42 protein-coding genes and 2 pseudogenes (2 of these 44 only partly in view) are annotated in these 57671 nt (G+C 72.8%); 24 read left to right on the top strand and 20 right to left on the bottom strand.

The window, feature by feature from the left end:
* A protein-coding gene (locus tag ACZ52C_RS36110) for a thioesterase II family protein (RefSeq protein WP_469078759.1) crosses the window boundary here: on the bottom strand, positions 1 to 5 show its 5' portion. It extends 709 nt beyond the left edge of the window; 5 of the gene's 714 nt are visible here — the first part of the coding sequence; the start codon lies at positions 3 to 5; its stop codon lies off the left edge, out of view.
* A protein-coding gene (locus ACZ52C_RS36105) for an LLM class F420-dependent oxidoreductase (RefSeq protein WP_469078846.1) crosses the window boundary here: on the bottom strand, positions 1 to 1164 show its 5' portion. It extends 9 nt beyond the left edge of the window; only the first 1164 of its 1173 coding nucleotides appear in the window; its start codon is at positions 1162 to 1164; the stop codon falls past the left edge of the window. Before ACZ52C_RS36105 ends, ACZ52C_RS36110 begins: the two co-directional genes overlap by 14 nt.
* Before the next feature lie 96 nt (positions 1165 to 1260).
* Complete coding sequence (locus ACZ52C_RS36100) at positions 1261 to 2169, bottom strand: ABC transporter permease (protein ID WP_469078758.1); 909 nt, start codon at positions 2167 to 2169, stop codon at positions 1261 to 1263.
* 37 nt (positions 2170 to 2206) lie between these two features.
* The gene (locus ACZ52C_RS36095) at positions 2207 to 3076 is read right to left on the bottom strand and encodes an ABC transporter ATP-binding protein (protein ID WP_469078845.1); all 870 of its coding nucleotides are present in this window, start codon (positions 3074 to 3076) and stop codon (positions 2207 to 2209) included.
* Positions 3077 to 3305: 229 nt separating this feature from the next.
* Between ACZ52C_RS36095 and ACZ52C_RS36090 the strand changes: the two genes are divergently transcribed.
* The 8 genes from ACZ52C_RS36090 (at position 3306) to ACZ52C_RS36055 (ending at position 28278) form a co-directional block, all read left to right on the top strand.
* Positions 3306 to 5060 (top strand): fatty acyl-AMP ligase, encoded by a 1755-nt coding sequence (locus ACZ52C_RS36090; RefSeq protein WP_469078757.1) that lies wholly within the window; start codon positions 3306 to 3308, stop codon positions 5058 to 5060.
* Entirely contained in the window at positions 5057 to 6787 is a 1731-nt protein-coding gene (locus ACZ52C_RS36085; RefSeq protein ID WP_469078756.1) for an acyl-CoA dehydrogenase family protein, read from the top strand. Before ACZ52C_RS36090 ends, ACZ52C_RS36085 begins: the two co-directional genes overlap by 4 nt.
* Positions 6784 to 8496 (top strand): acyl-CoA dehydrogenase, encoded by a 1713-nt coding sequence (locus ACZ52C_RS36080; RefSeq protein ID WP_469078755.1) that lies wholly within the window; start codon positions 6784 to 6786, stop codon positions 8494 to 8496. Before ACZ52C_RS36085 ends, ACZ52C_RS36080 begins: the two co-directional genes overlap by 4 nt.
* A 239-nt stretch (positions 8497 to 8735) precedes the next feature.
* Positions 8736 to 9023, top strand: coding sequence for an acyl carrier protein (locus ACZ52C_RS36075; RefSeq protein ID WP_192363991.1), 288 nt, complete (start codon positions 8736 to 8738; stop codon positions 9021 to 9023).
* 2 nt (positions 9024 to 9025) lie between these two features.
* Entirely contained in the window at positions 9026 to 25582 is a 16557-nt protein-coding gene (locus ACZ52C_RS36070; protein WP_469078754.1) for an amino acid adenylation domain-containing protein, read from the top strand.
* Positions 25583 to 25701: 119 nt separating this feature from the next.
* Positions 25702 to 25911 carry an MbtH family protein gene (locus ACZ52C_RS36065; protein WP_469078753.1) on the top strand — a complete coding sequence of 70 codons (210 nt, stop codon included), beginning with the start codon at positions 25702 to 25704 and terminating at the stop codon, positions 25909 to 25911.
* A gap of 31 nt (positions 25912 to 25942) precedes the next feature.
* Positions 25943 to 26944, top strand: coding sequence for a TauD/TfdA family dioxygenase (locus tag ACZ52C_RS36060; RefSeq protein ID WP_469078752.1), 1002 nt, complete (start codon positions 25943 to 25945; stop codon positions 26942 to 26944).
* A gap of 65 nt (positions 26945 to 27009) precedes the next feature.
* A complete protein-coding gene (locus tag ACZ52C_RS36055; protein ID WP_469078751.1) occupies positions 27010 to 28278 on the top strand; it encodes a diaminobutyrate--2-oxoglutarate transaminase in 1269 nt (422 codons plus the stop codon).
* A 67-nt stretch (positions 28279 to 28345) separates the two neighbouring features.
* On the opposite strand, the gene ACZ52C_RS36050 is transcribed toward ACZ52C_RS36055, so the two are convergent.
* Positions 28346 to 29338 carry an aldo/keto reductase gene (locus ACZ52C_RS36050; protein WP_469078750.1) on the bottom strand — a complete coding sequence of 331 codons (993 nt, stop codon included), beginning with the start codon at positions 29336 to 29338 and terminating at the stop codon, positions 28346 to 28348.
* A gap of 236 nt (positions 29339 to 29574) precedes the next feature.
* Between ACZ52C_RS36050 and ACZ52C_RS36045 the strand changes: the two genes are divergently transcribed.
* Positions 29575 to 30363: an SGNH/GDSL hydrolase family protein gene (locus ACZ52C_RS36045; protein ID WP_469078844.1), complete on the top strand. Its 789-nt coding sequence runs from the start codon at positions 29575 to 29577 to the stop codon at positions 30361 to 30363.
* A 94-nt stretch (positions 30364 to 30457) separates the two neighbouring features.
* Here the strand turns inward: ACZ52C_RS36045 and ACZ52C_RS36040 are convergent, their stop codons facing one another.
* A complete protein-coding gene (locus ACZ52C_RS36040; protein ID WP_469078749.1) occupies positions 30458 to 31033 on the bottom strand; it encodes a PadR family transcriptional regulator in 576 nt (191 codons plus the stop codon).
* A 143-nt stretch (positions 31034 to 31176) separates the two neighbouring features.
* Here ACZ52C_RS36040 and ACZ52C_RS36035 point away from each other — a divergent pair, with 143 nt between their 5' ends.
* Both ACZ52C_RS36035 and ACZ52C_RS36030 read left to right on the top strand, forming a co-directional pair.
* Positions 31177 to 31584 carry a nuclear transport factor 2 family protein gene (locus ACZ52C_RS36035; protein WP_469078748.1) on the top strand — a complete coding sequence of 136 codons (408 nt, stop codon included), beginning with the start codon at positions 31177 to 31179 and terminating at the stop codon, positions 31582 to 31584.
* A 9-nt stretch (positions 31585 to 31593) separates the two neighbouring features.
* Positions 31594 to 32136 (top strand): hypothetical protein, encoded by a 543-nt coding sequence (locus tag ACZ52C_RS36030; protein WP_469078747.1) that lies wholly within the window; start codon positions 31594 to 31596, stop codon positions 32134 to 32136.
* A 13-nt stretch (positions 32137 to 32149) separates the two neighbouring features.
* Here the strand turns inward: ACZ52C_RS36030 and ACZ52C_RS36025 are convergent, their stop codons facing one another.
* The gene (locus ACZ52C_RS36025; RefSeq protein WP_469078746.1) at positions 32150 to 32530 is read right to left on the bottom strand and encodes an antibiotic biosynthesis monooxygenase family protein; all 381 of its coding nucleotides are present in this window, start codon (positions 32528 to 32530) and stop codon (positions 32150 to 32152) included.
* 4 nt (positions 32531 to 32534) lie between these two features.
* Complete coding sequence (locus ACZ52C_RS36020; RefSeq protein WP_469078745.1) at positions 32535 to 33617, bottom strand: helix-turn-helix domain-containing protein; 1083 nt, start codon at positions 33615 to 33617, stop codon at positions 32535 to 32537.
* A 138-nt stretch (positions 33618 to 33755) separates the two neighbouring features.
* On the opposite strand from ACZ52C_RS36020, the gene ACZ52C_RS36015 reads away from it, so the two are divergent.
* Positions 33756 to 33878 (top strand): hypothetical protein, encoded by a 123-nt coding sequence (locus ACZ52C_RS36015; RefSeq protein ID WP_469078744.1) that lies wholly within the window; start codon positions 33756 to 33758, stop codon positions 33876 to 33878.
* Between the two features lie 22 nt (positions 33879 to 33900).
* Here ACZ52C_RS36015 and ACZ52C_RS36010 read toward each other — a convergent pair whose 3' ends face one another.
* From ACZ52C_RS36010 to ACZ52C_RS35985, 6 genes are all read right to left on the bottom strand, one after another.
* The gene (locus tag ACZ52C_RS36010) at positions 33901 to 34797 is read right to left on the bottom strand and encodes an EamA family transporter (RefSeq protein WP_469078743.1); all 897 of its coding nucleotides are present in this window, start codon (positions 34795 to 34797) and stop codon (positions 33901 to 33903) included.
* Positions 34794 to 35879, bottom strand: coding sequence for a hypothetical protein (locus tag ACZ52C_RS36005; protein ID WP_469078742.1), 1086 nt, complete (start codon positions 35877 to 35879; stop codon positions 34794 to 34796). Before ACZ52C_RS36005 ends, ACZ52C_RS36010 begins: the two co-directional genes overlap by 4 nt.
* A gap of 87 nt (positions 35880 to 35966) precedes the next feature.
* Positions 35967 to 36416, bottom strand: a complete 450-nt coding sequence (gene panD / locus ACZ52C_RS36000) for an aspartate 1-decarboxylase (RefSeq protein WP_469078741.1) — start codon at positions 36414 to 36416, stop codon at positions 35967 to 35969.
* Positions 36417 to 36540: 124 nt separating this feature from the next.
* Positions 36541 to 37920 (bottom strand): DUF6002 family protein, encoded by a 1380-nt coding sequence (locus tag ACZ52C_RS35995; protein WP_469078740.1) that lies wholly within the window; start codon positions 37918 to 37920, stop codon positions 36541 to 36543.
* Positions 37917 to 38498 (bottom strand): thiamine pyrophosphate-dependent enzyme, encoded by a 582-nt coding sequence (locus ACZ52C_RS35990; RefSeq protein WP_469078739.1) that lies wholly within the window; start codon positions 38496 to 38498, stop codon positions 37917 to 37919. The genes ACZ52C_RS35995 and ACZ52C_RS35990 overlap by 4 nt, the downstream gene beginning before the upstream one ends.
* Entirely contained in the window at positions 38495 to 39049 is a 555-nt protein-coding gene (locus ACZ52C_RS35985; RefSeq protein WP_469078738.1) for a hypothetical protein, read from the bottom strand. Before ACZ52C_RS35985 ends, ACZ52C_RS35990 begins: the two co-directional genes overlap by 4 nt.
* Positions 39050 to 39459: 410 nt before the next feature.
* Between ACZ52C_RS35985 and ACZ52C_RS35980 the strand changes: the two genes are divergently transcribed.
* Both ACZ52C_RS35980 and ACZ52C_RS35975 read left to right on the top strand, forming a co-directional pair.
* Positions 39460 to 40371 (top strand): alpha/beta fold hydrolase, encoded by a 912-nt coding sequence (locus ACZ52C_RS35980; RefSeq protein ID WP_469078737.1) that lies wholly within the window; start codon positions 39460 to 39462, stop codon positions 40369 to 40371.
* A 108-nt stretch (positions 40372 to 40479) separates the two neighbouring features.
* A complete protein-coding gene (locus ACZ52C_RS35975; protein WP_469078736.1) occupies positions 40480 to 41598 on the top strand; it encodes an IS701 family transposase in 1119 nt (372 codons plus the stop codon).
* Here ACZ52C_RS35975 and ACZ52C_RS35970 read toward each other — a convergent pair.
* Positions 41550 to 43565 (bottom strand): helix-turn-helix domain-containing protein, encoded by a 2016-nt coding sequence (locus tag ACZ52C_RS35970; RefSeq protein WP_469078735.1) that lies wholly within the window; start codon positions 43563 to 43565, stop codon positions 41550 to 41552. The genes ACZ52C_RS35975 and ACZ52C_RS35970 overlap by 49 nt on opposite strands.
* Between ACZ52C_RS35970 and ACZ52C_RS35965 the strand changes: the two are divergent.
* Positions 43541 to 44137 (top strand): annotated as a pseudogene (locus ACZ52C_RS35965) (50S ribosomal protein L11 methyltransferase); the annotation flags it as partial. The gene ACZ52C_RS35970 and the pseudogene ACZ52C_RS35965 overlap by 25 nt on opposite strands.
* 57 nt (positions 44138 to 44194) lie before the next feature.
* Here the strand turns inward: ACZ52C_RS35965 and ACZ52C_RS35960 are convergent.
* The 5 genes and pseudogenes from ACZ52C_RS35960 to ACZ52C_RS35940 form a co-directional block, all read right to left on the bottom strand.
* A pseudogene (locus ACZ52C_RS35960) lies at positions 44195 to 44572 on the bottom strand (PfkB family carbohydrate kinase); the annotation flags it as partial.
* Positions 44497 to 45516 carry a methylenetetrahydrofolate reductase [NAD(P)H] gene (gene metF, locus ACZ52C_RS35955; RefSeq protein WP_469078843.1) on the bottom strand — a complete coding sequence of 340 codons (1020 nt, stop codon included), beginning with the start codon at positions 45514 to 45516 and terminating at the stop codon, positions 44497 to 44499. The pseudogene ACZ52C_RS35960 and the gene metF, both read right to left, overlap by 76 nt.
* Before the next feature lie 29 nt (positions 45517 to 45545).
* Complete coding sequence (metK, locus tag ACZ52C_RS35950) at positions 45546 to 46778, bottom strand: methionine adenosyltransferase (protein ID WP_469078734.1); 1233 nt, start codon at positions 46776 to 46778, stop codon at positions 45546 to 45548.
* 53 nt (positions 46779 to 46831) lie between these two features.
* Positions 46832 to 48346, bottom strand: a complete 1515-nt coding sequence (locus ACZ52C_RS35945) for an MFS transporter (protein WP_469078733.1) — start codon at positions 48344 to 48346, stop codon at positions 46832 to 46834.
* A 93-nt stretch (positions 48347 to 48439) separates the two neighbouring features.
* The gene (locus tag ACZ52C_RS35940) at positions 48440 to 49312 is read right to left on the bottom strand and encodes an AfsR/SARP family transcriptional regulator (RefSeq protein ID WP_469078732.1); all 873 of its coding nucleotides are present in this window, start codon (positions 49310 to 49312) and stop codon (positions 48440 to 48442) included.
* Between the two features lie 218 nt (positions 49313 to 49530).
* Here ACZ52C_RS35940 and ACZ52C_RS35935 point away from each other — a divergent pair, with 218 nt between their 5' ends.
* From ACZ52C_RS35935 to cysD, 9 genes are all read left to right on the top strand, one after another.
* Positions 49531 to 50217: an HAD-IA family hydrolase gene (locus ACZ52C_RS35935; RefSeq protein WP_469078731.1), complete on the top strand. Its 687-nt coding sequence runs from the start codon at positions 49531 to 49533 to the stop codon at positions 50215 to 50217.
* A 69-nt stretch (positions 50218 to 50286) separates the two neighbouring features.
* Positions 50287 to 51525 (top strand): transaldolase family protein, encoded by a 1239-nt coding sequence (locus ACZ52C_RS35930; protein ID WP_469078730.1) that lies wholly within the window; start codon positions 50287 to 50289, stop codon positions 51523 to 51525.
* 29 nt (positions 51526 to 51554) lie between these two features.
* Positions 51555 to 52307: a sulfotransferase-like domain-containing protein gene (locus tag ACZ52C_RS35925; RefSeq protein ID WP_469078729.1), complete on the top strand. Its 753-nt coding sequence runs from the start codon at positions 51555 to 51557 to the stop codon at positions 52305 to 52307.
* Positions 52304 to 53035 (top strand): SDR family NAD(P)-dependent oxidoreductase, encoded by a 732-nt coding sequence (locus ACZ52C_RS35920; protein ID WP_469078728.1) that lies wholly within the window; start codon positions 52304 to 52306, stop codon positions 53033 to 53035. The genes ACZ52C_RS35925 and ACZ52C_RS35920 overlap by 4 nt, the downstream gene beginning before the upstream one ends.
* Positions 53036 to 53054: 19 nt before the next feature.
* Positions 53055 to 54221 (top strand): hypothetical protein, encoded by a 1167-nt coding sequence (locus ACZ52C_RS35915; protein ID WP_469078727.1) that lies wholly within the window; start codon positions 53055 to 53057, stop codon positions 54219 to 54221.
* A gap of 60 nt (positions 54222 to 54281) precedes the next feature.
* A complete protein-coding gene (locus ACZ52C_RS35910) occupies positions 54282 to 55043 on the top strand; it encodes a class I SAM-dependent methyltransferase (RefSeq protein ID WP_469078726.1) in 762 nt (253 codons plus the stop codon).
* Between the two features lie 58 nt (positions 55044 to 55101).
* The gene (locus tag ACZ52C_RS35905) at positions 55102 to 56433 is read left to right on the top strand and encodes an MFS transporter (protein WP_469078725.1); all 1332 of its coding nucleotides are present in this window, start codon (positions 55102 to 55104) and stop codon (positions 56431 to 56433) included.
* Positions 56426 to 57019, top strand: a complete 594-nt coding sequence (cysC, locus tag ACZ52C_RS35900; RefSeq protein WP_469078724.1) for an adenylyl-sulfate kinase — start codon at positions 56426 to 56428, stop codon at positions 57017 to 57019. The genes ACZ52C_RS35905 and cysC overlap by 8 nt, the downstream gene beginning before the upstream one ends.
* The coding region (cysD, locus tag ACZ52C_RS35895) for a sulfate adenylyltransferase subunit CysD (RefSeq protein WP_469078723.1) at positions 57016 to 57671 on the top strand (656 nt) is incomplete at its 3' end. The genes cysC and cysD, both read left to right, overlap by 4 nt.

Raw genomic sequence — 57671 nt, 5'->3', positions numbered from 1 at the left:
GTCATGGGTGCGGGTCTCTCCTTGTGCGGCCTGTGAGGCCTGTGCGTCGTGTATGTCGTGTGCGTCGTGCGGGCGGGGCGGGCGGCGGCCGTCGGGGACGCGGGCGGCCGTGGACAGGCCGGCGAGTTCCACCGCCTCGACGGCCACGCGCAGCGCGTCGGCGGCGCGGTCGGGGCCGGGGAGCCCCGGGCCCACCGGCATCAGGTTGAGGGTGGTGGCGCCGGCCTCGGCGAACGCCGTCATGCGCTCGGCGATGCGCTCCCGGGGCCCGAGCAGTGAGGTGGCGTCGAGGAATTCGAGCGGTACGGCGGCCATGGCGCCGGGGTAGTCGCCCGCCAGGAACCTCTCCTGAACGGCACGCGCCCCGTCGCCGAAGCCCATGCGCTCGGCCAGCTGGGTGTAGTGGTTGTCCTCCCGGCCGCCCATGCCGCCGAGGTACAGCGCGGCGTACCCCCGTACCCGGCGGGCGCAGGTCCGCCAGTCGGGGCCGGTCACCAGGGGGACTCCGGGGGCGATGTCGAACCCGTCGAGGGTGCGCCCCGACTTCGCGAGGCCCGCCGTCAGGGGACGCAGCTGCTGGGCGGCGTGCTCGGGGGAGAAGAACACCGGGAGCCAGCCGTCGGCGATCTCCCCGGTCAGCTCCAGGTTCCTCGGGCCCAGAGCGGCGAGGTAGACCGGTATCCGCTCGCGCGGCGGCCGGATGGTCAGGGCGAGCGCCTTGCCGGGGCCGTCCGGCAGCGGCAGCGTGAAGTGGCGGCCCGCGTGGGCGAGGGGCTCCCGGCGCAGAGCCCGGCGCACGAGGTCGACGTACTCCCGCGTACGTCCCAGCGGCGAGGCGAACCTGACGCCGTGCCAGCCCTCCGAGACCTGGGGGCCGGACACGCCGAGCCCGAGTCTGAGCCGTCCGCCGGAGAGGGTGTCGAGGGTGGCGGCGGTCATCGCCGTCATCGCGGGCGAGCGGGCGGGGATCTGCAGGACCGCGCTGCCGACGTCGATGCGGGAGGTGCGGGCGGCGATCCAGGACATCACGGTGACGGCGTCGGAGCCGTAGGCCTCCGAGACCCACACCGCGGAGAGGCCGAGGTCCTCGGCCAGGGAGGCGAGGGAGAGGTTGGAGGCGTCGTTGCCGCCGACCCAGTAGCCGAGATTGAGGCCGAGGCGCAGGGCGGGTACGGGCATGGGGGACTCCTGTGGGGGCGTGCGGGTCGCGCGGTCGCGGTGGTCACCGGTGTCGGGCGTGGTCACCACTGCCGGGCGCGGTCAGCGGCTCGTGCGGGTGCGGTAGCGCCAGGTCGACAGGGCGACGAAGAGGGCGATGATCAGCACCGAACAGCCCGCGGTGTGGAGCACGGGGTGCTGGGCGGGCCAGTCGTGCTGGACGCGGAAGCCCGGCGGGGGCGTGTTGCCGAACAGCCGGCGCAGGGCGTTGGCGAGCGAGGTGATCGGGTTCCAGGCGGCCACGGTGGACAGCGGCCCGGGCAGCGTCGTGCCGGAGACGAACCCGGAGGAGACGAACGTCGCCGGGAACAGCCAGATCAGCCCGAGGCTGCCGGCCACCTGGGCGTTCGGCGCGACGAGGGCGACGAACACACCGACCCACGACATCGCGAAGGAGAACAGCAGCACCAGCAGGACCCCGGCGGCGACCTCCACGGGCCCGGTGTGCGCGCGCCAGCCCATCAGCAGGCCGCAGCCGGCGGTGACGGCGACGCTCGCCAGGCAGGTGACGAGGTCGGAGACGGTGCGGCCCAGCAGCAGGGCCACCCGGGAGATCGGCAGGGCGCGGAAGCGGTCGACCATCCCCTGCTCCAGGTCCCTGGAGAGCCCGACGGTGGTGAAGGTCGTGGTGAAGGCCACCGTCTGCGCGATCAGACCGCCCATCATGTAGGAGCGGTACGCCGGTCCGCCGAGGCTGTTGCCGAAGACGTAGCCGATGAGCAGGGCGTACACGACGGGCTCGACGAGGCAGGAGATGAGCAGGCTCGGGGTGCGCCGCAGGTGCAGCAGGTTGCGCAGCGCGAGGTCGGCGCTCTCCGCGACGACGCGGAGCACGGGGTTCCTGCGGGCGGCGGTCGGGCCGGGGGTCGGGCCCGCGGCGGCCGGGACCGGGGCGGGGCCCGGCCGGTGCGGGGGCATGGCGGTGCGGGGCACGCGGGCGGGGGCGCTCATCGAAGGGCCTTCCGTCGGGCGTGGCCGGGGGCGCTCATCAGGCGGCCTTCCGTCGCGCGTGGCCGGTCAGGCCGAGGAACACGTCGTCGAGGGTGCAGCGGCTGAGGCCGATCTCCAACACCTCGACGTCCTCGCTCTCCAACGCGGCGAGGGCGCGGCCGAGTGCGGCCCGGCCGTCGCCGGCGGCCGCCTCCACCCGCCGGGCGCGGCGGTCCACCGTCGGGGTCGTGCCGGTCGCCAGGGCGGCGGCACGGGCGGCGGCGTCCAGCTGGTGGTCCTCGGCGACGCACACGACGAGCCGGTTGCCGGCGGCCGCCTTCAGCTGGTCGCTGGTGCCCTCGGCGACCACCTGCCCCCGGTCGATCACGGTGATCCGGTCGGCGAGCCGGTCCGCCTCCTCCAGGTACTGGGTCGTCAGCAGGATCGTGGTGCCGCCCGCGGCGAGTTCGCCGACCGCCTCCCAGGTGTCCAGCCGGCTCTCGGGATCGAGACCGGTGGTGGGCTCGTCCAGGACGACCAGGGGCGGGGAGCCGACGAGGGCGGCGGCCAGATCGAGCCGCCGGCGCATGCCGCCCGAGTAGGTGCCCGCCGGGCGCCCGGCCACGCCGATGAGCCGGAAGCGGGACAGCAGATCGTCGGCGACGCGACGGGCCGTACGGCGTCCCACACCGCTCAGTTTCGCGATCAGATAAAGATTCTCGAATCCGGTCAAGAGCCCGTCGACCGTCGAATACTGACCGGCCATACCGATGGTGGAGCGCACTTTTTCCGGTTGTTCGGACACGCTCCAGCCATTGACGACAACCCGTCCGGAATCGGGCCTGAGAAGCGTCGTGAGAATCTTGACCAGGGTGGTTTTACCGGCCCCGTTGGGACCCAGCAGCCCCCTGACCTCGCCGCTTCTCACCTCCAGTTGGACACCTCGTAACGCATGGTTCGCCCGGTATTTCTTGTGGAGGTCATCGACGATGACGGCCGACGCGGTTGACGTATGCACGGAACGTTTCTACGCCTGCGTCCGGCCTCGGTCGATCATGGAAGAGTCAAGGTTTCTTGCCGGTTCGATGGACTTGCTTTAGTGCTGCTTGAACCTTTGAGGGGTTGTTCGAGAACCAAGATCACGTACGGTTCGTGTCGTGCAAGAATTACTCACGATGCTGAGGGAGCGGGCCGCGCGTAATCCGCAGCAGCCTGCCGTGACATTGGTTTCCGGATTCACCGACATCAGCGGCACGGTGCGCAACCGCGCGGAACTCGATCTGCATTCCCGGCGGACAGGGTCCTGGCTCCGGGAAAGATTCTCCCCGGGTGATCGGGTACTTCTTCTCTACTCGCCGGGAATCGAGTTCACCACGGCTTTCTCCGCCTGTGTGTACGCCGGAATGATCGCCGTGCCGGCCCCGCTGCCGGGCCGCTACCGGCACGAACGCCGCCGGCTCGCCGCCATCGCCCGGGACGCGGGCGTGCGGGTCGTCCTCACCCAGAGCGGTGATCTGGCGGACGTCGAGAAGTGGGTCGCCGAGGAGGGCATCGTCGGCGCCGTCTGCCACACCACCGACACCGGCGAGGGCGACCCGGAGGCCTGGACCGCCCCCGAGGTGTCGCCCGACACCCTCGCCCTGCTGCAGTACACCTCGGGATCGACCGGCGACCCCAAGGGGGTCATGGTCACCCACGGCAACCTCGTCGCCAACGTCGAGCGGATGGTGGCGACCTTCCGCAACGACGGCGACACCGTCTACGGCGGCTGGATACCCCTCTACCACGACATGGGCCTCATCGGCCTGATGCTGCCCGGCCTCCTGTCCGGCAGCGGCTACGTGCAGATGGACCCCATGTCGTTCCTGCGCCGGCCGTACCACTGGCTGCGGATGCTGGACGCCTGCGACGTGGGCTTCACCGCCGCGCCCGACTTCGGCTACGAACTGTGCGTCCGCCGCGTCACCGACGAGCAGCTCGCCACGCTCGACCTCTCCCGCGTCAAGCTCGCCGACGGCTCCGAACCGGTCCGCGCCGACGTCGTCACCGCCTTCACCGAGCGGTTCGCCGCCGCCGGCCTGCGCCCCGAGGCGCTCATCCCCGTCTACGGCCTGGCCGAGGCGACCCTGATGGCGTCCGGCACCACCGGACGGCCGCCGCTGCGGACCGCCGTCGACGCGGCGGCACTCGAGAACCAGGAGCTCCGCCCGGCCACCGGCACGGAACCCTCCCGGGTGCTCGTCGGCTGCGGGGAGCCGTCCGGGTCCGACGTGCTGATCGTCGACCCCGGCACCGGTCGGGCCCTGCCCGAGGGCAGCGTCGGCGAGATCTGGCTCAGCGGCCCCTGCGTCACCGCGGGCTACTGGGAGAACGAGCACGTCACCGAGGCCACGTTCCGGGCCCGCACCGACGACGGCCGCGGACCGTTCCTGCGCACCGGCGACCTCGGGGGCCTGCTCGACGACGACCTCTACATCACCGGCCGCAGCAAGGACGTCCTCGTCCTGCACGGACGCAATCTCCACCCCTCCGACATCGAGTACGAACTCCGCTCCCAGCACGAGGAGTTGGAGGGGCTGCACGGCTCCGTCTTCATGGTCGGCGACGGTGACGGCGCGGACATCGCCCCCGCGGTCGTCGCCGTCCACGAGATCCGCGCCCACTGGGGGGCGGAGCGGCTCGGCCAGATCGCCGTCGACATGAAGCAGACCGTGGCCCGGGAGTTCGGCGTACCCGTCGCGGCGGTCGCCCTGGTCCGGCCCGGCGGCGTGAGGCGCACCACGAGCGGCAAGGTGCAGCGCGCCGCGATGCGCGCCCTGTACCTCGCCGGGGAACTGGACACCCTCCACCTCGGCGAGGACCCGCTGCTCACGGCGGCCCTGGCCGAACACCGGCGGGTGAGCGGGCGATGACCACCACGGCCGACCTGGAGTCGCTGCTCACCGCCCACGAGGACGACGTCTTCTCGCCCGAGACGCTCGCCGGGCTCGACGAACGGGAGGAGTTCCCCGACGAGGCCGTCCGCGTCCTCGACGACGCCGGGCTGCCCGCCCACTACGTGCTGCCCGAGGACGGTGACTTCGCCGAGACGGTACGGCTGCTGCGCGCGGTCGCACGCCGCGATCTGACCGTCGCCATCGCGCACGGCAAGACGTTCCTCGGCGCGGCACCGGTGTGGGTGGCCGGCACCCCGGCACAGGCCACCCGCCTCGCCGCGCACGTCCGCGCCGGCGAACCGGTCTGCTGGGGCCTGACCGAACGCGACCACGGCGCCGACCTGCTCGCGGGCGAACTGACGGCGACGCCGGACGAGACCGGGGACGGGCCCGGTGGCGCAGAGACCGGCCCCGGCGGCGTCGGACCCACGACCGGTGCGCCCGCCGGCTGGCGGCTCACCGGGGAGAAGTGGCTCATCAACAACGCCACCCGCGCCGGCCTCGCCTGTGTCCTCGCCCGCACCGACCCGGCGGGCGGCGCGCGCGGCTTCAGCCTCTTCCTGGTGGACCGGCGCGGGCTGCCCGACGGGACCTGGCGCAGCCTCCCGAAGGTCCGCACGCACGGCATCCGCGGCGCGGACATCAGCGGCTTCGCCCTGGACCGCGCCCCCGTCCCCGCCGACGCACTCGTCGGGGAGGAGGGCGACGGCATCCCCGTGGTCCTCAAGACGCTCCAGCTCACCCGCGTCGCCTGCGCCGCGCTCTCCCTCGGCGCCGCCGACCACGCCCTCGGCCTGGCCCGGGACTTCGCGGCCGGCCGCGAACTGTACGGCCGCCGCCTCGCCGACGTCCCGCACGTCCGCCGCATCCTCGGCCGCGCGGCCGCGGCAGCGCTCACCGCCGAGGCGGTCGGCCTGCTCTCCGCCCGCTCGGTGCACACCCTGCCCGGGGAACTGAGCGCGATCTCCGCGATCACCAAGGCCTACGTCCCGACACTCACCCAGGAGACCCTCGGCTCGCTCGGTGAACTGCTCGGCGTACGCGGCTTCCTCACCTCACCCCCGGGCGGCGGCTTCGCCAAGCTGGAGCGCGACCATCGCATCTGCGCCGTCTTCGACGGCAGCACGGCCGTCAACCGCGCCGCCCTCCTCAACCAACTGCCGCGCCTGACACGCCAGTTGAGCCGTCGCAGGACCGACGGCGAGGGACTGCGCTCGGCCGCCGACCTCACCGCCCCGCTGCCCCCCTTCGACCCGGCCCGGCTGACCCTGCTGTCCGTGACCGGTTGCAGCGCCGTACAGGCCCTGCCCGACCTGGCGGCCCGCGCACGGACCCGGACGACCGCCCGGACCGGCCCGCTCATCGATCGGCTGCTGGTCGAACTGGCCCGCCTGGAAGCGGAGTCGGCGGACTTCCTACCGGTGGCGGGCGGCCTCCCCAGCACGGCGTTCCGCCTCGCCGAGGCATACGAACGCGCCTACGCCGCGGCAGCCTGCCTGCTGCTGTGGCTGGAGAACCCGCCCCTGCGCACCGGCCGGCTCGGCGCCGACGACCTGTGGCTGCGGGCCTGCCTGACCACCCTGCTGGGCGAGAACGGCGGCGAGGACGGGGGCGAGAACGGCGGCGACGTCCTCGACGCCCTCGCCGAGGTCGTCCTCCAGAGCCCCGCACCGGAGTTCACCCTGTCGGGAGGTGCCGCATGACCACCGTCACGGGCCTCGCCCCCAAGCGCGCCGACGAACTGGAGCACCTGCTCGGCCGTCTCGCCGACCCGGCCAACCCGACCGGCGCGAGTGCCATCCTCGCCGCCGACGAACGCGCCGAGACGCTCACCGCCGGGGAGGCGCTGCTGCACTCCTACGGGCTGAACGCCGAGTTCGTCCCGCCCGAGCTGGGCGGCCGCCTGGACCGGGCCGACCACCTCGCCGAGGTGATGCGCTCGCTCTACCGCCGCGACCCCGCGCTCGGCCTCGGCTACGGCGCCAGCTCGCTCATCGCCGGCGTCACCCTGTGGACCGCCGGCGACGAACGCCAGCGCGGGCACGCCGCCCGGCTGCTCCTGGACGGCCGGCGCATCGCCATCGCCTTCCACGAACTGGCGCACGGCAACGACATGGCGGGCACGGAGTTCACCGCGACCGCCGGGGCCGACGGCTCGCTGCGGCTGAGCGGCCGCAAGGAGGTCGTCACCAACATCCGGCGGGCCGACGCCCTGGTCGTCCTCGCCCGCACCGACCCCCGGCCCGGCCCGCGCAGCCACAGCCTGGTCCTCGTCGACCGGGCGGACGCCGACCCGGCACGCCTGACCGACCTGCCGCGCTTCGGCACCGTCGGCATGCGCGGGGTCCAGCTCGGCGGCCTGGTCTTCGACGAACTGCCCGTGCCCTCCTCCGCGATCCTCGGCCCGGTCGGCTCCGGCCTCGAAACCGCGCTGAAGGCCCTGCAGATCACCCGCACGGTCCTGCCCACGATGGCCACCGGCATCCTCGACACCGGACTGCGCATCGCCGTGGACCACCTGACGGGGCGCCGGCTGTACGGCGGAGCCGCCACCGACATCCCGCACGTCCGCTCGGAGCTGGCCGCCGTCTTCGCCGACCTGCTGCGCGCCGAGGCGTTCGGCGCGGTCGGTGCCCGCGCCCTGCACCTGGTGCCCGGCGCGGCGAGCGGGTACGCCTCGGCGGTCAAGTTCGAGGTGTCCCGACTGCTCCTCGGGGCCATGGACCGGCTCGCGGCACTCCTCGGCGCCCACTTCTACCTGCGCGAGGGGCCGACCGCGCTCTTCCAGAAGCTGCTGCGCGACCTCGCCCCCGTCGGTTTCGGGCACATCGCGCGCGCCGCCTGCCAGATGAGCCTGCTGCCCCAGCTCCCGCTGCTGGCCCGCCGCACCTGGGCGGGCCCCGGCACCGAGCCGCCCGGCGACCTGTTCACGCTCGCGGAGGCGCTGCCGCCCCTGCGCCACGACCGGCTGGCCCTGCACGCCGGGGGCCGCGACCCCGTGACCGGGTCGCTGCACGCCCTGGCCGACGCGCCCTGGGCGGCCGAGCACGCGGACCTGCGTACGGCCGTCGCTGCCGACCGCGCCGACCTGGCGGAACTGGCCGCCGTGTGCGGGTCGTTGTCGCCGGTGGACCTCGGCGTCGACGCCCGCCCCGAGCACTACGACCTGGTCACCCGGTATGTGCGCCTGCTGTCCCGGACCGCCTGCGTCCAGGTCTGGCGGCACGCCCCGCCGGGCGGTTTCCTGGCCGACCCCGCCTGGCTGCGCGCGGCCCTGCACCGCTCGGCCCCCGGCCCGTACGGACCCGGCCCCCTGCCCGCCCCGGTCGAGGCCACGCTCTTCGCCGAGCTCCTGGACCGCCGGGACAGCGGCCGCTCCTTCGGCCTGACGGGCAGACCACTCGCCGTCTGACGCCCGCCGACTGCCCGCCGGCCGCCTGCCGGGCTCCCTCCGACGCGAGTCCGACGAAGGGGCCGTATGCCGCTGGTGTCCGGGCCCGCCGAGACCGTATGCCGTCCACCGGTCGTCCGCCCGTGACGGGAGGCGTCGCGGCGCCCCGTGACGCGGTCCGTCGTCGCGCCCGGCTGCTCGCCGCCGTGCGCTCCTGCCTTCGTTCCTCCTCACCCACCGTTGAGAAAGAGACCCCCCTCATGACCGCTGGCAACCGAGACGTGCACACCTGGCTGACCGCGCGTGTGGCGACCTATCTGCGCCGTTCGCCGGAGGACATCGACACGTCCGTACCGCTGGCCGACTACGGCCTGGACTCCCTTACGGCGCTGGCCATCACCGCCGACATCGAGGACGAGTTCGAGGTCACCGTCGACGACGCGCTGACCTGGGACCACCCCACGGTCGACGCGCTGAGCGCGGCCCTGTCCGAACTGGTGGGCGGGCAGCCGGCAGCGGCGGCGGGCACGAGCGAGAAGCAGGCCTGACGATGACCTCTGCCCTGCCCCTGACGTCGGCCCAGCACGGCGTGTGGGTCGCCCAGCGCCTCGCCCCCGACAGCCCCCTGTACACCTGCGGCATCTACTACGACGTCCCCGGACCGGTGGACCGCGCCCTGCTGGCCCGCGCCGTACGGCGGACCGTGGCCGAGACCGAGGCGCTGCGGGTCCGCTTCCACGAGGACGCGGAGACGGTCGGGCAAACCGTCGACCCGTCAGTCCAGGGGGAGTTGGAGTATGTCGACCTCGGCGACGCAGCCGATCCGGCCGCCGCCGCCCGCGCCTGGGTCGACGCCGATCAGGCCCGGCCGGTGCCCCTCACCGGTGACCGGCTGTTCCGGCACACCCTGCTGCGGCTCGGCCCCGACCGGCACTGGCTGCACTTCCGCTACCACCACATCCTCCTCGACGGCTACGGCCAGGTCCTGCACTGCCGCCGCCTGCTGGAGGTCTACACGGCCCTGGCGGCGGGCGAACAGCCGCCCCCGAGCGGCTTCGGCACCCTGCGCGAGGTCCTGGCCGAGGAGGAGGCCTATCTCGGCTCCGCCCGCAGGGAGCGCGACGGCGCCTACTGGCGACGGGAGTTCGCCGACCTGCCGGACTCCACCGAACTCGGCTCCGCGACAGCCGGCCCGGCGGTCACCGACCCCGGCTCCGACGAGACCGTCCCCGCACTCGCCTCCGGTGCCACCGGACTCGCGCCCAGCCTCCCCTCCGCGACCGGCCGGCTGCCCGAGGCCACCGCCGCGCGGGTGCGCGCGCTCGCCGGATCCCGCTGGTCCCTGCCGGTGATCGCCGCCATGGCCGCCCACACCCACCGGGTCACCGGCGCCCACGACGTGCTCGTCCGGGTGTTCATGGCCGCCCGCCTCAGCCCGCGGGCGCTGGCCACGCCCGCCATGCTCGTCAACGACGTCCCGCTGCGGATCCGCGTCGACGGCTCCACCACGTTCACCGAACTCCTGGACCGAGTCGCCGCCCGTCTCGGCGAGGCCGGACGCCACCAGCGCTACCCGCACGACGCACTCCGCCGCGACCTCGCCGCCACGGCCCACCCCGGCACCCTGAGCGGCCCGTCGGTGAACGTCCTCTCCTTCGCCTCCGCCCGCCTGCCCTTCGGGCCCGCCGAGGCGACCGCGCACCAGCTCGCCTCCGGCCCGGTGCGCGACCTCGCCCTGCACGCGTTCGGCGACCCCGGGGCCGGCGACGGCATCGAGCTGACCGTCAACGCCCACCCCGGCCGCCACACCCCCGGGACGGCCGCCGCCCACCGCGACCGCTTCACCCGCCTGCTCACCGCCGCCACCGACCGTCCCGACCTGCCCATCGGCGCCCTCGACCTGCTCGACGACGCGGAGCGGGAGCGCTTCCACGCCCGCAACGCCACCGGCCGCGCCACGGACCCGCGCTCCCTGGTGGAGCTCTTCGAGGCCCAGGACCCGGCCGCCGAGGCCGTCGTCTTCGAGGGCGAGCGGCTGACGCACGGCGAACTCGGCGCCCGGGTCAACCGCCTCGCGCACGCCCTGCGCGCCAAGGGCGTGGGACCGGAGTCACGGGTCGCGGTCCGGCTGCCGCGCTCGCTCGACCTGATCGTCGCGCTGTGGGCGGTGCTGAAGACCGGCGCCGCGTACGTGCCCGTCGACACCGGCTACCCGGCCGACCGGATCGCGTACCTGATCGCCGACTCCCGAGCCGCACTCGTGCTCGACGAGGACGCCGTACGCTCCCTCGGCGAGGGCGAGCCCGACACGAACCCCGGCGTCGTCCCGCGGGGGGACGGCGCCGCGTACGTCATCCACACCTCGGGCACCACCGGCCGCCCCAAGGGCACCGTCGTCACCCACGCCGGCATCGCCAACATGCTCGCCTGGATGCAGGACGAGTACCGGCTCACCCCGGCCGACCGGGTCGTGCACAAGACGCCCATCGGGTTCGACGTGTCGGTGTGGGAGGTGTTCTGGACCCTCACCCGGGGCGCGACCCTCGTCGTCGCCCGCCCCGACGGACACCGCGACCCGGCCTATCTGGCCCGGCTGGTCCGCGACGAGCGCGTCACCGTCATCCACTTCGTCCCGGCCATGCTCGGCCCCTTCCTCGACGAGTACGACGAGGACGACGAGAAGGGGGCAGGGCCGGCCCCCTCGCTGCGCATGGTCAGCTGCGGCGGCGAGGCGCTGCCCGCCCAGCTCGCCGACCGCTTCCACCGCGAGTGCGGCGCCCGACTGCACAACTCCTACGGCCCCACCGAGTTCTCGGTGACCGCCACCTCCCACGCCTGCGCCCCCGGCGAACCCGTCACCATCGGCACACCCACCCACAACTCCCGCGCCTATGTGCTCGATCCGGCCCTGCGGCCGGTGCCGGACGGCGTCACGGGCGAGCTGTACCTCGCGGGCGTCCAGCTCGCCCGCGGCTACCTCGACCGTCCGGGTGCCACCGCCGAGCGGTTCGTCGCCGACCCCTACGGCCCGGACGCCGGCGGCCGTATGTACCGCACCGGCGACCTCGTGCGCCGCCGCGCCGACGGCAGCCTGGAGTTCGCCGGGCGCGCCGACGACCAGGTCAAGATCAACGGACAGCGGGTGGAGCCCGCCGAGATCGAGGCCGTCCTCGCGTCGGTGCCCGGCGTGTCCCAGGCCGTGGTCCTCGTCCACGACTCCGCCGCGGGCGCCCGCCAACTCGTCGGCTACGTCACCGGGGCGCCGGAGACCGACCCCCGGGCCCATCTCGCGCGGCGGCTGCCCGCCCACATGGTGCCGGTCACCGTGTTCGTGCTGCCGTCGATCCCGGTGACCCCCAACGGCAAGGTCGACCGCCGTGCCCTGCCCGCCCCGGCCCGGCCGGTGAGCGGACGGGCCCCCGAGACCGCCGCCGAGCACACCCTTCACAGCGTCGCCGCCGCACTGCTCCACCGCCCCGAACTGGGCGTGGACGACGACCTGTTCGCCCTCGGCGCGGACAGCATCCACGCCATCCAGCTCGTCAGCCGCGCCCGCCGCCAGGGCCTGCACCTCACACCCCAGGACGTCTTCGACCACCCGACCGTCGCCCGGCTCGCCACCGTCGCCACCGCCGCGACGGCAACGACGGCAGCGACGGCTCCGCAGGACCCTTCGGCCCTGTCCGCCGAGGACGACCCGGTCGGCGAACTCCCCGAGACCCCGATGGCCCGCCGACTCGCCGAACGCGGCGGCTCCACGGCCGGCTTCGCCCAGTCCCTCCTGCTGGCCACCGACCCGGGCCTGTCGTACGACCGGCTGACCGCCGCCCTGCAGCGGGTGCTCGACCGGCACGACGCCCTGCGCACCCGCGGCCGGCACATCCGGCCCGTGGGCGCCGTACGGGCCGAGGACTGCCTGAGCCGCGCCCACGACGAGGACGTGGCCGGACAGAAGGAGGCCGCGCGGCGCGCGCTGTCACCGGACGACGGGGTGATGGTCCGGGCGGTGTGGTTCGCCTCCGGCCGACTGCTGCTCGTCCTCCACCACCTGGTCGTCGACGGTGTGTCCTGGCGCATCCTGCTGACCGACCTCGCCGAGGCGCTCGCGGGCGGCGAGCTGTCCCCGCCCGCGACCTCCCTGCGCCGCTGGGCCGGACACCTCCGCGCTCCCGTCGACGAACTCCCGCTGTGGACCGACCTGTTGTCCACCCCGGAACCCCTGCTCGGCACCCGCCCCCTCGACCCCGCCCGGGACGTCCACGGCACCGCCCGCTCGGTCACCGTGACCGTCCCGGCCGACCTCACCGCCACCCTGCTGGGCACCCTGCCCGCCGCCTACCGGGCCACCCCGGACGACATCCTGCTCGCCGCGCTCTCGGCGGCCGTGCAACGCCACCGCGGCGAGGGCCCGGTCCTGGTCGACCTGGAGGGCCACGGCCGCGACCACCTCCCGGACGGGATGGACCTGTCCACCACCGTCGGCTGGTTCACCCGCATCCACCCCGTGCGCCTGGGTCCCGGCACCGACACCGGCGCCCACCTGATCAAGCGCACCAAGGAGGAGCTGCGCGCCGTCCCGCACGGCGGCCGCGGCCACGACCTGCTGCGCGACCGGCTCACCGGACTGCCGACGCCGCAGATCTCCTTCAACTACCTCGGCCGTCTGGACGCCACCGACCTCGGCGGCTGGCGTCTCGCCGACGGCGCGGCCGCCGTGGAGCTGCTGGCCGACGACGACCTCGCGCTCACCCACACCCTCCAGATCGACGCGTACGTCCGCGACGGCGAGCTGACCGCCGAGTGGACCCACCCCGCGGGCGTCCTCGCCGAGACCGAGGTACGCGCCCTCGCCGAGGCGTGGACGCGGGCCCTCGCCGAACTCGCCCCGCACACCCGCGGCGGACTGACCGTCTCCGACGTGCCCCTCGTCCGGATCACCCAGGAGGAGCTGGACCGGTTCCGCGGCGCCGCGGACGTCCTGCCGCTCTCCCCGCTCCAGGAGGGCCTGCTCTTCCTCGCCCTGTACGAGCCCGACGACCCCTATGTCGGCCAGCTCGTCCTGGAGACCGACACCGCCTTCGACCCCGAGCGGATGCGGGCCGCCGCCACCGCCCTGCTGCACCGCCACCCGAATCTGCGGTCCGCCTTCCGCAGCCGCTCGACGGGCGCCCCCGTGCAGGTCGTCCCCGCCGAGGTGAAGGTCCCCTGGGAGCAGCGCGACGAGGACGACCTGGAGGCCTTCCTCGCCCGTGACCGGGCCCGCGGCTTCAGCGTCGTCCGGCCGCCCCTGCTCAGGTTCACCGCGCTCGGCGACCGCCGTCTGGTCCTGACCCACCACCATCTGCTGCTGGACGGCTGGTCCCTGCCCCTGCTCGTCCGCGAACTGTTCACCCTGTACGGCGGCACCGAGCTGCCCCCGGCCGCCCCGTACCGCGACCACCTGGCCTGGCTCGACCGGCAGGACCGCGAGGCCTCGGCCGAGGTGTGGCGGGACCGGCTCGCCGGACTGCCGGCCCCCACCCTGCTCGCCCGGGCCGACCGCACCTCCGACGGACACGACGTCCACGAGCTGGTGCTGTCCGAGGCGCTCACCGGCGCCCTGACGTCGACGGCCCGGGCCCACCGGATCACCCTCAGCACCGTCGTGCAGGGCCTGTGGGGGCTGCTGCTGGGCGCCTTCACCGGCCGTGACGACGTGGTGTTCGGCGCGACCGTCTCCGGGCGCCCGCCCGAGCTGCCCGGCGCGGAGTCGATGCTCGGGCTGTTCGTCAACACCCTGCCGGTCCGGGTGCGGATCGACCGGGACGAGACGCTCGCCGCGCTGCTGGCCCGGCTCCAGCACGAACAGCGCTCCCTCCACGCCCACCAGCACGTCTCGCTGGCGGAGCTGACCCGCGCCGCCGGCTTCGACGCACTGTTCGACACCGTCGTCGCCTTCGAGAACTACCCGATGGACGACGGCATCGAGGCCGGCGGCCTGCGCCTCGCCCACGCCGACCTCGTCGAGCGCACCCACTACCCCGTCACCCTGTCCGTCTTCCCCGGCGACCGGCTGCGGCTGCGGTTCTCCTACCTCGCCGGCGCCTTCGACGCGCCGGCCGTCACCCGCCTCGCCGACCTCCTGGCCGAGCTGCTCGGCGGCGCGGCGGCCGAACCCGACCGCCGGGCAGCCGAGTCGATCGAGGTGAGCGAGGCGGACCGGCTGCTCGTCATGGGCACCGCGCACACGGAGACCGGCCCCGCGCCAGTGGCCCCGGCCGGCGGCGGCGAACCCCGCACACCCGAGGAGACGTCGCTGTGCGCCATCGTCGCCGAGGTCCTCGGCGTCGAACGCGTCGGCGTCGACGACGAGTTCTTCGCGCTCGGCGGCACCTCGATCCTGATGATCCGTCTGGTCCACCGGGTCCGCGACGAGTTCGGCGTCGACCTGTCCCTGCGCGACCTCTTCGCCGCCCCCACCGTCGCCGGTGTCGCCGACCGGCTGAACCAGCTGGCCCCGCAGGCCAAGCGCATCACCGCCGAGGAACGGCCCGGCCGCGTCCCGCTGTCCTTCGCCCAGGAACGCATGTGGTTCCTGCAACGCCTCCAGGGCGCCTCCGGCACGTACAACATCCCCCTCGCGATCCGGCTCACCGGCGCCCTCGACACCGACGCCCTCGCCGGCGCGCTGGCCGACCTCGTCGCCCGCCACGAGGCGCTGCGCACGGTCTACCCGGAGGACGCCGACGGCCCGCACCAGGTCGTCCTGCCGCCCGAGACGCCCTACACCACGGAGTACGTCCGGGACCCCGCCCCCGACCTCGCCGCCGACGCGGCCCGCCCCTTCGACCTGACGCGCGACGTGCCCCTGCGCACCACGCTGTACGAGACCGGACCCGACACCCACGTCCTGCTGTTCGTCGTGCACCACATCGCGGCGGACGGCGCCTCGCTGCGCCCGCTCGCCGAGGACATCACCACCGGCTACCGCGCCCGCACCGGCGCCGACACGTCGGGTTTCCCCGAACTGACCGTCCAGTACCCGGACTTCGCGATCTGGCAGCGCGAGACGCTCGCCGCGGACCTGCCCCGCCAGATCGAGTACTGGAAGCAGCACCTGGACGGGCTGCCGCCCGAGGTCACCTTCCCCGGCGACCGCCCCCGCCCGGCGGCGGCCAGCCACCGCGGCGACCACGTCGAGTTCCCCGTCGCCCCCGAGCTGTACCGGCGGATGCTGGACCTGGCCGGCCGCACCCGCACCACCCCGTTCATGGTCCTCCAGGCGGCCGTGTCGCTGCTGCTGACCCGGCTCGGCGCCGGCGAGGACATCCCGCTCGGCGGTGTCATCGCCGACCGGCCCGACTCGGTCCTCGACGACGTGGTCGGCGTCTTCATCAACACCCTCGTCTACCGCATGGACACCTCCGGCGACCCCGCCTTCGAGGAGCTGCTGGTCCGCGTCCGCGAGACGGGTCTGGCCGCCTACGCCCACCAGGGCGTCCCCTTCGAACGCCTGGTGGAGGAGGTGAACCCGGAGCGCTCCCGCTCCCGGCACGCCTTCTTCCAGGTGATGCTCGCCTGGCTGGACCTCACCGAGGCCCGCTTCGACCTGCCCGGCGTCACCGCCGACCCCGGCCCGGTCACCAGCGGCACCGCCAAGTTCGACGTCCACTTCGACTGCCACGTCCACGAGGACGGCGGCCTGCTGTGCCGCCTGGAGTACGCCACCGACCTGTACGACCGCCGCACCGCCGAGAACTTCGCGGCCCGGTTCGTCCGCGTCCTGGAGTGCGTCACCGCCGACCCCGGCCTGCGTCTGTCCGAGGTGGACGTCCTCGGCGCCGAGGACCGCGCCCTGGTGCTGCACGGCTGGAACGACACCACCGTCCGCTTCGACGGCGAGGGCTCGGCCGTCGACCTGCTGGAGGCGCACGCGCGGCGCACCCCGGACGCCGAGGCGGTCCGCTTCGAGGGCGAGAGCGTCACCTACGGCGAGTTCGACGCCCGGGTGAACCGGCTCGCCCACGCCCTGCGCGCGCGGGGCGTCGGGCCCGAGTCACGGGTCGCCGTGATGCTGCCGCGCTCGGTCGACCTGATCGTGGCCCTGTGGGCGGTGCTCAAGGCGGGCGCCGCGTACGTCCCGATCGACACCGGCTACCCGGCCGACCGGATCGCGTACATCCTCGCCGACTCCGGCGCGCGGCTGCTGATCTCCGACCGGGACGCCGACGGCTTCGAGCGGATCGCGCCCGACGCCGAGGGGCCCGAGGAGCGGCCGGGGGTGACGGCCCGGGGCGAGAACGCCGCGTACGTCATCTACACCTCCGGCTCCACCGGCCGCCCCAAGGGCACCGTCAACACGTACGCGGGCATGGCGAACCGGCTGTGGTGGATGCAGCGCGACCACCGGCTCGCCCCGGGCGAGCGGGTGCTGCAGTCCACCCCGGTCAGTTTCGACGTGTCGGTGTGGGAGGTCTTCTGGACCCTCATGTACGGCGGCACCCTGGTCGTGGCCCGGCCCGACGGCCACCGCGACCCGCTCTACCTGGAGCGGCTGATGCGCGCGGAGTCCGTCGCGGTCGTGCACCTCAGCGCCTCCATGCTCGGCGCCTACCTGGCCGAGACCCGGCTGCCGGACACCGTCCGCCTGGTCGTCTCCGGCGACGAGGCCCTGCCCGCCGAACTCGTCCGCCGCTTCCACGAGCACAAGGCGAACGAACACGCGGTGCTCCTCAACGCCTACGGGCCGACCGAGGCCGCCGTCGACGTCACCGCCTGGGCCGCCCCGGCGGACGTCGCCACCGTCCTGATCGGCGGACCCGTGGCCAACACCCGCGCGTACGTCCTCGACGCGACGCTGGTACCGGTCGCCCCCGGCGCACCGGGGGAGCTGTACGTGGAGGGCGTCCAACTGGCCCGCGGCTATCTCGACCGGCCCGCGCTGACCGCCGAGCGGTTCGTGGCGAGCCCGTACGGGCCGCCCGGGTCGCTCATGTACCGCACGGGCGACGTGGCGCGCTGGACGGCCGACGGCGAGCTGGAGTACCTCGGGCGCGCCGACAACCAGGTCAAGCTGCGCGGCTTCCGCGTAGAACTCGGCGAGATCGAGGACGCCTTGGCCGACCACCCGGCCGTCGCCCGGGCGGCCGCGGCCGTGCACGGCCAGTGGCTCGTCGGCTACGTGGTCCCCGCCGGCCCCCTGCCCGTCGACGCCGACGACCTGCGCGACCGGCTCGCCGCCCGACTGCCCGAGTACATGGTCCCGGCCCAGATCGTCACCCTGGACGCGCTGCCGCTCACCCCGAACGGCAAGCTCGACCGCAAGGCGCTGCCGGTCCCCGACCTCGCGCACACCACCGGGCGCGGCCCGCGCACCCCGCAGGAGGAGATCCTGTGCGGCCTGTTCGCCGAGGTCCTCGGTGTGCCCGAGGTCTCGGTCGACGACGACTTCTTCGCGCTCGGCGGCCACTCCCTGCTGGTGACCCGGCTGGCGAGCCGCATCCGCGCCGCCCTCGACACCGACCTCGAACTGTCGGTGCTGTTCGAGGCCACGACCGTGGCACGGCTCGCGCCCCGGCTCGACCCCGGCGGTCCGCGCCGCTCCGCGATCGCACCGCAGCCGCGCGAGGGACGCCTGCCGCTGTCGTACGCGCAGGAACGGCTGTGGTTCCTGCACCGCTTCGAGGGCCCGTCCCCGACATACAACCTGCCCGTCGCGCTGCGGCTGAGCGGTGCCCTCGACGTGGCCGCCCTCGCCGCGGCCCTGGACGACCTGGCGCTGCGGCACGAGAGCCTGCGCACCGTCTTCGCCGAGGACGAGCAGGGCCCCCACCAGGTGGTCCTGCCGTCGGTGCCGCCGCTGACCGTCGTCCGCGCCGCCGAGGACACCCTGGACGAGCGGATCACCGAAGCCGTCCGCACCCCGTTCGACCTGACCGCCCAACCACCGCTGCGGGCCACCCTGTTCGACCTCGGCGGGGACGCGTACGTGCTGCTTCTCGTCCTGCACCACATCGCCGGCGACGGCGCCTCCATGGCACCGCTCGCCCGCGACATCACCACCGCGTACGCGGCCCGGAGCCGGGGCGAGGCACCCGACTGGACACAACTGCCGGCCCAGTACGCCGACTTCGCGGGGTGGCAGCGCCAGTCGCTGGGGGAGGCCGACGACCCGGACAGCATCCTCTCCCACCAGCTCGACCACTGGCGGACCACGCTCGCCGGGCTGCCCGAACAGCTGGAACTGCCCTTCGACCGGCCCCGGCCCGCCGTCCCCACCCACCGCGGCGACACGGTGCCCTTCACGGTCGAGCCCGCCGTCCACGAGGCCCTGGTCCGGCTCGCCCGCGCGCACCACACGACCGTCTTCATGGTCGTGCACGCCGCCCTGGCCACCCTGCTGCACCGGCTCGGCGCGGGCGACGACATCGTCATCGGCTCACCGGTCGCGAACCGCACCGACGACGCCCTCACGCCCCTGATCGGCTACTTCGCCAACAACCTCGTCCTGCGCACCGACCTGACCGGCGACCCCGACTTCACCGAGGTGCTGCGCCGGGTGCGCGCCGCCGACCTGGCCGCCTACGCCCACCAGGACGTGCCCTTCGAACGGGTCGTGGAAGCCCTCAACCCGGCACGCTCCACCGCCCGGCACCCACTGTTCCAGACCGGCCTCAACTTCAGCGGCGCCGACCAGCAGGCCGCCCTCGACCTCGCCGTCGACCTGCCCGGCCTCACGGCACGCGTACGGCCGGTCGCGTCACCCACCGCCAAGTTCGACCTGTCGTTCTTCCTCACCGAGCGGCCCGAGGGCGGTGTCAACGGCCTCCTGGAGTTCGCCACCGACCTGTTCGACCGCGACTCCGCCGCCCGCATCGCCGAGCGGTTCACCCGACTGCTCACCGCCGTTCTCGCCGAACCCGGGCGTCCGGTGAGGGAGTTCGACCTCGTCGACGCAGAAGAGCGCCGACTGCTGCTCACCGAGTGGAACAGCACCGGCCACGAGGTGCCGACGCGGACCCTGACGGACCTGATCGAGGACCAGGTGGCCCGCACCCCCGACGCGCCGGCCGTCGTGTTCGGCACCACCGAGCTGACGTACGCCGAACTCGACGCCCGTGCCAACCGGCTCGCCCGCCATCTGATCGACCTGGGAGCGGGCCCGGAGCGTCACGTCGCCGTGCTGATGCCGGTCTCCGAGGACGTCCCCGTGACCCTGCTGGCCGCCTTGAAGACCGGCGCCGGATATCTGCCGCTGGACCCCGCCCACCCGGACGACCGCCTCGCCTTCATGCTGGCGGACATCGCCCCGGCCGCCGTGGTCACCACCGCCGAACTCGCCGCACGGGTAGGCTCGTTGACGGCGGCGCCCGTCGTGCCGACGGACGACCCGGAGATCCGGCGACGGCCCTCCGGGCCCCTCACCACCGTGGTCCGCCGGCCCGAGCACACCGCCTTCGTCATCTTCACCTCGGGCTCCACCGGACGGCCCAAGGCCGTCGTCGTCGAACACCGTTCCCTGGTCGCCTACCTGGCCTGGGCCACCCACGAGTACGAGAGCCTGCGCCACCGCGTCCTGGTGCACTCGCCGGTCTCCTTCGACCTCACCGCGACCGGCATGTTCGGCCCGCTGATCTCCGGGGGCACCGTCGAACTGGTCCGCTGGACCGCGAGCGGCCCCGACCCGGACGCCCACGTCACCCGCCCCGACTTCGTCAAGGCCACCCCCACCCACCTGCATCTGCTGAGCGCGGTCCCCGACGAGTACTCCCCGGGCGGCCAGCTCGTCCTCGGCGGCGAGTCCCTCCTCGGCGACGTCCTGGACGCCTGGCGCTCCCGGCACCCCGGTGTGACCGTCCTCAACGAGTACGGCCCCACCGAGACCACCGTCGGCTGCAGCCTGTTCCGCATCGAACCCGGCGACCCCGTGCCGCCCGGCGTCGTCACCATCGGCACGCCCGCCTGGAACACCCGGATGTACGTGCTGGACGCGCTGCTGCGCCCGGCACCCGTCGGCACCGCCGGCGAGCTGTACGTCGCGGGCGACCTCGTGACCCGCGGCTACCACGGCCGCCCCGGCCTGACCGCCGGACGCTTCGTCGCCGACCCCTTCGGCCCGCCCGGAACCCGGATGTACCGCACCGGCGACCTGGCCCGCTGGACGGCGGCCGGACGGCTGGAGTTCGTCAGCCGCGTCGACGACCAGGTGAAGATCCGCGGCTTCCGCATCGAACTCGGCGAGGTGGAGGCCGTCCTCACCGCCCAGCCGGGCATCGACGCCGCCGCCGTCGTCGTCCGCGAGGACACCCCCGGCGACAAGCGGCTCGTCGCCTACCTCGTACCGCGCCAGGGCCACCCCGCGGACCGCACCGCCCTGCGCGCCGCCGCAGCCGGGGCCCTGCCCGACTACATGGTGCCCGCCGCCTTCGTCGTCCTGGAGACCCTGCCGCTGACCGCCAACGGCAAGATCGCCCGCAGGGCGCTGCCCGCCCCGGACCCGGGCGCCGAGGGCTCGGGCCGGCCGCCCGCCGACGGCACGGAGCGACACGTGGCGGACCTCTTCGCGGCCGTCCTCGGTGTGCCCGGCGTCGGCGCCGACGACGACTTCTTCCGCCTCGGCGGCCACTCCCTGCTCGTCGCACGGCTGGTCAACCGCGTCCGGACCGACCTCGGCGCCGAACTGTCCATCCGGGAGGTCTTCGAGCACGCGACCGTCGCCCGACTCGCCGAGCTGCTCTCCGGCCGGCCGACGAAGGCATCCCGGCCCCCGCTGGTCCGCCGGGAACGGCCCGAGCGGGTGCCCCTGTCGGCGGCGCAGCGCCGGATGTGGTTCCTCGACCGGCTCGACGGCCCCGCGCACACCTACACCATCCCCGTCGTCCTGCGGATGACCGGCACCCTCGACCCCGACGCCCTGCGGGACGCCTTCGACGATGTCGTCCGACGGCACGAAGTGCTGCGCACGGTGATCGCCGACGGGCCGGACGGCCCGCACCAGACCGTCGTCGACACCGCACCGCACTTCGCGGTCCGTCACCACGGCCCGGACGACTTCGCCGCCGAGATGGCGCGGGCCGCCCGGACGCCGTTCTCCCTCGACCACCAACTGCCCGTCCGCGCCGAGCTGTTCACCGACGGGGACCGTGCACACGCCCTGCTGCTGCTCCTGCACCACATCGCCGGCGACGGCGCGTCCATGCGGCCCCTCGCCGAGGACCTCTCCACGGCCTACGCCGCCCGCCTCGCCGGCCACGCCCCCGACTGGGCCCCGCTGTCCGTCCAGTACGCCGACTACGCCCTGTGGGAACGCGAACTGCCCACGGACCGCCTCGACTTCTGGACACGACAGCTCGACGGAATCCCCGACCAGATCGACCTGCCGACCGACCGGGCCCGGCCCGCCGTCGCCTCCCACCGCGGCGGCACGGTGCCCTTCACGGTGCCCGCCGCACTGCGCGACCGGATCGAAGCGCTCGGCCGTGACCGGGGCGCCAGCGCCTTCATGGTGCTGCACGCCACGCTGGTCGTCCTGCTGACCCGGCTCGGCGCCGGCGAGGACATCGTGATCGGCACCCCCGTGGAGGGCCGCCCTGACACCGCGCTGGAAGGCCTCGTCGGGCTCTTCGCCAACACCCTGGTCCTGCGCGCCGACACCTCCGGCGACCCCACGTTCGAGGAACTGCTCGACCGGGTGCGCGCGGCGGACGTGGCGGCCTACGACCACACCGACGTGCCGTTCGAGCACCTGGTCGAGGTCCTCAACCCGGCGCGCTCCCGCTCCCGGCACCCCCTGTTCCAGGTCATGCTGACGGTCAACCAGGAAGCCGTCGCGCCCACGCTGCCCGGGCTCGCGGTGACCGTCGGGGACGTGCCCGGCGACCGCGCCAAGTTCGACCTGTCGCTGACGCTCGTCGAGACCGCCGAGGGCGGCTGGGCCGGATCGGTCGAGTACGCCTCGGACCTGTTCGACCGGGCCACCGCCGAGAGCGTCGCCGCCCGCTTCGCGCGCCTGCTCCAGGAGGCGACCGCCGACCCGGCACGCCCCCTGCACGCACTGCCCCTGCTCACCCCCGCCGAACGGGAGGAGACGCTCCACCGCCGCAACGACACCGCCCGCCCGCTGCCCGGGACGTCACTGCCGGAGATGTTCGAGGCACAGGCGGCACGCACCCCGCACGCGGTGGCCGTCGTCGCGGACGGCACGGCACTGACGTACGACGAGCTGAACCGCCGCGCCAACCGGCTCGCCCGGCACCTGATCACGCGCGGGGCGGGCCCGGAGACGGTCGTCGCCGTCGTGCTGCCGCGCCGCCCCGAGGTGGTCGTCGCCCTGCTCGCGACCCTGAAGACCGGCGCGGCCTATCTGCCCATCGACCCGGCCAACCCGCGGGCCCGTATCGACGCGCTGGTCGCCGACGCCGGGGCGCGGATCGTGCTCGACGAGGCGACCTGCCCGGCCGACCCGGAGCACCTGCCCGACGACGACCTGGGCCTGCCCGTCCACCCCCACCAGGCCGCCTATCTGATCTACACCTCCGGATCGACCGGCCGCCCCAAGGGAGTCGTCGTCGAACACGGCTCGCTCGCCGCCTACCTGAGCGAGGCCGTGGCGATGTACCCGGCCGCGTCCGGCGAGTCCCTGGTCCACACCTCCCTCGCCTTCGACATGCCGGTGACCACGCTCTTCACCCCGCTGATCACGGGCGGCCGGGTGCGGTTCGCGGACCTGGACCACGACACCCGGACCCCCGACCTGCTCAAGGTCACCCCGAGCCACCTGCGGCTGCTGGAGTCCCTGCCCGACCGCGTCAGCGACGCCCGGGACCTGGTCATCGGCGGCGAGGCCCTCGACGGCACCGCCCTCCAGGCGTGGCGCGAGCGGCACCCCGAGGCCGCGGTGGTCAACGAGTACGGCCCCACGGAGGCGACCGTCGGCTGCGTCGTCCACCGCCTCGCACCCGGCGACGACCTCGGCGCGGGACCGGTGCCCATCGGCCGCCCCATCGGCAACGCACGCGTGTACGTGCTCGACGACCACCTCCAGCCCGTCCCGGACGGGGTGTGGGGCGAGCTGTACCTCGCCGGCGCCGGACTCGCCCGCGGCTACGCCGGCCGGCCCGCCCAGAGCGCCGAACGCTTCGTCGCCGACCCGTACGGCCCGCCCGGCACCCGCATGTACCGGGTCGGCGACCGCGCCCGCTGGAACCACTCAGGGGTCCTGGAGTACGCCGGCCGGGTCGACGACCAGGTCAAGATCCGGGGCTACCGAATAGAGCCGGGCGAGATCGAGTCCGCTCTGACGGCACTGGACGGCATAGCCCGAGCCGCAGTCATCGCCCGAGAGGACCGGCCGGGCGACAAACGCCTGGTCGCCTACGTGGTGCCCCTGGAAACCCCCGGGCGAGCAGCGCCCCGTCAGGGGCGCGGGGCAGCGTCGATCAGCGGCTTCGCCGCGGGGCGCGACCAGCCCCCACTCACCCGCACCGACCAACCGACCCATTCAACGCCCCACACCCCCCTCGACCCCGACGACCTACGAACCAAGCTCGCCGCGACACTCCCCGCCCACCTCGTCCCCTCCACCATCATCGAGATCGCCGACATCCCACTGAACCCCAACGGCAAACTCGACCGCAGGCGGCTGCCCGCCCCGCCGGACGCGGCCGCCGGCACCGGCCGGGCACCCCGCACCCCGGTGGAGGCGCAGCTGTGCACCCTGTTCGCCGAGACGCTGAACGTGCCCGAGGTCTCCGCCGACGACGACTTCTTCGCACTGGGCGGCCACTCCCTGCTCGCCACCCGGCTGGCAGGCCGCATCGGCGAGGCCCTGGGAATCCGCTTCAGCCTGTCGGCACTTCTCGAAGCACCCACCCCGGCGGGACTGGCCCGCCACCTCACGGAGGACGGACCGCGATCCGCGTCGTGGGTGCCGGACTCGGAGGCCGAGCTGAGCCCCGCCCTGCGCTTCACGTCCGGTGCGTCCCCCGCCGGCCCGCCCGACGCACGGCGGGCCGCCCCGGACGCCGACGGCCCTCGGGAGGTCCTGCTGACCGGGGCCACGGGGTTCGTCGGGGCCTTCCTGCTGGCGGAGCTGCTGGACCGGACGTCGGCGCGCGTGCACTGCCTCGTCCGGGCGCGGACCGACGCCGAGGCCGGCGAGCGGCTGACCGGGACCCTGCGGCGCTACGGCATCGACCTCGGTCCCGCGTCGGACGAAGCGCGGCTGCACGTCGTCCGGGGCGATCTGGCGGCAGAGGACCTCGGCCTCGGCGCCTCGGACTGGGCGGACCTGCGCGAGCGCGTCGACACGATCGTGCACAGCGGCGCACACGTCCATCACCTCTCGCCGTACGACCGGCTGAAGCCGACCAACGTGGAGGGCACCCGAACCCTGCTGCGCCTGGCCGCCGAGGGCCGCCCGAAGGCGTTCCACCACCTCTCCACCCTCGGCGTGTTCGGCCCCGGCCAAGCCCCCCGGCTGGTCGGCGAGGACTCCCCGATCGACGGCGAGAAGCACCTGTACGGCGACGGCTACGCGGCGAGCAAGTGGGTCGCGGACCGGATGGTGGAGCGTGCCTTCGAGCGGGGGGCCACCGGCGCCATCCACCGGCTCGGCCGCATCTGGGCGCACACCTCGACCGGTGCGGTCAGCACGGACGACATGTTCTCCCGACTGCTCACCAGTTGCGCCGCGCTCGGCTGCCATCCGACCGGACCGGATCTGGAGGAAGCGCTGCTCCCCGTCGACGTGCTGGCCCGCGCCGTCGTGGGACTGATCCTGACCGGGACCGGAACCGCCCGGGTGCACCACCTCCACCACCCGCGCACGGTCGGAGCCGCCGCCTTCCTGAGCGGGTACGACCGGATGCGCGGGACGGTCTCCGAAGCGGTCCCGCTCACCGAGTGGCTGCACCGGCTGCGGCGCGCGAGCGAACAGGGCCGCGACCTGCCGATCCTGCCCTACCTGGCGTATCTCGAAGAGCACGCGAGGAGGGCGCCGGACCTCCGGCGACCCACCCTGGCGTTCGAGAACGACAGGACACTTCGGCGACTGCGGGACCTGGCGGTCGCCATCCCGGACGTCGACGAGGCCGCGATCTCCCGCTACTGGGACTTCGTCGAACGCTGACGCGAGCCGCGCGGACCGCCCTCGGCGGCCCGCCGTCCCGGCCCCCCTGCCCACACCCCGCACCCCACGCCCGGGAGGCACAACGCCTCCCGGGCTCCCGAAAGGAACACCGACCCGCCATGACCAACCCCTTCGAGAACCCCGACGGCACCTACCTGGTCCTGGTCAACGACGAGGGCCAGCACTCGCTGTGGCCCGACTTCACCGCCGTGCCCGCCGGCTGGACCACCGCCTTCGGCCCGGACAGCCGCACCGCCTGCCTGGAGTACGTCGAACGCGAGTGGACCGACCTGCGCCCCAAGAGCCTCGTCCGGGCCATGGGCGAGTGACGCGGACACAGCGGACGAAGGGAACACGCACGTGAGCAGCGTCGACATGACGCAGGCACCGTACGCCCCGGCGAGCGCCGACGGCACGGTGCGGTACGACGCCCGTACCCTGGCCCGGCTCGGCCATGTGACGGCGGAACTGCTGGACCAGTCCGGCGACCGGGTCGACGATCCGGCCTGGGTGGCTCTCGCCCGGCACGCCTGGGAGGACGTCCCCACCGAAATACGGCGCACCGTACGGGAGTTCCGCAGGCACTCGGGCCCCGACGGCGCCCTCGTCCTGCGGAGGCTCCCCATCGGTGCCGTACGCCTGCCGCCGACCCCGATGGTGAAGGGATCGGTGCAGCGGGTCCCGTCCCTGCCCGCGGCGACCCTGCTGCTGTTCGCCGCCGGCCTCGGCGACCCGGCCGCGTTCGCGGCGGAGAAGTCCGGCGCCCTGGTCCAGGACGTCGTCCCGGTGCCCGGTCAGGAGACGGTCCAGGGCAACGTCGGCTCGGTCGAACTCACCTTCCACACCGAGAACGCCTTCCACCCCCACCGCCCCGACTACGTCATGCTGCTGTGTCTGCGCCCCGACCACGAGGGCACGGCCGAACTGCGCACCAGCTGCGCCCGGCGCGTCCTGCCGCTGCTGACCCCCGGCACCCGCGAGGCGCTCGGCAGGCGCGAGTACCTCACCGAGGCGCCGCCGTCCTTCGGACCGGCCGGCGAGGGCACCGCACACGCCGTGCTCACCGGCGACCCGGACGACCCCGACTGGTGCTTCGACGAGGCGGCCACCAAGGCGGTGACCCCCGAGGGCCGGGCCGCCCTCGCCGAACTCGCCGAGGTGGCGCACCGCACGTACACCGGGGTGCTGCTGCGCCCCGGCGACCTCGCCGTCGTCGACAACCGGGTCACCCTGCACGGCCGTTCGGCGTTCACCCCGCGCTACGACGGCCACGACCGCTGGCTCCAGCGGACCTTCGCCTTCAGCGACCTGCGCCGTTCCCGCGACCACCGTCCCGGTGACGGAACGGTGCTGGTGAAGTGACCCCCCAAGTGACGTCGGCCCCCGACGCGTTACGAGAACCGTCGACATGAAAGGTACGTGCTGACATGACCGAGACCGACCGGACGCCCCTCGCGGTGTTCGAACGTCACGAGTCGAACGTACGCAGCTACTGCCGCGACTTCCCGGTGGTCTTCGAACGAGCCGCCGGACACCATCTGTGGGACACCTCAGGGCGCCGCTACGTAGACCTGCTGTGCGGGGCCGGCTCGCTCAACTACGGTCACAACCCGCCCGCGATCGTCGAGCGGGTGACGGACTACCTCACGGCCGGCGGCCCGGTGCAGTCGCTGGACCTGCACACCACGGCCAAGGCCGACTTCCTGGACCGGTTCACCCGCCTCGTCCTTCAGCCGCGCGGCCTCGGCGACCACGTCGTCCAGTTCCCCGGCCCGGCCGGAACGCTCGCCGTCGAGGCCGCGCTGAAGCTGGCCCGCAAGGTCACCGGGCGCACCGAGGTGATCGCCTTCACCGGCGGCTTCCACGGCGCGTCCCTCGGCGCCCTCGCCGCCACGACCTCCCCGCTGCTGCGCGGCGCGGCGGGCGTACCGCTGACCGACGTCACCATCCTCCCGTACGGCGACGCGGCCGAGCCCGATCCGTTCGCCGCCCTGGAAGACGCCCTCGGCCCGGGCGCGGCGACGCCCCCGCCCGCCGCGGTCCTGCTGGAGACGGTCCAGGGCGAGGGCGGACTGCACACCGCTCCCCGCGCATGGCTGGCCCGGATCCGTGAACTCGCCGACGCCACCGGCGCGTTGGTCGTCGTGGACGACATCCAGGCGGGCTGCGGACGTACCGGTACCTTCTTCAGCTTCGAGGACGCCCCCGAACTCCGCCCCGACCTGGTCTGTCTGTCGAAGTCCCTCAGCGGGATGGGGCTGCCGATGGCGGCGCTGCTGATCCGGCGTGAACTCGACCGGTGGGCCCCCGGCGAGCACAACGGTACGTTCCGTGGCAACAACCTCGCCTTCGTGGCGGGCTCCGCGGCACTGGACCACTGGGCCGACCCGCACTTCACCGACCACGTCGCCGAACTGACCGCCGCGATCCGCACCAGCCTCGCGAGCGTCGTCGACGCCCTTCCGGCGGGTGCCGTCGAGGTCGTCGGCAAGGGAGCGATGAGCGGGCTGCGGTTCCCCGCCTCCGAGACGGCCGAGCGGACCCGGGAGGCGTTGTTCCGGGCCGGCGTCGTCGCCGAGACCTCGGGGTCGGGGCACGTACTGAAGCTGCTGCCGCCCCTGACCATCTCCCTCACCGAGTGGAAGGAGGTGGCGGACGTCGTGGGCGACACCGTCCAGGCACTCGCCACGCCCTAGCTGTATTGATCACGAGCGCCGCCCCCGTCCTGACGACGGGGGCGGCGCCCGCTTGCGCCCGCGACCGCTACCAGGCGAAGGCCTCCGGAGACGGTCCCGGTCCGGGGAAGATCTCGTCCAGCCCGGCCAGCAGCTCCTCGCTCAGCTCCAACTCGACGGCGCGCAGGGCGGATTCGAGCTGCTCCGCCGTGCGCGGGCCGACGATCGGGCCGGTGACGCCGGGACGGGTGAGCAGCCAGGCCAGGGCGGCCTCGCCGGGCTCCACGCCGTGCTTGTCGAGCAGGTCCTCGTAGGCCTGGATCTTCGCGTGCACCTCAGGGCCCGACATGGCGCCCGCGGCTCGACCCTCGTCGCGCCGGCCGCCCTTGATCTCCTTCTTCAGGACGCCGCCGAGCGCACCGCCGTGCAGCGGCGACCACGGGATGATGCCGAGGCCGTACTCCTGCGCGGCCGGGATGACCTCCATCTCGGCGCGGCGCTCGTAGAGGTTGTAGAGGCACTGCTCGCTCACGAGGCCGATGGTGCCGCCGCGGCGGGCGGCGGTCTCGTTGGCCTGGGCGATCTTGTACCCGGGGAAGTTGGAGGACCCGACGTAGAGGATCTTGCCCTGCTGGATCAGCACGTCGACGGCCTGCCAGATCTCGTCGAACGGGGTGTCCCGGTCGATGTGGTGGAACTGGTAGACGTCGATGTGGTCGGTCCGCAGCCGCTTGAGCGACGCGTCCACGGCGCGCCGTATGTTGACCGCCGACAGCTTGTCGTGGTTGGGCCACGCCGCGTCGTCCGCGCCCATGTTGCCGTACACCTTGGTCGCGAGGACGACCTTGTCGCGACGGTCGCCGCCCTTCGCGAACCAGGTGCCGATGATCTCCTCGGTACGGCCCTTGTTCTCGCCCCAGCCGTAGACGTTCGCCGTGTCGACGAAGTTGATGCCCGCGTCCAGCGCCGTGTCCATGATCGCGTGGCTGTCGCCCTCGTCGGTGTGCGGACCGAAGTTCATGGTGCCGAGGACGAGCCGACTGACCTTCAGCCCCGTGCGGCCGAGCTGCGTGTATTTCATGAACCGCACGCTAGTCGCGTGGAGTGCGCTCTAGGCAAGCCACGACCCGCGTTCCACACAGCAGTGACACACCCGGGCCGACCTCGGGGCCGACATCGGAGCCCGGCCCCCCTGCGCGGCCGGGTGAGCCGTGAGCCGACTGCTATCGTCATAGTCAACGATGCACCTAGGTGCATCGTTGACTATGGGTGTCGGCCGCCACCGTGCCGACGGTGACGACGAGAGGCGGTCCGGCCGTGCCGACCGGTGCGTATCTGCGTTATGTCGCCCTGGGCGACAGTCAGACCGAGGGGCTCGGGGACGGTGACGACGAGCGCGGGCTGCGGGGCTGGGCGGACCGGCTCGCCGAGCGGCTCGACCGGCACCGTCCCGGCCTGCGCTACGCGAACCTCGCGGTGCGCGGCCGCAAGGCCGAGGAGGTGCGCGCCGGACAGCTCGCCCCGGCACTCGCGATGCGGCCCGATCTCGCCACCGTCGTCGCCGGGGTCAACGACGTGCTGCGCCCCCGCGTCGACCTCGACGAGGTGGCCGGCCATCTGGAGGCGATGTTCGCCGCCCTCACCGCCCAGGGCGCCACGGTCGCCACCCTCACCTTCCCCGACGTGGGGCGCATCACCCCGCTGGCCCGCCCGATCGGCCACCGGGTGCTCGCGCTCAACGAGCGGGTCCGCGAGGCCGCCGCCCGCCACGGCGTGGTGGTCGCGGAGACGGCCGGGCACCCCGTCGTGACCGACCCCCGGCTGTGGAGCCCCGACCGGCTGCACGCGGGCCCGTTGGGGCACGCGCGCATCGCGGCCGCCGTGGCCCAGGCGCTCGACGTGCCCGGCAGCGACGACACCTGGATGCTTCCCCTGCCCGTCGAGGAGGCCGGCGCCGCCGCCTGGCGGGCCGTCGGCGCCGAGGTGCGCTGGGTGGGCACGTTCCTCGGCCCCTGGATCGGCCGCCGCCTGCGCGGCCGCTCCTCCGGCGACGGCCGTCAGGCCAAGAGACCCACCCTCCTGCCGATGACCGCGCCGACGGGGTAGGCGAGCGCGTCTGCGGGCCGGGCGAGCGTGCCCGCGAGTCGGGTGAGCGCGTACGGCCCTGCTCCCCCCTGCTCCACGCGCGAGCGCGGCCTCGTCAGGCGCGTGAGTCCGGCCCGGCCGCCCGCTGGTCGAGTCTGCGCAGGGCCATGTCCCCCCACTCAAGGTTCTCCCGCTCCAGGGACATCCCGCGCAGCAGCGTCAGATACGGGCCGACGCGTTCGGCCTCGGCGAAGAAGGCCTCCTCGGAGCGCCCGTCGAGCAGACGCCGGCGCAGCTTCTCGTAGTGGGCGAGCTTGATGGTGGCCCACTCCATGCGCTGGGTGACGGCGGCCCGCACCGCCTCGCCGTCGCCGACGTCCACGCACTGCACCTTGACCATCAGCTCGTCCCGGATCACCGCCGGCTTTCCTGGCGGCTCGGCGGTGTAGGCGTGCACGGCCTCGCGCCCGGCCGGGGTCAGTGCGAACAGCCGCTTGTTGGGGCGGCGTTCCTGTTCGACGACACGGGCCGTGACCAGCCCTTCGGCCTCCATGCGGTCGAGCTCCCGGTAGAGCTGCTGGGGAGTCGACATCCAGAAGTTGGCGACCGTCGCGTCGAACGCCTTCGCGAGGTCGTATCCGGACGCCTCGCCCTCCAACAGCGCGGCCATCACCGCGTTCCGCAAAGCCATGAGCACACGCTAGCAGCGCTGTGATTAATCAACGGAGTGACTGACACTGGCTCCCATTCCTGTGGACAGGGCTGGTCGCCCCCTCTAGTCTCCTCCTCACTTACTCAATTCCTTGTCCATGACCTTCTGTGAGAGGTGGGTTCATGCACGCCTTCCGTGAGGCCGTGGAGAGCGGGGACATGGAGGCCGTCGCCGCCCTGCTGGCCGACGACGTCGTCTTCACCAGCCCGGTCGCGTTCAAGCCGTACCCGGGCAAGGCGATCACCGCCGCGATCCTGCGCGGTGTGTCCCGCGTCTTCGAGGATCTCCGGTACGTCCGGGAGATCGCCAACCCCGACGGGCGCGACCACGCCTTCGTGTTCACCGCGACCGTCGCCGGAAAGGAGCTCCAGGGCTGCGACTTCCTGCACTTCGACGAGGACGGGAAGATCGACGAGTTCACCGTGATGGTCCGTCCGCTCTCCGCCGCCCAGGCCCTGTCGGAGGCGATGGGCGCCCAGTTCGAGCAGATCGCCCGGGAGGTGGGCGAGGGTGTCAGTGGTCGTTCGTAGGATCTCGGCATGTCCGATGCCTTCACGGTCCTGTGGACCCAAGACACGTGCCGTGCCCTGCGCGCGGCGGGGCGCGAGGGTCAGTGCCCGCCCGTCGCGTTCAGCGGTGCCCATTCCTCCCTCCCCGCCTGGTCGGGCGCCCGTCCCGACGACGAGGTGTACGCGCTGCATGTGAACCGGCGCGAGGTGTTCCTGGTGAGCCGGATGCGCGTGGTCGACCGGGAGCGGGGCGGCTGCTGCGGCGCCGCTCCGGCGACCTGGCGGGAATCCGGGTTCTCCGGACACCACGACTGGGCGGCGCTCGGCGCGGGCGGCTGCGGTGCCGAGGCCGTGCACGTGGACGCCACACCGGTGCGCTTCGACGTGCCGATACCCGGCGACCTGCTGGGACGACTGACCTGGCGCAACCGCCGAGGACAGACCAGGGGCCTGAAGTACGTGGTGGACGGACAATTGGAGCGGTCGGTCAGCCTCCAGGGGTTCTACCGGCTCACGCCGGAGTCGGCCGACGACCTCGCGCAGGTTCTCGCCGGCGCCGGCGCCGCCCGCTGACCCCGTCCGGGCGTCACCCCGCTGTCGGGCCCCGCGAAACCTCCGCTCGTGCGAAGCCGCTGCTCCGCTCCACCTTCGCCACATGCAGGGAGTAGTTCCGGTACCACTGGGCCCGCCCGCGCTGCTGTGCCGCCTGGTGCTCCAGATCGGTACGCCACCGGGTCAGCGCGTCGGCGTCACGGAAGTAGCTGACCGTGATGCCGAGCCCGCCAGGGGTCTGCGCATGGTCCATCCCCAGATAGCCGGGGACGTCCTTCACCAACTCCTCCATACGCGCGTTCGTCTCGGCGTAGCCGTCCTGCTCCAGTGTGCGCACCGTGGTGAACACGGCCACGTAGTAAGGGGGTTCGAAGGCTTCGACGGGCACGACAGCCGCTTCGGGGTGATCGCTCATGGCGCTACCGTACGGCGGAACGCACTCCTCCGGCGCCTCCGTGGGCGCCCGTGCTCCACAGTTCCGTCCGGGCCGCCTCCCTGGCCGGCCTGACCGTGCGGAAGCCCCTGCGGTAGGCCGACGGGGAGGTGTGCATGATCTTGGTGAAGTGGTGCCGGTAGGTCACCGGGGACTCGAAGCCGACGGCCGCCGAGACCTCCTCCACGGAGGCCTGTGAGGTCTCCAGCAGCGGCAGGCTCGCCCGGACCCGCTGCGAGATCAGCCAGCGGATCGGTGAGATCCCCTGGCTCCTCGCGAAGTGCCGCAGATAGCTGCGCTCGGACATCCGTGCCTCCCGGGCCAGCGCGCCCACCGTGATCGGCGCGCCCAGGTTCTTCAGCGCCCAGGCCATGCTCCGCGAGAGCCCGTCGTCCTCCGGTGGGGCCGCCACCGACGCCTCGATGTACTGTGCCTGGTCCCCGTCCCGGTGGGGCTGGATCACCAGGCGGCGGGCCACCGTGTTGGCCAGCTCCGTCCCGAAGTCCTTGCGCACCAGGTGCAGGAAGAGATCCAGGCTGGCGGCGCTGCCCGCGCCGGTCAGGACGTCGCCCTCGTCCACGTACAGCGGATTCGGATCCACCTCCACCAGCGGGTGGCGGGTGCGCAGCAGACCGGCCCACCGCCAGTGCGTGGTGGCCCGTCGGCCGTCGAGCAGCCCGGCCGCCGCCAGCTTGTAGGCGCCCGTGCACGTGGACACGATGCGCGCACCGGCCCGGTGCGCCGCGCGCAGTTCCGCGACGAGCGCGGCGGAGGGCGGCACGTCCAGATCGGCGCTGCTGGGCACGATGACCGTGTGGGCAGTGCGCAGCTGCCGCAGGCCGTACCGCGTGGTCAGCACGGCACCACCGGCCAGCGGCACGGAGGCGGGCTGCTCCGCGCAGAGCCGCAGCTCGTAGCGTCCGGTCATCAGATCGCTCAGGTACGGACCGAAGACTGCCGTGGCCATGCCGACCTCGAAGGCGCAGGTCTCGTCCGTCACCAGTACGGCGACCCGGTGGGGAGGGTCCTTCCGCCGCTCCGCCATCGGCTCTGTCGTCCGTTCCGTCATCTGCCGCTCCTCCCACCGTGTGACTGTCGGAGCCCTTGGCGGAATCTTAGCGAAGAGTGTCACAGCCGCCACTGGTTCGAGGCGGATGCCCACGGAATCCTGGGTGAGGTCAGCGCGACACAGAGAGGTGGAGACGCGATGTACGCACTGGGTATCGCCTTCAAGCGCTTCTTCCACGACGTGGTCTACGGCATCGACGCGGCCCATGCGATCCGTCATGGCCTGCGGCCGGCGCCCCCTCCCGCGCACTGGAACCACTGACCGGCCGGCCGGGGCGCCCAAGTCACTCCCGGCCGGGCGCGAGGGTGTTGCCGATGGAGGCGAGCACGACCGCCACGATCCCGGCGATCTGCCAGGCGGAGACGGCCTGGCCGAGGATCAGCAGCCCGAGGAGCGCGGCGACGGCGGGCTCCAGGCTCATCAGGATCGAGAAGCCCTGCGCCGGCATCCGGCGCAGGGCGTCGTTCTGGAGCGAGTAGGACACGACCTCGCACAGCAGGGCGACACCGAGACAACCCAGCAGCACCCACGGGTCGAGCAGCCGGGTGCCGGACGTGGCCAGGGCCGCGGGAAGCGTCAGGAGGGCGGCCCACGCGGTCGCCACCGTCAGCCATCGCCCGTCGTCGGTCCGGCGGCCGAGGGCCGCGGAGACGAGGATGTAGCCGCCCCAGGTCACCGCCGCCCCGGCGGCGAGCAGCACTCCGGCGGTGCTCACCGGCCCCTTCGTGTCGGCGAGCGCGGTGAGACAGACCCCGACGGCGGCCAGCCCCGCCCACAGCAGACCGCGTGGCCGCAATGTGGAGAACAGGGCTATGGCCAGCGGACCGGTGAACTCGACGGTGACGGCCACACCCAACGGCAGCCGGTCGACGGCCGCGTAGAACGCCAGGTGGTGCAGGGCCAGCAGCGTCCCGATGAGCAGGACCAGCCCGAGCGTCGCACGGTCGCGCACCGTATGCGGGGACGCCCGCATGACGACCGCCAGCACCACGGCCGCGAACAGGAGCCGCAGGGCCACCACGCCCGCCACACCGGCGAGGGGGAAGAGCAGTTTGGCGAGGGCGGCGCCCAACTCCAGGGCGATGATGCCGCCGAGCACCATCAGGGTGGGCGGCACCCCCCGCCCCGGCGCGGCGTCCGGCACCGCCGCGGCACGCCTCTCCCGCGGTCCTCCCCTCATGCGGAGGACCGCGACGGTACGTTCCGCAGCCGTGCCCTCAGCGCGAGCATCCGCGCGCACCTCTCTCGTACGCCGGTGACATGGAACGGGCCCAGGAGGTCCGGGAGTTCCTCGTCGGTCTCCGGGTCGCCCTCCGCCGTGAAGCGGACGCTGCCGTCCGGCCCGACCTGGGCGCCGTCGCGTGCGGCCCAGCGCCGGTTGAGCGCCACGGCGTGCTCCCGGGACACGCCCGGAGGCAGGTCGAGGTGGATACGGCCCGAGGAGATCCGCACGGGGTAGCCGCCGGGCAGCCCCGAGGGCCCGGGGAGGTCGGCGCGCGTGTCGCGCCCGTCGAGGAGGTGCCCCAGGAGAAGGGCCGTGGCGTGGCCGCCCACCGCGTTGAGTTCGGATCGCGGGGTGTCGCGCTGGGCGCGCAGCGCCTCGGTGACCTCCGGCACGGGTGTTCCGTCGAGCCAGGCCAGTGCCTCCTCGCCGGGGTGGTCCGGTGTGTGCAGATGCACGTGATGAGCCAGCACGCGCAAGGAGCCCGGGGCTCGCTCCGCGCGCAGGGCGCTCCGCAGCGACGCGGCGATCGTCATGACGTTGCCGGTGCCGCAGAACACCGGCACGCCGAGCGCGTCCAGCACCGGATTGACCGCGTCGGGGAAGCAGGCGTTCACCAGCAGCGCCCCGGGGCTCACTTCGGCGATCGCCTCGCCCAGGGTGAGGGCGTGCACCGACTGCAGCGGCAGGGTCACGCCGAATCCGGCCCGGGCCACGAGATCGCTCCACGCCGAGGGTGCGCGGGTCCCTTCCCACGGCGACTGGTGCGAGGCGCAGTTGAGGACGACGGCGGGCCGGACGCGTGCCAGCACGGCACGGAACACCTCGGCGGAGTACTCCGGCGCCGGCAGCGCGCGGAACTCCACTGCGGTGCCGCTCAGCGCGGCGCGGGTGTTCGCGACGTAGCAGACCTCCGCCGCATTGCGCGGTGTGCCCGACAGCAGTGTCACGGTGCACCTCTCGGCGGCCGTGGCGAGGGACGAGCAGATCGCCCGGGTGAGCGATCCGACTCCGACGATCAGGATGTCGCGACTGGGCAAGGCAGTTCCTTCGGGGTCGGCCCGCACCCGGGCGGGCGCGGGCCCCGGATCCGCGCCGAGCGGGGTCCGGGGCCCGCACGGCGGTCCCTACCGTGCGGCGGGGTGCGGAGCGGAGGGGTGCGGTTCCTTCAGCCGGTCGCCGCGGAAGGTGCCTGTTCCCTCGGGAGCGGCGGCCGGGTCGGTGCCCTCGTGAATGATCTTGTTCGTGCCGTCGACGAACAGGACGCGAGGCTCGTGCGTCTTGGTCTCCTCCTCGGTGACGCTGGCGTACGCCATGATGATCACCAGGTCGCCGGGCAGCGCGAGCCGGGTGGTGGGGCCGTTGATCCCGATGACACCGCTGCCGCGGGGGCCCGGAAGGGCGTAGGTCGTCCAGCGCGCCCCGTTGTTGAGGACGACGACGTCCACCTTCTCGTGCGGCAGGATGTCCGCCTTCTCCATGAGGTCCGGGTCGAGGGTGATCGAGCCGATGTAGTGCAGGTCCGCCTGGGTCACGGTCGCCCGGTGGATCTTGGACTTCAGCAGTTCACGCTTCACGGGTCGTCAACTCCTTCTTCGGTTCTGGCCTGAGGGGTTCCTCGTCGAACTGGTCGTCGAACTGGTCGTCGAACTGGTCGTCGTCGGGCCGGTCTTCGTCGGGCCGCTCTTCGGCGGACCGCTCTCAGCGGGTGGCCTCGGAGACCAGCCGGACCATGTGCGGGGCGTCGGTCACCACCTGCACCTGATCCGGTCGTACGCCTTCGTGCGTGGGTCGGTGGTAGACGCCGGAGCCGTGGACCACGATGTCGTCGAAGTCGTCGGCCAGCTTCCGGTCCACGGCGTTGAAGACCCCGGTGAGCGCCATGACCAGCGACCACTCCCCGAGGATGCGCGGGTCGTCGGGCAGCTCACAGCCCGTGCCGCGCAGCCGGCGCCGGACCTCGCCGTAGCGGGCCAGGCACTCCTGGAGCGACACGATGACGCCCGAGCCGCCGTGCGCCTTCATCAGCCCGGTCATCTCGGGCGCGGTCGGGGGCTCCTTGGTGTAGAACGTGGGCTCCAGGTTCTCCCGCACGGCCCAGGTGGTCCGGGGGAAGTGGGGCGAGGCGTCCTGCTCCAGCAGCCCGGTGCGGCTGTTGTGCCGGTACTCGACGCGGGGCTCCTCGCCCGTCCGGGCGCGCAGGAAGTGCCGCACCATGTCGCTCGTCTCGGAGTGCTGCACCAGCAGGAAGCCGGGCTGACGCACCGGCAGGCCCAGGCCCGCCAGCAGGTCGAGGCCGCGCTGGTAGCCGAGGAGTCCGTAGGCGCTGGACACCGAGTGGGCGTGGAGTCGGCGGCCGGGGTCGCCACCGAACTCGTACTCGAAGAAGGCCCGGCAGCAGTCCGCGGCCTGGTAGTTGGCGATGTTCAGGGACTGCCAGACGCGCCACGGCCCGCGCCCGGGGGCGGACATGACGCGGGTGAACTCCGCGCCGATCCTCTTCACCGCGGCCGGCTCGTCGCCGTCGTACACCAGCAGCGGGTTCAGCCGCCGCAGCTCGTCGGAGTCGAGCAGCGGGTCCTGGCGGAACTTGTAGAGCGTCCCGCGCGGGGTCAGCGTCACGATGCGCAGTTCGTCGGGGCCCGCCAGCCCCAGCCGAAGCGCCCGCCCGACCGCGTCCCGCAGGGCGATCGCCTTGTTCCCCGACGACGGCGTGAAGAGCAGGACGGGTTCGCCGGTGCTTCGGATGTGGTGGACGGCCCGCGCCACCATCAGCAGCGAGGCGGGTGTCTTGCCGGTGCGGGTCGCCGGATTCCCCGTCAGGTCGAGGAGCGTCAGCCGTTTGCCGCCGTAGTCGTCGAGGCCGGTCCACGAGGCCCGCGCGACGTCGAAGAACTCCTCCCAGGTGTCGCTCAGCTCCGGGTAGTCGAACGCCGGGGCGAAGGTGTCGCCGGACACCGTCTCGCGCAGCCTGTCGGAGACAAGCCGGATCCCGCGGTAGTACCGCACGATCAGGCTGTCCGACGAGGTGGTCCGGATCTCCGAGTCGAACATCGCGTCCGACGTGAGGGCGGTCGTCATACCTTCACCTTTCGTGGACCGGTCATCCAGTCGCGGAAGCGCAGGAAGTTGGCCGCGGGATCCACCGTGATCCGCGGACTGCTCCCCGCGGGCGCGGGCTCCGTGGGGATGTACACCAGATGCGGACCCCCGGGGTCGCGAACCAGCTCCGGCAGTCGTCGGCGCAGATCCGCCGGGTCGTCGATCCGTGTGCACGCGCGGTAGCCCATGGTCATGGCCATCAGGGGGATGTCGAAGTCGGCGCTGGAGGAGTCCTGGCCGCCGGTCGACTCGTAGCCGCCGTTGTCGAGGACCAGGTGGAGCAGGTTCTCCGGCCGGTACTGCCGCACGACCAGCAGTGCGCCGGGGTTCATCAGGAAGGCGCCGTCCCCGTCGACCACCACGGTCGTCCGGTCGGTGCGCCGGGCGACTCCCACACCGATCACCGAGGCCATCCCCATGGAACCCGTCATGTACAGGTGATTGGGCGCGTCCCCCACGGCGAAGGCCTCGCGGCAGGTGTAACCCGTCGTGAACACGAGGGGACTGTGGTGACCGTGGGCGACGACCGTCTCCAGGACGTCCGATCGCCGGGTCACCGGGCCGCGCTCCAGCCGAAGGACTCCGGCGGCACCAGCAGGGCCACGGGCCCCGTCCGGTCGGCCAGCACGGTCTCGAACCACGCCACCGCGCCGCGGTCGCCGTCGGTGCCGAGCATGCGCCAGGGCACCCCCAGACGGTCGAGCACGGGCACGGTGACCTCGCCCATGCCGCGGTTCTCCCGGGTGCCGTCGACGCCGGTGCCGCGCATGCTGACGACCAGTCCGAGGGGCACGTCGAAGGGCTCGACCAGGGACGCCATGACGTTGACCGACTGTCCGAACCCCGAGTTCTGCATGAGCACGGCGCCACGCCCGCCGGTCAGGGCGGTGCCCACGGCCAGCGCCACGGCGTTGTCCTCCCGGTGGACGTACCGGAACTCCGGATGGCCCCGCTCCAGTCGGCCGAGCAGCGGAGCCAGCACACCGCACGGGGTCGCCGCGCACAGGTCGGGACACCACGTGGTCAGCACGGACGCGAGATCCGCGACGGTACGGCCGGGGGAGTCCAGCCGGTCCGGTTCCAGGGGTGTGCTCGTGTTCACTGTCATGTGCCTTCTTTCTCTCGGATCGAGGCACCGCGCGCCTGCCTCGCACCGGGACCCCGGGGCGGGGGCGGTCGTGCGAGTGGTGGGAACGCGGCGGTGAGACGGAGAGGGAAGTCCGTGGCGACGTGCCGCACGGGCGATGTCCTCCACGGCACACCAGACTTCCCGTGCCCCGGTGCCCGGGACGAGGTGCGAGGGACACACCCCTGCGGCCCGGTCGTGGTGGTCCCGTCACCACCCCGACCCGACGCGGGACGCGGCGGGTGCCCGTACCGGACGACCGGACGGTGACCGGACCACCGCCCCGTGGCCGCGCGGCACGGCCGTCGTCCCGGTGAGAGACTGTGCGCGACGCGCCGGCACCGGACTTCTCCGGTCGCCCATGCCCGATGCGGGCGGGAAGGAAAGGACCGTTGCACGACTGGGAACTGCCCGAGGTCTTCGCGAGCGGATCGGGGACGGTCCGGTGGAACCGCCTGGGGCCGCGCGACGGTGAGCCCGTCGTGCTGCTGCACGGCACCCCGTTCTCCTCGTACGTGTGGCGGGAGATCGCCTCCGCGCTCGCCGACCGGGGTCACCGGGTGTACGTCTGGGACATGCCCGGCTACGGCGTCTCCGAGAAGACGCGGGGCCAGGACGTGTCCCTCGCGGCACAGGGCGAGGTCTTCGCCGAACTGATGGCGCACTGGCGGCTGTCGGAGCCGTCCGTGGTCGCCCACGACTTCGGTGGCTGTGTCTCCCTGCGGGCCCATCTGCTGCACGGCGTCCCCTACCGGCGCCTTGCCCTCGTCGACCCGGTGGCCCTCGCGCCGTGGGGTTCGCCGTTCTTCCGGCTGGTCGGCGAGTACGCGCACGTCTTCGAGCAGCTGCCGCCCGCGCTGCACGGGGCGCTCGTCCGTGAGTACATCGCCTCCGCGAGCCACGCGGGGCTGCGCCCCGAGGCGGCCGAGGCCCTCGCCGGACCCTGGACGGACGGGACGGGGCAGGCGGCGTTCTACCGGCAGATCGCCCAGGCCGACCAGCGCCACACCGACGAGATCCAGGGCCTGTACCGGGACATCGCCATCCCCGTCACCGTGTGCTGGGGCGAGGAGGACTCCTGGATCCCCGTCGCCAAGGCCCACGAACTGGCGTCACTGATCCCCGGCGCGCGGCTGCGGATCGTCCCCGGCGCGGGCCATCTGGTGCCGCTGGACGCGACCGTGCCGCTGCTCGACGCGCTCGTCGCCTTCCTCGCCGAGGACGACCCGGGCGAGCAGACCCCGGGCGAGCAGACCCCGGGTGGTGGCCCGGCCACCGCCTCGCCGTCCGATAGGCGCGGTTGACGGGCCCTTGACCGGTGCCGGGTGGTGGCCCGGTCACCACGGGCGGCCGGCAGTGGTGTGTTCCTCCCACCTCGTCCTCGGCGCCGGGGACGAGAAGTCTGGTGTGCCATGGAAGACATCGCCACCCAGCTGTGCGCAGTCCTGTTCACCGAGTTCCGCCGCTACGACCAGCGCATCCGGGCACGGCAGTACGTCGACGGGCTGCTGAGCGCCGACGGACGCAAGTCCGTCGCCAACATCGCGTCGGCCGTCGGAGCGCCCCGCGACACCCAGCGGCTGCACCACTTCGTCAGCAGCTCGCGGTGGGAGTGGACCGCGCTGAGCCGGGCCCTCACCGGTTTCCTGGAGACGACGGGACCCGCGTCCGCCTGGGTGCTGAAACCGGTGTCGATCCGCAAGACCGGCGAACACAGTGTGGGGGTGGGCCGGCACTTCTCGCCCGACACCCGTCAGCTCGTGCACGGCCAGCAGGCGTACGGGATGTGGTTCGCCTCCCCACGGGTGACGGCGCCGGTCGGCTGGCGCCTGCGGTTGACCGGCCGGTGGCGCGACGACGCGGCGCCGGAGGCCGGTCCGCTCGGCGGTGCCGCCGGACTCCTGGACGACGTGCGCCGCTGGGGCGATCCGCTGCGGCCCGCGCTGCTCGACATGCGCGGCGACCCCGAGGAGGAGCGTCTCGTGGCACGGCAGTTGGGGGAGGGACATCCGCTCGTGCTGCGGATCGGCGAAGGGGTGAGGGTCGCGGCGGACGGTCCGGCGCCGGGAGGGTGCGGCCGGCGCGTCGCCCCCGCGCACCGGGTCCTCGACAGGGCGCTGCGGCTGCGGCCCGTCCGGCCGGTCACGGGGGCCGGTCGGCCGGCGACGTGGTTCGTGACCGCCCGGGTGCGCCTGGCCGGGCAGGGGCCGGACAGCGGCCCGCTCACCGCCCTCGGTGTCTGGCACGATCCGCGCCGGCCGCCCTCGCAGACGTGGCTGACCAATGTGCGCGGCCTCTCCGGGCCGGCGTTCCTGAACCTCACCCGGCTCACCCGAAGCGTCGAGCAGGGCTGGCGCACCCGAGGCGAGGCGGTGGGGCTGCGGGACTTCGAGGGCCGGTCGCTGGAGGGCTGGCACCGCCACATGGCCCTGGCGTCCTGCGCGTACGCGATCTCCGCGCTGAGGTCGGTGGACGCCGCCGGTCAGTCGGTGTACGGGGAGGGAGCGGAGGTGTGCGGGCTGTCGGCCTGAGCGGAGGGCTCCGCCGTCCGTCCGGTCCGCCGCTGGTGACGCAGCACGTGGTTCGTCCGGTGGAGCCGCAGGGCCAGCTGCACGTCGAGCGCCTTGGCCGGCTTCGACCAGTCCGCGCCGAGGAGTTCGGCCACCCGCTCCAGGCGCCGGGAGACCGTGTTGGGGTGCACGTGCAGCAGTTCCGCCGCGTTGGTCGGGCTGCCGCCCGCGGCGAAGAACGCGTCCAGCGTTCTCGTCAGATCCGTCAGCCGCTGTGCGTCGTAGTCGAGCACGGGCCCGATCGTCGCGTCGACGAAGGCGGCCACGTCGCGGTCGTCCGAGAGCAGCACACCGAGAAAGCCCAGGTCCGCCGCCGACGCGCTGGCCCCCACGTTGCCGAGCGCGACGAGCGCCTCCATGCAGCGCATGGCCTCCTGATGGGCCTTGCGCACCCGGCCCAGGCCCCGGACCGGTCCGCCCGCGCCCACGGTGGCCGGCTGCCCCAGCAGACCGTCCAGCTGCTCGGATACCGAGCGGGCGAACGCCCCCGCGCCCCAGTCGGGGTCGGGTGCGGCCGACATCGGCAGCAGCAGGGAGACACATCCGCTCTGGATGCTGCGGAGCCCGCCCACGCGATGCGCGTACGAGGCCGCCCAGCTGGCGGCGCGGCCCGCGGTGCCGCCCTCCGGGCGCACCACCACCACGACGAACGACTGTTCGTGCGCGATGCCCAGCCGGCTCGCCCGCAGTTCGAGCTGCTTGAGCGGCCGGCGCTCCAGGGCCAGGAGGTCGTCGAACAGCTCGTCGCGGAAGGGGCTCGCCGCTGTCGCCTCGCTGCGCTGCACCTGGAGCAGCACGGCGACGGCCTGTGCCGCCAGGCGCATACGGCGTATCCCGGCGTCGTTCAGCGGCCGCCGCGGGTGCAGCAGCAGGACCGCGAGTTCCTCGCCGCCCGCCATGACCGGCGCGGCCCACACACCCGCTCCGCCGCCGTTCGCGCGCCGGGCTCCGAGGGCGGCGGCGGCCTGGACGGCGGCCCGTACCTCGTCCTCGTCGATCTCGGGCATCGTGCCGACGGCCGCGAGAGAGCGGTGTTCCATGTCCCGGACGAGTACGGAGCCGCCCAGGACCTCGGCCACCTCGGTGGCCAAGGTCTGCAGACCGCCGCCCGCGAGCGCGAGGTCGACCAGTCTGCTGTGCGTCTCTCCGAGGCGGCGGACGTCGGTGAGGCCGGCGACGTCCGCGTGACTGCGCTCCAGGGCGCGGGTCTTGTCTATGGCCACGGCCGCCAGGCCGCCGAGCGAACTCATCAGGGCGACGTCGTTGACGCTGAAGTGGCGTACGTTGCGGTCGGCCGCGTACAGCACGCCGAAGGTGTTGCCGCCGACCGACAGGGGAGCGGCGATGATCGCCCGGATCCCCTCCGCGCGCACCACCTCGTCGAGGACGCCGGTGTGCCGGAAGCTGTCGTCGGAGAGGTAGTCGGGGGTCCAGATGGGGACGCCCTTCTCGGTGGCCGCCCGGCCGAGACCCGACTCGTCGGGCACCCGGTAGCCGACGGTGAGGGCGGAGGCGTGTCCGTCCGCGCTCTGCACGAAACTCCCGTTCCCGTCGTCGTCATGGAAGCTTATGTATGACATATCCATGCCAAGCAGACTGCGGGTGCGCCGGGTGATGGTCTCCATGAGGGTGTCCAGCTCGTAGGGCAGCGTCAGATCCCGTGCCGTGTCGACCAGCGCGGACAGCTCCGCCTCCCGCTGCTGACGGCGGGCGAACAGCGAGTGCACCTGGAGCGCCAGGCTCTCGGCCCGCTCCAGCCGCAGGACGGCCTCACGGTCCGGCCTCGGGTCGCGGCGGCCGAAATCCCGCACGAGGTCCCGAACCCGGGCGGGAGGGGCCTCCGCCGCGAGGAGTTCGAGGACACAGAGCATGTGCGCGGCCTCGTCCGGTCGTCCGTCTTCGGATGTCGGTAACTCGTCTGCGCTCACGCACTCCCCCAACCGCACCGGATCCGCCTGTTCTGCCCACGGCGGTGTGCCTGCCGTACCGGCTGAGGCCGCCCCCGCGCACTCGCACGCCTGCCCCGCATGTGGCGCGCCCAACCCTGTGGCCGTGCCACCACCGAGGCGGCCGGGGCTGTCGCTCGATCACCTTCCGGGGCGCGGGCCCCATCGAGAAGGGTGTGGGGGAGACCGGCTCGCCGGAACACCCCACACCTCGCCTGGAGGCCTCGATGTCGGACGTCCGCAGTCACCTCAAGTCCCTCGAACGCAGCCGCCGCTCGCTGACCCGGCCGGACCGGCCCCGGGAGTTCACCCTCCTCGGCCGACGCTGGGACCTGCTCGGCGAGGTCTTCGCCCCCCTCTACTCGCCCTCGACCCGCATCGGCGCCGAGTTCCTCGGGCTGACCGGCACCGCCGCGCACCGGCCGCCCGCCTCCCTGCTGGAGATCGGCTGCGGCGCCGGCGTCATCGCCGTCCAGGCGGCACTCGCCGGCTGGGGCCGCGTCGTCGCGACGGACATCAACGAGCGGGCCGTGGAGAACACCCGCCTCAACGCGGAACGGCACCAGGTCACCGACCGGGTCACCGCGCTGCACAGCGACCTGTTCTCGGCCCTCGGAGGCCTCGGCCATCGCCCCCGCGTAGAACGAGGCGATCTGGTTCTGGTCCGTGTCGGTCGTGCACATGAAGCGCGCGGTCTGGCGCGTGTCCGACACATGGACGTGACCGGTGTCGACGCCGTGCTCCCTGAGCCGGATCCCGTACTCGTCGAAGTCGGCCCCCACCGCGCCGACGAGAAGAGGCGTCAGTCCGAGCACACCCAGACCGAACGCGATGTTGGCGGCGGCTCCGCCCCGGCGCACGTCGAGATCGTCGACGAGGAAGGAGAGCGACACCCGGTCGAGCCGGCCTTCGATCAACTGGTCGGCGAACCTCCCGGGAAAGGTGGCCAGATGGTCGGTGGCGATGGAACCTGTGACGGCGATGCGCATCGTGTCGCTCTCCAGCCGTACTCGGGGGCGGGTGGTCGATGGGCGACCCGGGCGGGCTCGACGTTCCGGTGGATCTCCAGGGCCGCGGTGGACTTGTTGAGGGTGATGTAGTGCAGGCCCGGCGCACCCTCGTCCAGCAGTCGTGAGGCCATCGCGGTGGCGTACGTGACCCCGATGCGGTGGCCCTCGGCGGGGTCGCCGCGGGCGGCCTCCAGACGGTGGGCGAGGTCCTCGGGGAAGGCGGCATCGCTGAGCGCGGCGAAGCGGCGGATCTGCCGGACGTCGGTGGCGGGCATGATCTCCGGGACGACCGGTATGTGGCAGCCCGCCGCCGTGAGGCGGTCCCGCAGACGCAGGTAGTCGTCGACGTGGAAGAACATCTGCGTGATCGCGTAGTCGGCGCCGGCCCGGCACTTGGCGACGAAGTGCCGGATGTCGCTCTCCCAGTCGGGGGAGCGGGGATGACGCTCGGGGAAGGCGGCCACGCCGACCGAGAAGTCCCCCAGGGAGCGCACCAGTTCGACGAGTTGACAGGCGTGACGCAGGCCCTGGGGGTGGGGCACCCAGGGACCGCGCGGATCTCCGGGCGGGTCACCACGCAGGACCAGGACGTCCCGCACGCCGGCGTCCGCGTACTGGCCGACGATGCGCCGCAGTTCGGCGACCGAGTGCCCGACGGCCGTCAGATGCGCGACCGGCCGCAGCGTGGTCTCGGCGGCGATCCGCCCGGTGACCTCGACGGTCCGTCGGCGGGACGAGCCGCCGGCGCCGTAGGTGACGGAGACGAACGCCGGCGACAGCGCCTCGACGCGGCGGATCGCCTCCCACAGGGTGCGGGCGCCCGCGTCGGTCTTCGGGGGGAAGAACTCGAAGGAGAAGCTGGGTCGTTCGCGGTCGGCCGGGGCACCCGGGAGACGCGGGCCCGCTGTCCCGCTCCTCTCCAGGGTGCCCACCGCGGGCCACGTCGCGCCGGTCACCGCGCGGGGAGGGCGTGGCGCCGGAGTTCGGCGGCGCGGTCGGTGCGTTCCCAGGTGAAGTCCGGGTGCGTACGGCCGAAGTGCCCGTACGTCGCCGTCCGGGAGTAGATCGGGCGCAGCAGGTCGAGGTCGCGGACGAGGGCGGCCGGGCGGAGGTCGAAGACCTCGGTGATGGCGTGTTCTATGAGTCCGGTGTCGACGGTGTGGGTGCCGAAGGTCTCCACGAACAGACCGACCGGCCGGGCCTTGCCGATGGCGTAGGCGACCTGGACCTCGCAACGTCGCGCCAGACCGGCCGCGACGACGTTCTTCGCCACCCAGCGCATCGCGTACGCCGCCGAACGGTCCACCTTGGAGGGGTCCTTGCCGGAGAAGGCGCCGCCGCCGTGGCGGGCCATGCCCCCGTACGTGTCGATGATGATCTTCCGCCCGGTCAGCCCCGCGTCCCCCATGGGGCCGCCGATCTCGAAACGGCCGGTCGGGTTCACCAGCAGCCGGTAGCCCTCGGTGTCCAGCTTGACGCCGTCGTCGGCGAGGCCGGCGAGGACGTGTTCCACGACGTGCTCCCGCAGGTCGGGGGCGAGCAGGGTGTCCAGGTCGATGTCGCGCGCGTGCTGCGAGGAGACGACGACGGTGTCCAGGCGGACCGGCCGGTCCCCGTCGTACTCGACGGTGACCTGAGTCTTGCCGTCCGGACGGAGGAAGGGCATCGTCCCGTCCTTCCTGACGTCGGCCAGCCGCCGCGACAGCCGGTGCGCGAGATGGATCGGCAGCGGCATCGACTCGGGTGTCTCGTCGGTCGCGTAGCCGAACATCAGGCCCTGGTCGCCCGCGCCCTGCGCGTCGAGCAGGCCGTCGTCGTCCGCGCCTCCGGCGCCGCCTCCGACGCGTTTCTCGTACGCCGTGTCCACACCCCGGGCGATGTCCGGCGACTGCGAACCGATCGACACCGACACCCCGCACGAGGCCCCGTCGAAGCCCTTCGCCGACGAGTCGTAGCCGATCTGGAGGATCTTCTCGCGCACGATCGCGGCGATCGGGGCGTACGCCCGGGTGGTCACCTCGCCCGCCACATGGACGTGACCCGTGGTGATCAGTGTCTCCACGGCGACGCGCGACAGGGGGTCCTCGCGCAGCAGCGCGTCCAGGACGGCGTCGCTGATCTGGTCGGCGATCTTGTCGGGGTGGCCTTCGGTGACCGACTCCGACGTGAACAGACGGCGGGACATGGGCTCTCCTTCGGCAGCTGGTGCGGGAGTCGCGCAGGGGGTCGGGCGGAGCTTCAGACGGGCTGGTTCTCCTCGCTCGGGTCGCGGGGCGGCATGTCGTACGGCGCACTCGACCTCGACAGCGACAGGCCGCTGGTCTCCGGCGCCCAGGCCACCGACACCAGCGCACCCACCAGGGAGAGGGCACAGCCGCAGAGCACCACGGCGCTCACTCCCCACTCCTCCAGCCCGAGGGGGACGAGGAAGGTGCCGACCGCGCCGCCGACGCGGCTGGTGGCGGCGGCGAAACCGATGCCGGTGGCCCGGATCTCGGTGGGGAAGACCTCGCTGGGGTAGACCGCCTGGAGCGTGCTGGACGCCGCGTGGAACAGCGCGAAGACGGCGAAGCATCCGGCGATCGCCCACTGCGGGCCGTGCGGCCACAGGCCCAGCGCCAGCAGGGCCGCGGCGGTCACGAGGAACGGGTGGACGAGCAGGGGCCGGCGGCCGACGCGGTCCATCAGCAGGACGCCGCTCACACAGCCGAGCAGCAGGAAGAGGTTGAGCGCCACCTCGCCGGTGCCGTCGTCCCCCGCGCCGAGAGAGGCCAGCACCTGTGGGGCGAAGGTGGAGATGGCGAAGAACGGGGTGATCTGGCAGAGCCAGAAGAGGCTGGTGAACGCGGTCATCCGCCGGTAGGGGCGGGCGAACAGCGCCGCGAGGCCGGTGTGCGCGGCCGATGTCCGGGCGGCCCCGGCCGGGGCCGCCTGCGTCTGATCGGCCGGCGTCCGGTGCGCCCCTGCCCCGTCGTGGTCCGTCCTGTGCAGGTCCGTTCCATGGTGGTCCGTCCCAGGGTGGCCCGTGCCGTCGTGGCGTGTGTCGTCGTGCGGCGTACCGAGCCATCGCCGGCTGATCGCGTCGGCCTCGGCGTACCGGCCCTTGCTCGCCAGCCAGTGCGGTGACTCGGGGGTCCCCAGCCGTGCGACCAGCACGACGAGCGAGGGTACGGCGCTGCTGGCGAGGATCCAGCGCCAGACGGTCGGATCGGTGCTCCAGGACGCGAGGGTCATGCCGACGGCCGCCGCGAGCGTGTAGCCGACGTACCAGAACGCGATGAGCGAGGCCAGCAGCCGCCCCCGCCGCTCGGGCGGGGCGAACTCCGCGACGAGCGCCCCGGCGATGGCGTAGTCGGCGCCCACGGCGACACCCATGAGCAGCCGGACGGCGAAAAGCTGGAGTGCGTTGTCGACGGCGAGTTGGAGCACCGAGCCCACGAGGAAGACCAGCAGGTCGAAGAGGTACATCTTCTGGCGTCCGAACCTGTCGGTGAGCCGGCCGAAGACGATCCCCCCGAAGAAGATGCCGACCAGGGTGGCGGCGCCGATGAGCCCGGTCTGCAGCGAGGTGAGCGCGAGGTCGGCACGGGCGAGCGGCAGGGCGGTGCCCACGACGCCGAGGATCCACCCGTCGCACACCTCGCCGCCTCCGGCGCAGACCGCGACACGGGTCTGGAAGCGGTGGACGCGGCGTTCCTCGGGGGTGGTCCGGGCGGTCGGGGCGGTGGAGGCACGGGGACGGGCGGCCGGCATCGCTGACTCTTCTCTCGTGGGTGCGTCGGCTCTCTCGTGGGTGGACCGGCTCCTTCGCGGACGCGTCGGCGGCTGTGGTGCCAGTGGCCGGTGTCAGCGGCTGGCGACGAGATCCAGGGAGAGCCGCAGGTTCTGCGGGGGCCGCACGTCCAGCTCCGCGTTCTCGGTGAGCACGGCGGTCTGCAGCTCGCGCAGCTTGTGCGACGGCCCGATGCCCAACTCGTCGGCGAGATGGCGGCTCAGCAGGTGGAAGACCTCAAGGGCGTGCGCGGTGCGCCCGCACCGGTAGAGGGCGATCATGTACTGGGCGTGCAGGTTCTCGTGCAGCGGATACCGGGAGACGAGCAGCCCCAGCTCGGACAGCAACTGGTGGTGCAGACCGAGCCGCAACTCGGCGTCCAGGCACTGTTCGAGGACCGTCATCCTGATGCCTTCGAGGCGGGCGACCTGTGCCTGGAGGTGCGGGCCGGCCTGGACGTCGACGAGGGTGCGGCCGCGCCACAGCCCGAGCGCCGAGCGCAGGCAGGTCGCGAGGAGCACGTCGTCGTCGAAGGCCTGGGCGCGGCGGGCCTGCGCCAGATGACCCTCCAGCGCGTGCAGGTCCAGGCAGCCCTGCGGCACGCGCAGCACATAGCCCTGGTAGCACGTGGCGAGGACGCGCTTGGCGGCCTGCGCGGACCCCACCGACGGCCACGCCGCGAGGGCCCGGCGCAGTTGGAAGACCCGGGTGTGCACGCTCTGCACCGCGCTGCGCGGCGAGTCGTCCCCCCACAGCTCCTGGACGCAGGTGTCGAGCGAGACCTGGTCCCCCGCGTGCAGGAGCAGCAGCGCGAGCAGCTGGCGCGTCTTGGGTGCGGACGGCAACCGGTCCCCGGTCTCGTACGGACCCTCGCCCGACGCGACGCGGGCCGGGGTGCGCACCGTCGAATCCGTCACGGAAAGTGGGCCGAGAACTCCGAACTCCATAGGAATTCCTCTCGTGTCGAAGTCTCCGGTGCTCCCGAACGTAACTCGGACACCACAGCGGCTCCACTTTCCGGATCGAATCACCCAGGACTCTGTCAACCGCGCCCGTTTTCACCCTCTTTGGTCGGCCTGATCTCCGTGATATCCGACGAGGAGTGAATCGTGAGGCGGCCGTGGTGCCCTGGGATTCGTCCGCATCTCGACGAAAGGCCCTGGCCGTGGAAAAGAGTCTGGTCGTCTTCGACTGCGACGGCGTGCTGGTGGACAGCGAGAAGCTCGGCGCACAGGCCGTGCTGGAGATGGCGGCGGAGGAGGGCATCGTGCTCACACCGGCCGCCGCGCTCGCCTTCATCCGGGGCCGCAAGGTCGCCACCTGGGTCTCCGAGCTCGAAGCGCGGCTCGGCAGGCCGCTGGCGCCCGATTTCGTACCCGAGTTCCGCCGGCGGTCGGCCGCCCTGTTCACCGCCGCCCTGCGGCCGGTTCCCCATGTGCCGCGGATGCTCGACGAGCTGACCCTGCCGTTCTGCACGGCCTCCAGCGCACCCCGCGACAAGATCGAGCACACGCTCGGACTGACCGGCCTGCTGCCACGGTTCAGGGGCCGCATCTACAGCGCGTACGAGGTCGGCGCGTGGAAGCCGGACCCCGGCCTGTTCCTGCACGCCGCGCGTGATCTGGGCGTCCCTGCCGACCGGTGCGTCGTCGTCGAGGACAGTCTCGTCGGTGTGCGGGCCGCGGTCGCCGCCGGCATGGCCGTGTATGGCTACGCGCCGCCCGAGAACGGCACGGCCGCCGCTCTCGCCGCGGCCGGCGCGGTCACCTTCGAGTCGATGGCCGCGCTTCCCGCTCTGCTCACGACGGGGCCTGCGGGGCGGCCCGTGAGCGGTTCGATATCGGCTCGCTAGAACGGCCTGCTTCCGTATGTGTGCCGTCTTTCCCCGGATTCGGGGATCAGACCGGAAGGTACTCCTCACATGCCCATCGTTCTCGAAGAACTGCAGCGCGTCAGCCCGGCCGCCGAAATCTGGTGGGACTCCTCACCCCTCGATTTCCCCCGGTGGCGCAGGCATTTCCTCAACGACGCGCCGGACCAGGAATCGCACCGCCGCTGGAGCCGGCAACTCGACCGTTTTCTCTGTCCGGAGGAACCCGACGCCTCGCTGGTCCGCGGCATAACGACCAACCCGTCACTGGTGGCGAAGAGCATTCTCGCCTCGCCCGAGACATGGCGGGCGGAGATCCGGGAAACCATCCGGAGCCAGCGCCTCCCCGACGTGGAGAGCACCTTCCGTCTCGTGTACGAGGAGGCGCTGCGCCGAGCGGCGGCGCGGATGCTGCCGATGTGGGAGGAGAGCGGGGGCCGGTTCGGCTGGGTCTCCGGTCAGCTCGATCCCCGGCTGATGTTCAACGCCGACCTGATGCTCGAACAGGCCCTGCGGATCGCCCGGATAGCCCCGAACCTGATGGTGAAGGTGCCCGGATCCGCGGCCGGGTACGAGGTGATCCGGCAGCTCGTGGCCCGCGGCACATCCGTCAACAACACACTCTCGTACACCGTTCCGCAGTTCCTCGCCTGCGCCGAGGCCGTCGAGTCCGGGCTCGCCGAGGCGCGCCGCCGGGGCGTCGCGACCGATCGGTGGCGTGCCGTCTTCACGCACATGACCGGGCGGTTCGGCGCCAACACCGATCTGCGCTGCGAGGCCGCCATCCGCGGCATGGACCTCACCCCGAGCGAGATCCGCTGGGCCGAGGTCGCCATCCTCAAGCGCGTCCACCGCCGTATCGCCGAGCACGGCCACCCGGTGAAGCTGCTGCTGTCCAGCCTGGAGGTCGAGGATCCGGCAGCGGGTTCCGGGGCGCTGAGCATGCATCTGGAGGAGAGCGCGGGCGGAGCGATCGCCTACACCTGCAAGCCCCGGTTCGTGGCCGATGTGATGCGCCGCGACCACGAGCTGCCGGCCTTCGCCGCCGACGCCATCGAGCGCGAGGTCCCGGCCCGGGTGTTGGAGAAGCTGATGTGGCTCCCCTCCTTCCACCGGGCCTACGACCCGCAGGGCATGGGCGTGGACGAGTTCGCGCACTACGGCTCCTTCATCGAGACCTATGCCGAAGTCCTCGGCAACACAAGGAAGTTGCTCGACTTCATCGCCCACCAGCTGCAGACGATGTCCGACTCCGCGCGGCCGCTGCTGCTGTCCGCAAGCACCCGCTGACCACGGCCCCGAGGAGAGTGAGGCCCCCCATGCACCCGTCCGTCGCGCTGTGGAGTCATCCCAGGTCGATGTCGACGGCGCTCGAACGGTCCTTCATCGAGCGTGGCGACTTCAAGGTCTTCCACGAGGAGTTCGCCTACGTCTTCTTCATGCACGAGGAACGCGCCGCGATCCCCCACAAGAACCCCCAGCCGGGCCACCCGCTCACCTACCCCGACATCAAGCGGGCGATGGAGGAGGCACGGCGACACCAGCCCGTGTTCCACAAGGACTTCCCCTACCACTGCCTGGACCATCTGCTGGCCGACCCCGCGTACCTGCGGGGCCAGGTGAACACCTTCCTGATCCGGGACCCGGAGGAAGCGGTCCTCTCGCACGCCAACGTCCACCCCGACGTCACCCGTGACGTACTCGGCTACGAGGAACTCGCCCGGCTCTTCGACCACGTGAGCGAACTGACGGGCACCCCGCCGCTCGTCCTCAACGCCTCGGACCTGGCCGCCCGGCCGGCGGAGACCATCGCCGCCTACTGCGAGGCGATCGGTGTGCCCTTCCTGCCCGAGGCCCTCAACTGGTCGGCGGGGGAGCGGCCGGAGTGGACCACCTGGAGCGGATGGCACACCGACGTCTCGGCGAGCAGCGGAATCCGGGCCCCGCGGCGCGACTACCGGTTCGGCTACGCCGACATGCCGCACCTGCGGGAGTTCGTGCGCCACTGCGAGCCCTTCTACCGACACCTGGACCAGTTCCGGCTCCGGCCGGCGAAGGAGGTGGCGCTGTGAGCGCCGGCACCGTGATCGTCACCGGCGGAGCCGGTGGGGTGGGCCGGGCCCTGGTGGGCCGCCTGCTCGACGAGGGCAGGACGGTCGTCACCTGCGACATCGACGAGTCCGGACTGAAGTCCCTGGCCGACGAACACCACGGCCGGCCACTTCAGACGCACGTCCGTGACATCGCCTCGCACGAGGACTGCGACGCCTTCATGGACGCGGTCGTCGCGGCCCACCCGGACGTCGACGGACTCGTCAACAACGCCGGTCTCTACCTCGGACAACCGGTGCAGGAGTACGACGACGAGACGATCGACCGGGTCATCGGCGTCAACATCAAGGGCCCGGTGTGGCTCTCGCGGCGCTTCGCCGCCCACCTCCTGCCCGCCGAGCGGCGGGGCGCGATCGTGAACCTGGCCTCGGTCGCCGGAGAGGTGGGCAGCTCCGACGCCCTGTACGGAACGGTCAAGGCGGGCGTCATCGGGCTCACCAAGTCCAACGCCATGAACTTCGCCCCGTACATCAGGGTCAACGTGGTCTCGCCCGGACTGATCGTCCGTACGGCCATCGCGGACCGTATCCCCGACCACCGGTACGCCGAGTACAAGCGGCAGGAGCTGCTCGACGGCGACATCCACCCCGAGTACGTCGCCGATGTCTGCGCCTACCTGCTGAGCGACCGGTCGCGGACCCTGACCGGCGCCCTGCTGCGCGCCGACAACGGCTCCTACCCGCGCTGAGGCGAGAAAGGAGAAGACGGTGAGCCGACACTCCCGCACCCGGGGCACGACCCGCGACCCCGCGCAGAAGCCCCTCATCATGCTCGTCGGCATGGGCGACCTCTCGGCCAAGGTCCTCAGCATGCTGCTCGCCGACCCGGCGACCGACCGGGTCGTGCTGGCGGGGCGAGACACCGAGACCATCCGCAGGCGGGGCAACCTCGCCCTGTTCACCGCGACGAACCTGGGCCGGCACGGCAGCGTCGACACCGTGCACATGGACCTGAGGGACGTCGACGCCACGGCCGAGACCCTCGCCCGGGTGCGACCGGACATCGTGTTCATGGGCGGCTCCCTCCAGTCGTGGCGGGTCATCACCCAACTGCCCAGGCAGACCTTCGAGGAGCTGGACGAAGCCCAGTTCGGGCCCTGGCTGCCCATGCATCTGACGCTCAACCACCTGCTGATGCGGGCGGTTCGGGAGTCCGCCGTCGAGACGCGGGTGGTGAACGCCGCCTTCCCGGACGCCGTGGGACCCGTGCTCGACAAGGTCGGCCTCGCTCCCACCATCGGCGTGGGGAACGTCGCCAACATCGTGCCCGCCCTCACGCACGGGGCCGCCCATCTCCTGGACGCCCACCCGGCCGACGTGGAGGTGCGGCTGGTGGCCCAGCACTACTTCAGTCACTACGTCCCCCGGTTCGGCGACGCGGGCAGGGGCGCCTACCACCTGGAGGTGCGCGTCGACGGCGGCACCCCCGCCGGGATCGACCACCACGCGCTGTTCGCCCAGCTCGACCACCGGCTCAAGCGGCTGGGCGGCATCGACGGCCAACTCCTCACCGCGTCCTCCGCCGTGCGGGTCCTGCACGGCATGGCGACGGACAGCGGTGCCCTCGCGCATGCCCCGGCACCCGGCGGGCTCCCCGGCGGCTACCCGGTGCGCGTGCACCGGGACGGCGGGACGCTCGACCTGCCCCTCGGGCTCACCCGGGAGGAGGCCGTCCGGCTCAACGAGGACTGCCAACGGGCGGACGGCATCGACCGCATCGACGACGACGCGACCGTGCACTTCGCCGAGGCGGAGATGTCCGTCATGAAGCGGCTGCTCGGCTACGACTGTCCCAGCATGAAGCTCGGGGACTGCGCCGACTGGGCCGACGAACTGGGCCGCAAGTACGCCGCCTTCGCCGACAAGTTCCGCTGAACCCGCCACCGGGGCGGCGATCGACCCCCCTCACACCGACGGACGACCGGGGAGACACGCATGACCACCGACACCGCCCCCTCGGCGGACGACTTCGCGGGCCAGTACGTCCGCACCCTCGTCGACCACTGGGACGACCTGATCGACTGGGACCGCCGCGAGGAGTCCGAACAGGGCTTCTTCGCGGACCTCCTCGCGGAGGCCGGGGCCCGTCGGGTCCTGGACGTCGCGACCGGCACCGGGTACCACGCCGTCACCCTCGCGCGGGCCGGCTTCGACGTCACCGCGGTCGACGGCAGCGCGGAGATGATCGAGCGCACCCGCGTCAACGCCGCCCGCCACGGACAGTCCTTCCCCGTCGTCCGGTCGGACTGGCGACGGCTGCGGGAGAACATCGACGGCCGCTACGACGCGATCGTCTGTCTCGGGAGCTCCTTCCCCCATCTCTTCCGGGAGTCCGAGCGCCGAGCGGTCCTCGCCGAGTTCCACGAGGCGTTGAACCCCGGCGGGGTGCTCGTCGTCGACCACCGCAACTTCGACGCCATCCGCCGCCACCGGTACCGCAGCAGCGGCAACTACTACTACTGCGGAACGGGCGCCTCGGTCTCGGTCGCGCACATCGACGACCGACTGTGCCGCTTCCGGTACGAGTTCCCCGGTGGCGACACCCACCATCTGGAGGTGTACCCGATCCTGTCCGCCGAGCTGTCGGACCTGCTCGTGGACTCCGGGTTCGCGGCGGTCGAGGAATTCGGCGACTTCGACCGGAACTACGACGCCGACGCCACCGATTTCATCATCCACGTCGCCAGGAAGCCCTGACACGACCGGCCCACACCGCGGTCGGACAGGTTCGGACAGGTAGAGAAAGGCAGCGGTTGTGGCAACCGAGACATCGCCACCGACACCACGCTCGCGACTGGTCGCGGCGTTCGTCATCACGGCGCTCCTGACCAGTTTCGTGGCGGCCACCTACGGATTCGGGTTCTATCTCTTCGCGCAGATCGTCACGGACATGCGCAAGGACCTCGGGTTCGGCTACACCGTGGTCGGCACGGTCACGGCGTCCGGCCAGCTCGGATTCCTGCTGTTCGCGCTGCTCGGCACCTGGCTCTCCACCCGCGTGGGCGGCGGCCAGGTCACCATCGGCTCGGCCGCCCTGTGCGGCCTGTGCCTGGTGCTCATCCCGCTCACGGACAGCATCGTCGTCATCGGCGTGCTGCTGACGATCATGGGCGGTACGGCGGCCTCCGTCTATGTGCCGCTGGTCGAGATCGTCGGCAGGACCATCGACTACGAACACCGCGGCAAGGTGCTGGGCCTGATCTCCAGCGGCACCAGCTACGGCGTCTTCGTCAACAGTCTCCTGGTCCCCTCCTTCGTCGGCGGGGGCAACTGGCGCGGCCTCTGGTACTGCGTCGGGCTCGGCACCCTGACCTCCACCGCGATCGCGGCCTACGCCTTCCACCGGCTGGGGCTGTTCCGCGCCGAACAGGTCGCCGAGCGGGTCGCCGAGCGGGCCGGGGACGGACAGGACCCCGGCACCGGGACCACGGACCGCGACGACAGCGCGCGGGCCGGCTGGCGCATGGTGCTCGTCCGGTGGGTCGTCATCGTCTGGGTGATGAAGTTCCTCAACGGGTTCGCCTGCATGCCGTTCCAGAACTACCTCTCGCCCTACCTGCGCGAGGGACTCGGCTTCGACATCGGGTTCGCGGCACAGGTGTGGGGCGTCATCGGCGTCATCGGCATGTTCGCGGGATTCGCCGTCGGCTGGCTCTCCGACCGGATCGGCGTACGCACCTCACTGGTCCTGTGCTACGGCATGTTCTTCGTCTCGGCGGTCCTGCTCGTGCTGGCGCCGATCGGCTACCTCCCCATGGTCTCCGGAGTCCTCTTCGCCCTCGCGTTCTATCCCATCTACGGGCTCGTCCCCGCCTATGTGTCGAAGACCGCCTCCGGAGCCGCCGCGACCGTCATCTTCGGTGTCACGAACGTGACGCAGGGGCTCGGCGGGATCGTCGGGAACTACACTGCGGGCTTCCTCAAGTCATGGACCGGGGACTTCACCTGGTACTACGTGGTGATCGCCGTGACCACCCTGGTCCTGGGCGCGCTGACCCTCCAGCTCCCCCGCGAGGGGTCACCCGAGAGCGCCATCGGCCGCACCGGCCCGCCGCCCACCAGCGACAAGGACCTCTCCCATGCCTAGCGGTACGACGAAGAGCGACGCCCGGACCACCCCGGAGGTCTACTGCACCTGCCGGCCGGGAGCGACGATCTGGCTGACCGGTCTGCCGAGCGCCGGCAAGACGACGATCGCCCGCGAACTGGCACGGCTGCTGCGCGCCGACAGCCGCCGGGTGGAAGTGCTGGACGGTGACGAGATCCGCCGCTTCCTCTCCGCCGGCCTCGGCTTCTCCCGCGCGGACCGCGACACCAACGTGCAGCGCATCGGCCTGGTCGCCGAGGTCCTCGCCCGTAACGGGGTGGTGGCGCTGGTGCCGGTGATCGCGCCGTACGCCGACAGCCGCGAGGCGGTCCGCAAGCGCCACGCGGCGAGCGGTGCCGCCTATGTCGAGGTGCATGTGGCGACGCCGGTCGAGGTGTGCTCCGTACGCGATGTGAAGGGGCTGTACGCCCGGCAGGCCGCGGGGGAGATCTCCGGGCTCACCGGCGTCGACGACCCGTACGAGGAACCGGAGTCGCCCGATCTCCGGATCGAGTCGCAGCACCAGTCCGTGGGGGAGTCCGCGAAAGCGCTGTACGCGCTGCTCACCGAGAGGGGCCTGGCATGACGACCGTCACCCGAGTCTTCGACACGACCGACAGTCCGTACACGCTGTCGCACCTGGACGCGCTGGAGTCCGAGGCCGTCCACATCTTCCGCGAGGTGGCGGGTGAGTTCGAGCGGCCGGTGATCCTCTTCTCCGGCGGCAAGGACTCCATCGTCATGCTGCACCTGGCGCTGAAGGCGTTCGCGCCCGCCGCGATCCCGTTCTCCCTGCTGCACGTGGACACCGGACACAACTTCCCCGAGGTGCTGGAGTACCGCGACCGCACGGTGGCCCGCCACGGACTGCGGCTGCATGTGGCCTCCGTGCAGGACTACATCGACCGGGGTGTACTGCGCGAGCGTCCCGACGGGACCCGCAACCCCCTCCAGACGGTGCCGTTGACGGAGACGATCCAACGCGAGCGCTTCGACGCCGTCTTCGGCGGTGGCCGCCGGGACGAGGAGAAGGCCCGCGCCAAGGAGCGGGTGTTCTCGCTGCGGGACGAGTTCTCCCAGTGGGACCCGCGCCGCCAGCGCCCCGAACTGTGGAACCTCTACAACGGCCGCCACACACCGGGTGAGCACGTGCGGGTCTTCCCGCTCTCCAACTGGACCGAGCTGGACGTCTGGCAGTACATCGCCCGCGAGGGCATCGAGCTGCCGGAGATCTACTT

The sequence above is a fragment of the Streptomyces sp. NPDC034049 genome (assembly GCF_055575575.1).
This window is presented reverse-complemented; position numbering and strand designations above follow the sequence as displayed.

Bases quoted from the DNA above. Each gene is read 5' to 3' on its own strand.
- ACZ52C_RS36100 (WP_469078758.1), bottom strand. From the start codon at position 2,169: ATGAGCGCCCCCGCCCGCGTGCCCCGCACCGCCATGCCCCCGCACCGG.
- ACZ52C_RS36085 (WP_469078756.1), top strand. From the start codon at position 5,057: ATGACCACCACGGCCGACCTGGAGTCGCTGCTCACCGCCCACGAGGAC.
- ACZ52C_RS36080 (WP_469078755.1), top strand. From the start codon at position 6,784: ATGACCACCGTCACGGGCCTCGCCCCCAAGCGCGCCGACGAACTGGAG.
- ACZ52C_RS36075 (WP_192363991.1), top strand. From the start codon at position 8,736: ATGACCGCTGGCAACCGAGACGTGCACACCTGGCTGACCGCGCGTGTG.
- ACZ52C_RS36070 (WP_469078754.1), top strand. From the start codon at position 9,026: ATGACCTCTGCCCTGCCCCTGACGTCGGCCCAGCACGGCGTGTGGGTC.
- ACZ52C_RS36065 (WP_469078753.1), top strand. From the start codon at position 25,702: ATGACCAACCCCTTCGAGAACCCCGACGGCACCTACCTGGTCCTGGTC.
- ACZ52C_RS36055 (WP_469078751.1), top strand. From the start codon at position 27,010: ATGACCGAGACCGACCGGACGCCCCTCGCGGTGTTCGAACGTCACGAG.
- ACZ52C_RS36050 (WP_469078750.1), bottom strand. From the start codon at position 29,338: ATGAAATACACGCAGCTCGGCCGCACGGGGCTGAAGGTCAGTCGGCTC.
- ACZ52C_RS36040 (WP_469078749.1), bottom strand. From the start codon at position 31,033: ATGGCTTTGCGGAACGCGGTGATGGCCGCGCTGTTGGAGGGCGAGGCG.
- ACZ52C_RS36035 (WP_469078748.1), top strand. From the start codon at position 31,177: ATGCACGCCTTCCGTGAGGCCGTGGAGAGCGGGGACATGGAGGCCGTC.
- ACZ52C_RS36030 (WP_469078747.1), top strand. From the start codon at position 31,594: ATGTCCGATGCCTTCACGGTCCTGTGGACCCAAGACACGTGCCGTGCC.
- ACZ52C_RS36025 (WP_469078746.1), bottom strand. From the start codon at position 32,530: ATGAGCGATCACCCCGAAGCGGCTGTCGTGCCCGTCGAAGCCTTCGAA.
- ACZ52C_RS36020 (WP_469078745.1), bottom strand. From the start codon at position 33,617: ATGACGGAACGGACGACAGAGCCGATGGCGGAGCGGCGGAAGGACCCT.
- ACZ52C_RS36015 (WP_469078744.1), top strand. From the start codon at position 33,756: ATGTACGCACTGGGTATCGCCTTCAAGCGCTTCTTCCACGACGTGGTC.
- ACZ52C_RS36010 (WP_469078743.1), bottom strand. From the start codon at position 34,797: ATGAGGGGAGGACCGCGGGAGAGGCGTGCCGCGGCGGTGCCGGACGCC.
- ACZ52C_RS35995 (WP_469078740.1), bottom strand. From the start codon at position 37,920: ATGACGACCGCCCTCACGTCGGACGCGATGTTCGACTCGGAGATCCGG.
- ACZ52C_RS35985 (WP_469078738.1), bottom strand. From the start codon at position 39,049: ATGACAGTGAACACGAGCACACCCCTGGAACCGGACCGGCTGGACTCC.
- ACZ52C_RS35975 (WP_469078736.1), top strand. From the start codon at position 40,480: ATGGAAGACATCGCCACCCAGCTGTGCGCAGTCCTGTTCACCGAGTTC.
- metK (WP_469078734.1), bottom strand. From the start codon at position 46,778: ATGTCCCGCCGTCTGTTCACGTCGGAGTCGGTCACCGAAGGCCACCCC.
- ACZ52C_RS35945 (WP_469078733.1), bottom strand. From the start codon at position 48,346: ATGCCGGCCGCCCGTCCCCGTGCCTCCACCGCCCCGACCGCCCGGACC.
- ACZ52C_RS35940 (WP_469078732.1), bottom strand. From the start codon at position 49,312: ATGGAGTTCGGAGTTCTCGGCCCACTTTCCGTGACGGATTCGACGGTG.
- ACZ52C_RS35930 (WP_469078730.1), top strand. From the start codon at position 50,287: ATGCCCATCGTTCTCGAAGAACTGCAGCGCGTCAGCCCGGCCGCCGAA.
- ACZ52C_RS35925 (WP_469078729.1), top strand. From the start codon at position 51,555: ATGCACCCGTCCGTCGCGCTGTGGAGTCATCCCAGGTCGATGTCGACG.
- ACZ52C_RS35910 (WP_469078726.1), top strand. From the start codon at position 54,282: ATGACCACCGACACCGCCCCCTCGGCGGACGACTTCGCGGGCCAGTAC.
- cysC (WP_469078724.1), top strand. From the start codon at position 56,426: ATGCCTAGCGGTACGACGAAGAGCGACGCCCGGACCACCCCGGAGGTC.